The following is a 57,671-nucleotide window of genomic DNA, read 5'->3' on the forward strand; positions in this document are numbered from 1 at the left end:
CGAAGAATAAAAGGTATCCATAAAATATTGTGGCTCCCCTGTATGGGCCGTCAGCGTACTGTACATGGCAAAATCCCAATCGTTTTTGGTCAACGCCTCATCAATATTTTCTACCTTGCGAATCTTGACCTGAATCCCCTCTTTCAGCAATTGGCTCTGGATGACCTCAGCCATTACGGATAGCTCCGGCCGCTGAGGGAAGGTCAGCAGCGTAACCTCGAACAGCTTGCCTTGCTTGGTCCATGTGCCTTGGGCATCCTTTTGCCAGCCATCCTTTATCAGCAGCTGCTCCGGCGTTCCGTCCAGTGCTTTACGCTCAACCTTGCCAAAAGGAAGAATGCTCGGAAACGGGCTGCTGGCCTCCGTACCAAAGCCTCTCATGACCGCACTCACAATGGATGCGCGTGGAATCAGACTGTCCACAACCTTGCGGTTCGCTGCGTCTTTGAACACAGGCGACTCCATGTTGTACACGATCATATGGGTACGCAAGGAAGGAGCCGACAGCACCTGCAGCTTGTCGTTCTTTTTCAACACCTCCGCGTTATCCACCGGAATATCCGTCGCTACGTCCACCTCACCGGATTGCAGCGCCATCAGGCGCGAATTGCCATCCGTAATGAACTTCATCGTCGCTTCAGCCAGATGAGCCTTCTCTCCCCAATATCCGTCATAGCGTTCTACGACCAGTGATTGATCCTTGTTGAACGCTTTGATTTTAAAAGCACCTGTCATCGCAGGATAGCTCTGCTCATCTTTCATAGACGCTACATCCAGCACAATCGTCGACGGATCAGCCAGATTGGACACCAGCGCCGCGTTCGGCTGGTTTGTCGTGATTTTCAACGCCAGCGGACCGCTTACATCAATGGACTTCACATCCAGCAAATCCTTCGCCAGATGGCTTTTTTCAATAGAACGGAGCAGTGAAGCCTTGACGCTGGCTGCATCCATACTTTTTCCATCATGAAAAGTAACCTTATCCTGCAAGCTGAACGTCCAGACGGTAGGACTATCCTGCTTCCACCCTTTCGCCAGCCAAGCTACAGGCTCCAGCTGTTCATTCAAACGGACAAGTGTCTCACCTGCACCGGACCGCATAACATCCCAGCTATTATCTCCGTGCGGGTCAACGCCTGACGGTTTCCAAGTGTATGCCATCACCAGCTTTTTATCCGCTGCGTTCTGCTTAGTGGGTGTGTTTTCACCCTTGCCGGAGCTGTCCACCGTCTTATTGGTTGTGGCACATCCCGAAAGAGCCATAACTACCATTAGCAGCAGCAATCCCGTACATATGAACCATGAACGCCTATTACGATTGCTCATCATTCCATGAATCCCCCTCTATCTTGTAAAATCATATAGCCTAACGCGAAAAAAGCATCCCCGACCGCATGATCAGCAGTCAGAAATGCTTTCATTAAAATGCCAAAGCTCACCCTCTGCACCCTTTAAAAAAGGGGGTAGGTCGGTTTCAGACATTCCGTATGCAGCACGCCTAACCACCTCCCCAGCATCCCGTGGGTCTGACAGTGATGTTAAAACAGGCAGGTCTCCTGACTCCAGGCGTACCTTTCAGGCCTTCCCGGTTCTTCACAGTTCCAGTGGCTGTTCTGAAAGCTCCAGCAGTCCCCTGCTGATGCCTGTATACAGTGGCGGGTCCGTGTCGGAATGTACCGAACTTCCCTTTTAAGCGAACACGAACAGCAATGCAGTAAGGTCTGAATAAAACCCTGTATGTGGAAAGTTCGGCTCGCACCTGTTTTCTTCCTTTATTCCTTTATATTACGATTTAGGACTATCTTATTTTGTTGCTACTGGCTTGTCAACAAATGCTGCGAAATAATTTAAATTTGAACGATATGGTGAGAATCAGGGCTATGGATTCACGTTGCGTGTACTTAATAGACGTGATAAAATTAGGTATATAGATACCCACCGTGTCCATATACTAAAAAAGAGCCTTCGCCGCGCCAACGGCAAAGACTCTTAGGACTTGAAAGGCTGTGGATCACCACGGCGCGCTAAGTACTTAGCTAAACCCACCGTTAGGAGCCTAACCTAATTATGCGGTGGGTTTTCGTTTGTTCCGAAATTTCCGACGCAGCCAGCGATAAAGTTTACGAATACTAAACACCAGGCTTAGTAACGCAACACATCGTAGCACGACACAAGGTTGACCATCGGCTTCACCCCCTTTCGGGAAGCTGCGCCGTGGTCCGAAAACATCCACCACTATTCAAAATCCATAATTTAGATTATACCATGCCTCTTCCTACCACTCTAGCAAATTCTTCTAGTAGATTCTAAATTCCTCAGCTTCATACAAAGCCTATGCCAAAAAGCCGGAAAAAGAGGCTTACGTCCTCTCTCCGGCTTTCATTTAAATCATCCAACCTTCTGCGGAACCTCCGACACATTCACGCCTTTGACTGAATCGCCCTGTTTTCTCGTCAAAACGATGTTCAACACAATCGCGGTAATCGAGCCGGATACGATGCCGTTTTGCAGCAGCATTTTGGCAAAGCTCGGCAGTTGGTCGAACATTTGCGGTAGAACGGCAGAGCCGAGGCCTACGGCAATGCTGCATGCCGCGATCAGCAGATTGTTTTCCTTCCGCAGGTCCACTTCTGACAAAATGGACATGCCAGATGCAGCGACCGAGCCAAACATGACGATCATCGCCCCGCCCAGCACGGCATTCGGAATGACGGTCGTCAAGGCTGCCAGCTTGGGCAACAAACCGAGAACAACCATGATTCCCCCTGCTGCAAAAATAACGTTACGCGATTTGACACGAGTCAGCGAAATCAGTCCGACATTTTGCGAGAAGGCTGTGTAAGGGAACGCATTAAAAATACCACCCAGCATAATCGCAAGTCCTTCGGAACGAAGTCCATTGACGATTTGCTTCTGCTCCACCTTCTGATCAATCGCCTTGCCTACTGCCAGATAAACCCCCGTAGACTCGACCATACTGACAATATTGACGATAATCATCGTACATACCGCCATAATGCTAAACTCCGGCTTGCCAAAATAAAACGGCTGCGCAACACTCACCCATGAGGCGTCCGCCACGGGAGCAAAATGTACCATTCCCATCGCATAAGCGACCACAGTACCTGCAAACAAACCGATAAGCACGGAAATCGAACGTAAAAAGCCCTTGGCTACTCTATTTACTAGCAGAATAACCAGCAGTGTAACCAACGCCAGCAGTAAATTACGCGGCTGTCCAAAATCTGCGCTGCCCTGTCCACCCGCTACATTGTTCATCGCCACCGGAATGAGGGACAGACCGATAATGGTAACGACCGAGCCGGTAACCACCGTCGGGAAAAAGCGCAGCAGCTTGCCATACAGCGGTGCCGCAAGCACCACGAATATACCGGATAAAATAATGGCCCCGTACGCGGTCGCCAGGTTCGAGGTCGAGGCAATCGCAATCAGCGGTCCTACCGCCGTAAACGTACAGCCCAGAATAACCGGCAATCTGCTGCCGAAAAACCTTGTACCCATAATCTGCAGCAACGTGGCAATCCCACAGGTGAACAGATCGGCGGCTACCAGATAGGCCATTTGGGCTGGCGTCAGGTGCAACGCTCCTCCTACAATCAGAGGTACAGCTATCGCTCCGGCGTACATCGCCATGACATGCTGGAAGCCCAGCGCAAATAACTTTTGTTTGCTTAACATCCCACATTCTCCTTAACGGGAGGAATCACCGCATCAGCTTCCTCTATAAAATGAACCTCGCCTGGTGCCATGGAAGCGATACGCGCAAGAGAGCGCACAGCAATGCCTCTTTGCTCCAATAGTCCGCGTCCTTCCTGAAAGCTCTTTTCAATGACGCAGCCAACCCCGGCCAGCCCCGCTCCCGCTTCCTTCACAATATCCGTAAGCCCAACCAAGGCTGCGCCAGTAGCCAGAAAATCATCCACGATCAGCACATGGTCGCTGGCATCCAGATATTTTTGGGAAATGCTCACCTGATAGGTTTCCTGCCGTGTGAACGAATGAACCTCAGCGAAGTATACCTGCTCATTCAGTGTGATTGCCTTCTTTTTCTTTGCATAAATGAACGGGACACCCAGAGCAATGGCTGTAGCCATCGCAAACTGAATACCACTGGCTTCAATTGTAAGCACCTTGGTAATCGGGGCACTGCCGAACAGGCGTGCGAATTCCTTGCCAATTTCCAATGCTAACGCTGTATCCACCTGATGATTCAAAAAAGAATCTACCTTTAACACGGTGTCGGATAAAATCTGTCCTTCTTGACGAATACGTTCCTCCAAAGCTTTCATTACGCCGATATCGCTCCTTTTGTACCTGAAAATAGAATAAAATCTGCCAAAACCAAAAAAGGACCGGCTCCCTTGAGTTGTTTCTCAAGTGAAGCCTGTCCTTGGGGTTATCGTCCCTTGACGGATTGGGGCACAAATAAATGTCCGCATTCATCCGAAGCCGATGCGCTATCACTCATAGTCGGACGATTGCAGTGGTCATCCGGTAGAAACTTTTGGGCCATATCCCCAATATTATACGAGTTATATGAAATTGATATCTTGTATACTACACCCTCTGGCTGGTGGTTTCAAGACTATTTTTCATACAAATAGCGGCACCTGAAGAAGCTTCCACAATTTGAAAATCGGTAAAGCACATCACCTTCTATTTAAGGTACATATATGGTAGAAAACAGAAAGCAAAAAATGAAAACCCACACAAAACAACATTCAATTTTATATATAATTTTAAAAACAAAAATAAAAACAGAAAATATACTTCCGTTTCTGTTGACTACACAGATAAACGGAAGTAGTATGGAGTTAGTTAAGAAACAAAAGGCAGACTATTCAACACTGCCGGTATTTTATCCATGCAAGGAGATTGGATATGAATAATTATCTTGCTGTTGATATTGGAGCTTCAAGCGGAAGACTCGTGAGTGCAACTCTGCAAGGTGGCCAGCTTCACTTGCAAGAGCTTCATCGGTTCAACAACTCCTTTACCGAAAAGGACGGACATGATTACTGGAATATCGACGATCTGTTGGAAGAGATTATTCAGGGCTTGCAAAAAGCTAAACAGAACGGGATTCATTCCTGTACGCTCGGCATTGATACATGGGCTGTAGATTACGTGCTGCTTGATAAGGAAGGCAATCGCATTCATGAGGTATACGCTTACCGTGATGCACGCACCCTTCATGCGCCTGACAGGCTGCACCAGCTCATCAGTCGAGAAGATGTATATGAGAAAACAGGCATTCAGGAACTCAACTTTAATACGTTGTATCAACTGTTCGTCCATGATCGGGAACAGCTTGCCCAGGCGGATAAAATATTGATGGTGCCTGATTATCTGTACTACCGCCTTACAGGCATTATGGTCAATGAAATGACAAATGCATCCACGATGCAGCTTCTCAACGTGAACACCCGGGAGTTTGATGAAGACCTGCTGTCCCTGCTCCAGCTTCGGCGCGATCAATTTTCGGAGCTTGCTGAGCCTGGACGGGTTCTGGGTTCCCTTTTGCCGGAGCTTGTTCAAAAGTACAATCTTCCGGACTGTCAGATCATTCTTGTGCCTACGCACGATACCGCATCAGCTGTTGCAGGAGTTCCATCACAACGTGAGGAATCCTGGGCTTATATTAGCAGCGGAACGTGGTCACTACTGGGAATGGAACAATCCGAAGCCTTAAATACAAAGGCGGCCATGCAGGCGAACTACACCAATGAGTGGGGGGCTTACGGTACGTACCGTTTTCTGAAAAATATTATGGGCTTGTGGATGATTCAGGAGGTGAGAAGAGAGGGTGGTTCCGCACACAGCTTTGCCGAATTGACCCAATTGGCTTCGGCAGAGACACCGTTTGCCAGTCTCGTCCTCTGCAACCAGTCCTCATTCTTGAATCCGGATAGCATGACCCTTGAGATTCAGCGATTCTGCGAAGACACGGGGCAGCCTATCCCCCGGACGCCGGGTGCGCTCGCCCGTTGTATTTTTGACAGTCTGGCCTTAAGCTACCGGGATGCCTTACATGAGCTGCAACGTTTAACGGACGAAACGGTTGCCAAATTGCACATTGTCGGCGGAGGCGCTAACAACGAGCTACTATGCCAGCTAACAGCCGATCTTTTGGAAATTGAGGTTCAGGCAGGTCCTTCTGAATCTACAGCTATCGGTAATATTGTCGTGCAACTAATCAGCTCCGGTGCCCTTGAAGACCTCAAAGCTGCTGGCAGAGTCATTGCCCAATCCTTCTCGACTCGCCTCTATAAGCCACAATTGCTGGAAGGATCGAAAGAGCTGCTGGATCGCTGGGAACACCTTAAGAGACAAACCATGTCCACTACTCAGATATCTTAATAAAGGAGTATAAAGCCATGAACGAAGCCATTGAAGCCAGTTATAACGAAGCGAAAAAGCTGTATGCCCGCCACGGTATTCAGGTGGATGACGTTTTGCGCAAGCTTTCAGAAATCAAAATATCACTCCACTGCTGGCAGGGAGACGATGTGCAGGGATTCCTGTTTAAGGACAAACAGCTGAGCGGGGGGATTGCGGTAACGGGCAGCTACCCGGGCAGAGCAGGAACGCCAGCTGAGCTGCGTCAGGATTTGGAAAAGGCCCTATCGCTCATTCCAGGTCAGCATAAGGTCAATCTGCACGCTATTTATGCGGATACGACAGAGCAGGTGGATTTGGATCAACTGGAGCCACGCCATTTTCAGAACTGGGTGGATTGGGCCAAACAGCAAGGGCTTGGGCTTGATTTTAATCCAACCCTGTTCTCCCATCCCAAAGCGGAGGACGGCTTCACACTGAGCCATAAGGACCCGGAAATTCGTGATTTCTGGATTACGCACTGCAAAAAATCGCGCAGGATTGCCGAGTATTTTGGCAAGGAACTCGGTCAGCCCTGTGTTACAAATCACTGGATGCCGGATGGCTATAAGGATGCCCCGGTTGACCGCCTGGCTCCAAGAGAACGTCTGCGCGATGCGCTGGACGAAATTTTCAGCGAGGAAATCAGCGAAGAATACAACATTGATGCGGTTGAAAGCAAGCTGTTCGGCATCGGCTCGGAAAGCTATGTCGTTGGCTCACATGAATTTTATATGGGCTACGCCCTGACACGCGGCAAATCCATCTGTCTCGATGCCGGCCACTTCCATCCAACGGAGGTCATCTCGAACAAACTGTCGTCCGTGCTCATGTTCACCGATCAATTATTGCTCCACGTCAGCAGACCGGTTCGTTGGGACAGCGACCATGTCGTGACCATGGACGACGAACTGCTCGACATTGCCCGCGAGCTGGTTCGTGGGGATTTGCTTTCCCGAACACATATCGGCCTTGATTTCTTTGATGGCAGCATCAACCATGTGGCTGCATGGGTCATCGGCACACGCAACACCATCAAAGCACTGCTTCGCGCCATGCTGGAACCGATTGAGGAGCTAAAAAAGGCAGAGGAGGAAAGAGACTTCACGACTCGCCTTGCCCTGGTTGAGGAATTTAAATCGTATCCGTTCGGTGCCGTATGGGATTACTATTGTGCTCAAAACGGTGTTCCTGTTCGTGAAGAATGGCTGACCGAAGCGAAAGATTATGAACAACAAGTACTGTTGAAACGATAGCTCTGAAACGGCAACTACTGCATTGATAAGCTTGTATTTTATATTATACAAAGGGAGAGATCATACATGACTACTGTGCTGGAAAATCAAAAAGAACGAAAGTCGGGGCTCGATATTCCATTCGTTCGCGAGATGGCGGAGATTACACAAAACATGTGGAAATTCGGGTGGGATGAACGCAACGGAGGGAATGTAAGCTATATTCTGGATGAAGCCGAAGTTGCAAAATATATGGATATCCATCATGTTATCCGTACGATCAAACCTGCTTTTCCAGTGAATGAGCTAGCTGGCAAATATTTTATCGTCACTGGATCAGGCAAATATTTTAAGAACGTCATTGCCGATCCTGAAGCCAATCTGGGTGTCCTTCGTGTCTCCCAGGATGGAGAACAGTTGGAACTCTTGTGGGGCCTCAAGCATGATGCGGTGCCTACCAGCGAATTGCCTTCGCATTTTATGAGTCACATTGAGCGCTTGAAGGTTGATCCTAACCACCGTGTCGTGATCCATAATCATGCCACCCATGTCATTGCGATGACGTTCATTCATAGCCTGGATGAATACCAGTTCACCAAAACCCTGTGGGAAATGTGCACCGAATGCATCGTCGTCTTTCCGGATGGTATCGGCGTGATCCCTTGGATGGTGCCGGGTTCCAGTGAAATTGGCCGCGAAACGGCAAAGAAAATGAAGAATCATCACGCTGTATTATGGCCTCATCACGGCATTTTCGGAACAGGCAGCTCAATTGATGAAGCGTTTGGCCTGATTGAAACGATTGAAAAAGCAGCGCAAATTTATATGCTCATTGCACACCATGATATTCAGCAACGGATTACGGATCAGGAATTGGCCGATCTAGCCAAAGCCTTTAACGTTACTCCAAGAAAAGGAATTCTAAACGTATAAGCATAATCAAGCTTATCGGTTCAACTAAAAAGGCTCCACGGCTTGTCTCACGCAGGCCATGGGGCCTTTGTCATTCCTATTCCTATCGGACCATCACCTTTTATGCTGATATCGCATAAGGAGCTCTGTTCTATCTTAATAACCCCAAATTCCTATGAATTAACTTGTAATTATTCTTTCCTTTATATACAATAAACTCAAAATCCCCTTATCTCCACCAAAGGAGAGGTGACGTATGATGAAAAAAGTAAAGAATGAAGATCACTTCGACATCGTGGAAGACCATTACTTCACAGCTACCGAACTGGAAAAATCCAGTGCCATATGGCCAGTCCGACTCGGGATGGATATTTCGAAAACCAGCTGTCATGTGGGCCCTAAGGCTGTGCCCTATTTTTATTTCATTTTCGTGCTTGAAGGCCAGGCAGAGTTTATTTACCAGCACAAAAGACAGCGTGTCCAAAGGTCCGATTTATTCTGTTTCTTTCCGCATCACGCACATGAATATTACACGGATCAGGCGAACCCGCTGCAAAAGGTATGGATTGCCTTTGAAGGACCCAAGTCCCTGGCGCTACTGGAACGGATCGGAATCAAGCCTTCTTCACCTTTTATGGCTAACGCAGTGAGCGAGGAAATTCTCGTACTGATCTCCAACCTGTTTTCCATTGTACATGACAGCAACAGACAGGGCAGCGATCTAGCCCGCCTGATTACACTCCATCAGATTTTCGAGGAGCTGTCCCGGAACACGTCTGACGCGCTTCGCAGCTTTGCAGGCTCTGATTATTGGCTCCAGCAGGGGAAGGATTACATTGATATGCATTACTGTGATCGTATTACCATTGAACAAATTGCCGAGCATGTAGGGGTGGACCGTGCGCATTTTTCACGCAAATTTCATTCTACCTTCCTCATCTCTCCCGCCAAGTATTTGCAAAACCTCAAGATTAACGAAGCCAAAAGATTACTGGACCAGACGACTTACAACTTGTCGATTATTGCCCAATCCATCGGTTACACCGATTTATCCACCTTCTCCAAGGCATTCAAGAAAACAGCAGGAATCCCGCCACGTGAGTATCGCTTCCGGCACCAGTCCCGGCAAGAGATCCGTACCGCCAATGCTTAATGACCTGATCCTAATTCGCACTTGGTTCTCAGCCCTTTCAACGCTATAATAGGCATCAAACCAACAGGAAAGGTACGTGAATTTCATGCTGCGATTCAATGCGATACGTACGGGCTATCTGCTGGGCATCTCACTGGTACTGGCCGCGATCATTTATTTCTTTGCCTCTAATTGGGGTGGATTGGATCGGACGGTCAAAATTGTGCTGGCTGCTGCGCTTATTGTTCTGTTCTACGGCTTATCCTTTGTATTTGCACGTATACGCGCCGTTCCCGGTCAACAAGCTTTTCTGTCCAATATATTTCTGGTGGCCGGCTGTATAGCCTTTGGTGTTTCCGTGGCGTTGCTCGGTCAAATTTACAATTCCCATGCGGACAGCTACGGGTTGTTTTTGATTTGGTCCGTTCCGGCTCTGCTGCTTAGCTGGATTACCCGTTATAATCCTTTTTACGTGCTGTCCTATGTACTGATCCATCTCGGCCTATGGCTTTATTTTTATCCGACGATGCAAAGCGCGTCCTATAGCGAGCTGGAATCACTGTCCATAGCCGGGGTATTCGCACTGGTCAATCTGGGGTTGTTTCTATTCACGTTCCTGCGCCGTCTAAGCTCTATACCGCTAAAATATATAAGCTTTATCGTCTTCCATATAGCCTTGCTGACGATGACTAACTCTTTTGCATTGGATGAATACGGTCTTGTCATGAATTTACCGTGCGTCGCTATAATTGCTATTGGATTCTATGTATTCATTAAGATTCGACTGAGCAAAACGCTGCTGACCTTGAATGCATTGGCGGCCTCTGCTTTTGCTGTCTTTAAATTTATCGAACTGGCAGAGGCGTACTCCTCTTCTCTGTTTTTTGTATTTGGTTTGATTTTTGTGGCGCTGCTGCTGACAGGTAATGTATGGTTTTTCCGTTATTTAAACCGCTTGGGCAAATCATCACCGGAGGACGGAGAAATAACCGACGAGCAAAAACGGGACGCTGCGAAGCCTGGTGTAGAGACACCAGACATGAGTACACCGGCGGCTGAAACAGCCGTTCCCGAGGAACTCGGCGGTGAATGGATCAGCAAAGCCGTATCCCGCATGATCAAGGTGGTCGGAGTGCTGATCGGCAGCATATCTCTGATCGGACTGATTACCATTACCGCGAATGTAAATCACACCGAATATGTATTGTTGGGTGTGTCTTTGCTGCTTATGCTTTCGATGATTGTTATTCCAGAATCCAGGCTGGATTCTGTCATACGTTATACCCTGCTGACGATCAGCTATATTACAGGCTTGGCTGCCATTCTATGGTCAGATCAGACGTTGCTTTCGGTGCTGTTTCTGTTCGTTTCTATCGCGGGATGGTTTCGCTCCAGGGGGAAACGGCAGCTCTTTGTTGCCTACGTCTTTGTGAACCTGAATCTGGCGACCATTTTATTTCAGCAGCTTCAGGAGTGGGAACGGTGGAGCTGGACCTATGAGTTTATTATCTTTGCTCTCTTCTTCGTCAATACCGTGTTATATGGGATAAGCTACTTTGTATTCAAAGCAGGTTTACGAGAGCATCTCCGGGATAGCTCATTATTTTTCAGTTTGTTGTTCCTGTTTTGGGCGACGTTTTTCGAGGATGTCTTTCCACACTCTTATATGCTGATTAATGTTTTTTATTTTGTGGTTGTTACAGGCATGGTCTTCGCCTTTATCCGTCTAAAACAAAAATCAGCCGCCATAACGAGCATCGTGTTCTGGTTTATTTTTATCGGCTTCAAATACTATGACTTATTGTGGACGCTATTGTACAAATCGTTTACGCTGGCGCTGCTGGGCGTCCTTGCACTCGGCATTACCTGGTGGCTGGATCGCCGGACGCCTCATAGTGGCAAGGCAGCGTCCGAAGCTGATCATCACAGCTTTAGCTTTATGCGTCTAAGCCCGCTGCTCATCGCCATCGTTATCGTGCTGCAACTGGGCATGATCGGCTATCAAACCGCCAGAAGTGAGACCTTACTCGCCACAGGTGCTTCCGTTAAGCTCAAGCTGGCTCCTGTAGACCCGCGTTCCGTGCTGCAAGGCGATTACGTTGTACTGAACTACGATATTTCTACCCCGCCTCCTTCTTCAATGAACCCTCTTCAGGAGGAAGATTGGAAGCGAGGCAAGGTTAAAGTTGTCCTTACACCTGGTAGCCAAGGCGTGTACGTCGCTAATCGCTTGTACCAGGAGGGTGAAAAGCTTGCCAAGCATGAAATTGTCTTGAACGGACGGTGGGATGGTTCCCGCATTCAGTACGGTATTGAGAATTATTTCATTCCCGAAGGAACCGGACGTACTGTTGAGCAGGACGCTCGTTACGCCTATATTCGGGTCAGCCGCAATGGCGATGCATTGCTGGAGCGTCTGGCAGAAAGCTGACCTAATCGGCAAAAGCAGCGAAGGATGTCGGCCCCAAAAGTACTCATACTATAAAAAAAGCAGGCTGAGCCAAGCTTCTCCATTGCTGGAGGACAACTTGGTACAGCCTGCTTGTTACTTCAGGGGTCATTCGAGGGTGTCTTCCTTAATGGATAGCCTTCCCCCTAAGCTCATCCCCGTCTATACCTCTCTCGACCATGCCACTATTTCTTTAATATCCTGTGGCTGAGTCCGGCAACAGCCGCCAATCAGACGGGCTCCTGCTTCATACCATTGGCGGGCACTCTGCCCAAACGTCTCTGCACAAGTATGGCCGTGCCATGTTTTGGTGACCGGGTCATATTCCTCCCCCAGATTAGGGTACACCACCACAGGCTTATCCGTATGGCTGCGCATTTCCTGAATAAGCGATGGAATGAACTTCGGCAAGGTGCAGTTGAGCCCTACAGCAGCCACCTGCTCATGGTCATTCAGCCATTCAGCGCACGCCGCGGCAGTCTCGCCATTGCTGATGTGCTGCCCGTCCTTTGCACTAAAGCTGATCCAGGCATATGTGCCGGGAAACTCCTTCAGCAATCGGGCAATGGCCTTGGCTTCGACCAGACAGGGTATCGTTTCACAAGCCAAAATATCTGCCCCGGCCTCAATAAGAGCCTTCATTCGCGGTCTGTGAAACTCGACAAGCTGCTCTTCGCTCAGCTCGTAATCACCGCGATATTCGGAGCCATCCGCCAAAAACGCCCCGTAGGGTCCGACAGAAGCCGCGACCAGCGGCTTGGGACGATGCTGCTGATTGGCCGCATTCGCAGCTTCGGCCCAAAATTCATCCCGTGCCTGCACAGCAATCCGCACCGATGACTGAATCAGCTCCAGCGCCTCATTTTCACTCAGGCCCCGTTGAACATAGCCTTCGACGGTGGCCTGATAGCTCGCCGTAATCGCACAGTCTGCGCCAGCTTCAAAATAATCCTTATGTACGCGCTTGATCGCCTCCGGGTGCTCATGAAGTATTTTCGCTGACCATAAGCTATCGTTCAGATCATGCCCTTGACGTTCCAGCTCGGTCGCCATTGCTCCATCCAGCACGATCAGCGGATATTCGTCCAGTATATGTTGTATCGGATTCATGTAGCCCCTCCTGCTCGTCTTGTCTATTTAACCCACTAATTAAGTGGGATTTAATGATTTATATTATAGCATGTATGTTGATGAGTACCACTTATTTGCCCATCTGATGTAACGTATTAATTTTTTAAATTAGTTTCATAAGTTAAATTAATTAGATATTGTTCTTTTTTTCACAAAGTTTTTTTACTATAAAGGTGCAAACCAACAACTTTGGCCAAAAGATCAGGGAATTGCATCGTCACATTTTGCATCGTCATCCATGTGAAAAAAGGTACAAGAGAGGGTTTTAACTATGTCTTTACTAGAAATGATTACAGCGACCTTAACAGATAACAATATTGTCAGTTCTATCGCTTCCACCGTTTTTATTATCCTGCTTGGTTTCTTTTGCCGCAAGAAGGGGATTTTTACCGCAGCCGTAGGAAAGCTGTTATCCAAGGTTGTTCTAACCGTGGCTCTACCAGCACTAGCCTTTAATTCCTTCATGCAGGATATCAATCCTACAATGTTAAAACAAGGCATGAATGTTTTAGTATGGGGAATTCTAATCTATATTATTCTCATCTTTATTTCGAAGCCTTTCTTCCTAAGTTACAACAAGGATAAACAAGATGTTTTGCGGGTGTTGACTATTTTCGGTTCTACTACTTTTTTCGGAATTCCGATTGTCGGGGCCATTTACGGTCCTACCGGAGTTATGTACAGTTCCATTTTTAATATAGGCTACCGTATTTTCTTATACTCCTATGGCTATATCAAAATGAGCGGCTTAAAAATGGAGCTTAAAAACCTCAAAACCATGTTTTTGAATCCGATTGTTATCGCCACTTTTCTAGGCTTGTTTGTTTGGTTGTTTCAGGGTTATTTGCCACAGATGAGCGTAGCTACAGAGGATGGGGCCATTCAGCAGTTCGCTTTTCTAAGAATTGATCAAACCGCTGTCTGGTTGTTCAAACCCATGACCTACCTTGCCGGACTAGCTTCTCCGTTAGCCTGGTTATCGATTGGCTCGACATTGGGGGAGATCAGCTTCAAGTCGGCAGCTACGGACAAGACCTCTTGGTACTACAGCGTCGTTAAGGTTTGGCTTGTACCCATTGTTAACATCGTTTTGCTGGCTTTGCTAACTGTATCTCATATTCTATCGGTTGATACTGTCGCTTTATCTACTATTGTCATTATGATGGCTACTCCTACAGCTACCGTAGCCGCAGCCTATGCGATCAGTTTTGATAAGGAAGCCGTTCTGACTTCCAATGCGTCGCTTCTATCAACTATAACTTCTGTCGTCATGATTCCAGTGTGGATCATTACGCTCAATATCATTGATAAAATTGGCATTTTCTAAATCAGGGGGACAACAACATGTTAAAAATCATTTGCTACGGCGTCCGTTCTTATGAGAAACCATATTTCCATGACCTCAATAAATACAACTTCCAGCTCACGCTGGTAGAAGAGCTGTTAACCTCCAGCAACGCGGAATTGGCACAGCATCACGATGCTGTTTTGTTAAGAGGAAACTGCGCTGCGAATCGAGAGAATCTCACGAAATTCAAGGCATACGGTATTCAATATGTTTTCACCAGAACAGTGGGAATCAACCACATTGATTTGGATGCCTGCAGCGAATTCGGAATGAAGGTCGCACGCGTCCCATCCTACTCTCCGAATGCCATTGCCGAGCTCTCCTTAACTCTGGCTATGATGCTGTTCCGTCACACTGCCTATATGACTACCAAAAGCTCGTTCAAAAATTTCATTGTGGACGAGCATACATTCAGCAAAGAGATCCATAACTGCAAAGTTGGGATTATCGGGGTCGGTCGCATTGGACTGACGGAAGCCAAATTGTTTAAAGGATTAGGAGCTTCTGTTATCGGCTATGATGTGTACCAATCCGACGTGGCCAAGGAAGTCATTCCATTCACAACCTTAGATGAATTACTCGCAGAGAGTGATGTCGTCAGTGTGCATGTTCCTTATCTGCCGGGACAGAACGACAAAATGATTAACACCAGCTTTTTAGAAAAAATGAAAAAGGGATCTATTCTTATCAATACCTCACGTGGAGAATTACAAGATAACCAAGCCATTTTGGACGCTTTGCTGAGCAACCATCTGGAAGGGTTCGCTACGGATGTCTTCCCTAAAGAGGATGAATTATTTTTCAGATCATTTGACCCGTGGCAAATGCTCCCGGATCCAACGATCCAGAAGCTTGTGGAGCTGTATCCAAGGGTTTTGGTAACGCCTCATGCTGGCTCGAATACCGTTACAGCGTTATCCAACATGATTGAAACCAGCTACGACAACTTCCATGATATACTTACAACTCATTTTTCGGACAATCTGGTCCCACTTCCTGTTCTCTCTATGAAATAATTAGAAAGCTCGCATTCTGGCTGGATAAAAAAAGAGCCGTCATTTCCAGATTACAATGGAAATGGCGGTTCTTTTAAATTTGGATTCAACTGATAAAGCATTAGCGGCCTGCCAACCTTGTGGTATTCTATGGATTCAATCAGGAATCCATCATCCACCAGGAACTGAATATATTTTTTCACCGTAATACGGGACAAGTCCACTTCTCTGGCTAAGGTTTCGACGGAAAATGGTCCGTTCAGCTCTTTGATGCTCTTCAGTATCGTGGTCATGGTCAGTTTGGACAAATTTTTGGACAGGTTTTTCGATAGATTTTGGGATGGATGTTCAGGAGGTTCTTTCTTCTCCATACCCGTATGCTCTTCTTTATTAAAATAATGATCAATGACAGCTTGATTAATTCCGTTCCCTTCCTCCATCACCGTGGCCAAACGCTGGATTTTCTCAACAGCCAGCTTAAATCGTTCGAATGTAAAAGGTTTAATTAAATAGTCCGCAACTCCATAAAAAACAGCTTCCTTCACCGTTTGAATATCCTTTGCAGCCGTAATTAAAATAACGGACGCATGATACTGATGCTCCTGCATATGTGATAATAAAGTTAATCCGCTTTTTCCGGGTAAATAAACGTCCAGCAATACCAGATCCGGTGTCCATTTTTGAAGACAATCCTGTGCTTTCTTGACGGTATCTGCCTTGCATACCACATCCAGATTGTCCATGCGCTCAATAAACTGTTGATTGAGCTCAGCCACCATCGGATCATCCTCAACAATCAGAACTTTCATTCATTTGTCACCTCCAATATACAGGGCAACTCTACATATATACTTGTTCCCAGGCCAGGTTGGCTGTCAATCTCAATGATGCCCTGATGCTTGTCCACCATGGTTTTAACCAGATTCAAGCCGTAACCTCTGTCTTCTCCTTTGGTTGAGAAGCCATGCTGGAATATTCTTTTTTGCATCTCAGAATCAATCCCCATACCGTTATCTTTCACTTTCAGAATGAACACATTTCCTTCACACTCGTAGTTCAGTTTCAACTCAATTCTACCGGGCTGATTTTTTTGTAAGATCGAGTCTATGGCGTTGTCCATAAAATTGCCCAGTATGTGGATGACATTATGAACAATGTCCTGCATCTCTACATTAGAGACATCTGAGCTTTCTTCAAGAAGAACCGCAATATTCTGTTCTCGTGCTTCGTTGATCTTACCCATAATAAAACCAGCTAATGCCGGAACTTTAATTCTCTCGGTCAGAAAGCCTACCTCATTTTGATACCGGTGATTTAGCTGCTGAATATACTGACTGACCTCTGCATATTGCCTCATCTCAATCAGTCCGGATATCACATGCATTTTGTTCATAAATTCATGAGTCTGTCCGCGAAGGGAGTTAATATAATATTTGGTACCACTTAACTGGTTGCTAAGATGAATCATCTCGGATTGGTCGCGCAGCGTTGCAACTGCCCCAAAAAACTCATTGTCAACATATATAGGTGTTACTGTCGCAATGACTTCTATACCATTCACATAAAATGAGCGATCCTTGATCTTCTTCTTGTCATCAAACACTCTCTTGAAGAGCACATTATAAAAGTTGGTATCTACCTGCTCGCCAATCGGGGCCTTCATATCCTGGTTTGCCAGTTGATACTTGGCCTGAGCTTCCTTGTTCATGAGCATAATTTTCTTGTCAGCCGAAATGGCTATAATTCCTTCAGCGACCTCATTTTCAATAATTTCTTTTTCGCGTAATTGTGCTGCTATCTCTTGCGGTTCAAGCCCAAATAAAATCGTTTTGATTTTTTGAGCCAAAAAGATCGCGCCCAGAACTCCACTAAAGAGACCCAGCATCAGTCCTCCAAAAATGGTATACTGCGCCTGCATCAAATCATGATTTAGGGTTCTCATGGTCAGTCCTACACATACAATGCCAATGACCTCATTCTGTTTATTAAATATCGGTGCAAAATATCGGTAACCTTTGCCCAAAATACCTATATTCTCAGAAAAGTGCCCCTGGCCGGATAGCGTTCTTCTGGCATCATTCAAATCAGAGAACGGTTTGCCAACCATCGTTTCATTGGGATGGGACAGTCGAATTAAATCGCGGTTCAGAATGACAACAAAATCCACATTCACGTTATTCATTACGCTAAGCGAATAGTCCTGAATCTGCTTCACAGGAACTCCCTGCTCGACATTTCGAATAACATCGCTGTCACTTGCGATCACCTTGGCAATACCCGAAAGTTTTTCCTTCGTATTATCAAAATGCTTGTCAATTACGAAACTACGAATAAGAAGCAAGGATATAATTAAGGAAATAATGATAACTAAAACAACCAAAATAATAATCATGAACTGTAGCGAAACTTTGAACTGTCGTCTCGGTTTCGACTTACCTTTTAACCGCAACCCCATCACCAGCTTCTTTCTCAAGCTCTAAAAAACCTCCAATGACAACAAACGCACCCTTTGTCTGAAATAAAACAATATGCTGAATAAGGAAGAATCAATTCTCCATAATAAGGACGTATACCTAACGAAATGGAGGATATCGGATGATTGACAATCTCGAAAGTAATTACAACTGCGCCAATGCAGGGCAGGATCTTCACCAGCTCAAGCAAGAGCTCGCTGCGCTTCAGGAACAAGGTGGCAACGACCAAGCATCCAAGGAAGCCATCCATCGGCTGGAAAATCAAATTTCATTCATCTTGAACAAGTGCGATATTAACCACTAATTGAGCTTGGCTGTTTCGGTAAAATAAAATACAAAACCGGCTTGCCCAGGGAGACAAGTCGGTTTGTATGCTTGAGTTTATACAAACGGATACGAAATTCACAGGATTCCTCGTATCTCATCCAACGACTGCACCTTTTCCCGCTGCATCCATTGTTCAAGACCATATACAAGCTCAGACCCTGCGTGTAGGTGGACAAAATTATACGTTCCCACCTGGATTGCCGCTGCCCCTGCCATGATGAATTCAATAATGTCCTCCACAGAACTGATGCCGCCCATCCCGATCACCGGAATCGACACCGCCTGCGCCACCTGATGAACCATGCGTAAGGCAATCGGCTTGATAGCCGGGCCGGAAAGACCTGCATACGTGTTGGCAAAGACACTCCGTCGCCGAAGTATATCAATTTTCATCGCAGAAAATGTATTGATCAGCGAAACCCCATCCGCACCTTCTTCCTCGCACATAACCGCCATCTGTGTAATGTTCTCTGCATTGGGAGACAGCTTGACGACCAGTGGAAGCGCCGTAACGTTGCGCACCTGCCGCACGACGTCCCGCGCCACCTCCGTCTGGATGCCGAATTGCATCCCGCCCTGCTTGACGTTGGGACATGAAATATTCAATTCCAGCATATCGACGCCCCTGCGATTCATCGTGCGGCGTTTCTGTGCATTTTCCGTAATCATAGCTGCGGCCTGAACGTATTCCTCCAGATTGGAGCCGCCCACGTTGGCAATAACAGCCGTGTTCCAGCGAGTCATATCATCCAGCTCATCCTTCAAAAAGGCGGCAACCCCCGGATTCTCCAGCCCCACACTATTGAGCATGCCGGATGCTGTCTCATGTATTCGTGATCCCATATTGCCAGCCTTCGGATGAAGGGTCAGTCCCTTGCCGACGATACCGCCCAATAATTCAGGAGAATAGAATTCGGCATATTCACGTCCAAAGCCAAACGTACCGGAAGCCATAATGATCGGGTTCTTGAACGCTACACCCGCAATATTACACGCCATGGAGATCATCAAACTCCACCTCCTCTACCGGGAATACAGGCCCTTCCTTACATACCCTGCGATTGCCTTCACGGGTACGCATTGTACAGCCCAAACATGCGCCAATACCACAGGCCATGTGTCTTTCTGTTGAAATATATAAACGGGACGATTTCCCCTCCGTTTTCAGCGCGAGCGCTTGTAGCATTGGAGTCGGCCCGCAGGAAAACATATTCACATAGCGAGCCGGATCGACCTGTTCAATGATGCTTCCTCCGACCTTGACTTGCACAGATGCCGCCACAGCTTCGAATGCCTCAACCCCGAAAGCTTGCTGTGCAAAACCCAGATAAACGTGCGCATGCGGGTAATGCTTCGCAGCCAGCAGCAATGGAGCCGTCCCCATTCCACCGCCAACTAAAGCCAGGCTTCCCTCCACCTGCGGAAAACCATTGCCGAACGGTCCTTCCAGCTGAATCTCCTGACCCGGCTGTAGCTGGGAAAACAGGCTTGTCCCCTCTCCAACAACCCGGTATAAAAAGGAAATATAACCTTCCCCGATATCATAAATGCTAATAGGTCTGGGTAGCAGTGGATAATTCCTCCCGCTGCGCAGCATGTAGAACTGCCCCATTCTTCCTCTAAAATTGCCCTCAATTTTCATCACATAGATGCCCGGAACAAGCGCCACATTCGAAATTACGTTAGCCATATAACCCCTCCACTAACCACTCACTATAACGTAAAAACAGCAACTGTTACGTGACTATTTTCACATTCCCAGATGATGTTTTGTCCTCAGGTTTGTGGTACAAAAAAGCGTACTCCTGTGAGAGAATACGCTTGTGTATTTAACTAATGGCTTCGCGTTCCGAATTGCGACTGCCTTGGGCATCCTTGCGAATTTGCTTGCTGCGCAGCTGTCCGCAGGCTGCGTCAATGTCGACTCCATGCTCCAGCCGAACACTACAGCTAATGCCCTGCTTTTTCAATACATCATAGAAGCCGGTAATGGATTCCGATTCGCTCCGCTGGTATTGGCTATGCTCATCCACCGGATTGTACGGAATCAGGTTTACATTTGCCAAATTGCGACGGTGGCCTACCAGCTCAGCCAGCTCCAGCGCATGCTCTTTACCATCATTAACATCCTTCAGCAAAATGTATTCCAGCGTGATTCGACGGTTCGTTTTGTCCAGATAATAATCAATCGCTTGCATGAGCTTCTCAATCGGAATCGCCCGGTTGATTTTCATAATACGGGTACGAATCTCGTTATTCGGCGCATGGAGAGAAATCGCCAAATTGACATGCAGATCGGAATCTGCAAATTCAATGATTTTATCGGCAAGTCCACTGGTGGATACGGTAATATGCCGTGGGCCAATCGCCAGCCCTTTATGATCCTTAATGACCCGGATAAAGTCGGACAGGTTCACGAAGTTATCAAACGGCTCACCAATCCCCATCACAACGACGTGGCTGACCCGGTCGCCCGGACGTTCCTTGTCCAGATACAGCTGCACCTTCATGATTTGCTCTACAATTTCACTGCTGGACAGGTCACGGCTCTTCTTCAACAATCCGCTTGCACAGAAGCTGCATCCAATGTTACAGCCCACCTGTGTCGTCACACATACAGACAGTCCAAACTTATGACTCATCAATACAGTCTCTATCAAATTACCATCCTGTAGCCGGAACAAAAACTTGACTGTCCCGTCCGCCGACTGCTGCTTCACATGCTCTTCCAATGTTTCTATGGAAAAATGCTCTTCCAGCAGACGAACGCAGTTCTCATGAACCTCCGTCATCGCTGCAAAATCGGTAATCCGCTTCCGGTACAATGCGTCCCATACCTGCAACGCACGAGATTTCTTATGTCCATGCTCCATGAGCCATGCTGTCAATTGGTCTAGCGTTAATCCATAAATGGATTCCTTTTTCATGTTCGATCCTCTTTTCAAAGCAATAAAATTCGTATTTCTATATATAAGTCCTAGCCATCACGACTCGTCTCAACTATCATTGCATCATAGCATGTTTGAACGCTCTGCGCTATTCAAACGCTTCTTCTATTGTCCCAAATTTTAATTATGAACACAAGGGGGCAGGCTGATGGTATCCTGTTCCACAAAAGCACGCAATGACAGGATTACAGACACTATCAATGATATGATTACGACCAAGGAAGGTGATACGGTTGGAATGGTTGCTTCGGATCAAGAACGCGCTCGATCTGATGGAAGAGAGAATGCAGCAGCCCCTCGATATCGATGAAATTGCAAAGGCGGCCTACTCGTCCCCCTTTCATTTTCAACGAATGTTCTATATGCTGACCGGTGTCACGGTAGCAGAATATATGCGCAAACGTCGATTGACCCTGGCTGCTCAGGAATTGAGTCTTTCTACCACCAAAGTGCTGGATGTTGCGTTCAAATACGGGTATGATTCCCCCGAATCTTTTTCTAAAGCGTTCCGCAAGGTACACGGTATTTCTCCCACTGAGGCCAGAAGTCCAGGGGTTAACCTGAAAGCCTTCCCGCGCATCACCTTCCATCTATCGTTGAAGGGAGATCAGGAAATGGATTACAAAATTGTAGAGAAAGCGGCCTTTACGGTCATTGGCAAGTCCATTCAAGTCACCACTAAAAACGGTGAAAATATGCGAGAAATTCCGAAATTCTGGGACCAGCTTAACGCAGATGGCACATCTGACCGCATTCATGCCCTGGGAACAGGCGACGATATACTCGGGATATGTCTGGACATGAAGCACGGAGAGGAGACGTTTAGCTACCTGATTGCCGCAGAAGGCAGTGAGGACGTAGCAGCCTCTAGCGGACTAGAAGCCAGAACCATTCCGGCTGCAACCTGGGCTGTATTTACCTCTATCGGCCCTATGCCTCACTCGATTCAAAAGGTATGGCAAAGAATTTTCCAGGAATGGTTCCCTGCCAGCAATTATGAGCATTCAGGCGGCCCCGAGCTGGAAGTCTATACCATGGGGAATTCCCGTGCAGAGGATTACCGCTGCGAGGTTTGGATTCCGATTATGAAAAAGTAAACAAACGAACCGACTGCGTATCGTAGTCGGTTCAATCCTTTTTACCCCCTACTCTGGCTTAATGCGCCTCGGATAGCGGCGATAAGGACAGATGGTCGACATAATAAGCAAAGGTTAAAAATCAAATTATGTAGTTTCATCACATTTTGCCAATAGGCCATCATACCCTGATAAAACAGAACCAGCCTAACACTTTATCTGTTTTATCTATGTGCTTCGACTGGTTTTGTATTTATAAGGTTCAAACGCGCTTGAGCAGCTTTATACTAATGCTGAATCCGACGTTTGTTTCTCAAAATATTGCGAATCATCTTATGATTGGGGAGCTGCTTGAACAACTTATGCCCGGGGTGCGGATTAGCCTCGATAATCCAGATTTGACCACTCTTCTCAATAGCAAGATCAATACCCAACTCGCGAAACGGATGATTTTTATCTATCGTGTCGGCAACCATTTTAGAAAGTTCGATAACCTGATCCAGAGTCTCTTTCATTTTCGTTCTGTCATGTTTAAAGACCTTTAAAAGTACCTTGGACAACGGTGCCGCATGTCCTCCTTTGCGGTAATTGGTAACCACTTTTCGGGGTGCGGCAACACGGCCGGTTATTCCTGAAATGACCCATTCTGATTCTGGCTTCTGCATATATACTCTGGCATCAAAAATAGAACCTTGGTATTTCGCCAACCGAAGTCCTTGCTGTACCAAATAACGACGATGAGGCCTCCGGTAGGTTCTGATCGCTCTTCTTACCGCGTGGGATCTGACAATTCTGCGGCTGGAGCCGCAACGAATCTCATACCTCCTTCCCAGCTTTTTGGCCCGTATAACACCAGTCCCTCCGCTTCCATAATTGGGCTTAATGTAAACCGTCCGATATTCATCCAGCATACGCAAAGTTCTTGCATTGCTAATCCATTTGGTCTCCGGTAAATGAGAACTTAAAACGGGATGTTGTCGCATTTCCTTATATTGAATCATCTTTCCAATGGGCACGAGTATCCCTCTATTCTGTAGGGTTTTTGTACGCATTACATGAATATGCATCCATATTCTATCTTGGTAACGGCGAATGCCACAATTTGCTATAAAAGGGGCATATCCCTCTCTATCCTATCTTCTTTTGATTCAAGAGAGAGATGAGCAGTGTGTTCATTACACGACGCAATTATTGCATTTACCTATAAACCCGATTCCATTTATATATTAGACCAATACCAGCTTCGGATATATGATGTATTTAAAATACCGTGAGGAGGAATATTAACATGTCCATTTATGATTTCCAAGCAACCACCATTTACGGGAAACCAGTTGAATTCTCAGAGTATAGGGGAAAGGTTCTCCTCATCGTAAATACAGCCAGCAAATGTAGCTTCTCCAGCCAATTTGCTGATCTGCAAAAGCTCTACGAAAGCCGGAAGGGACAAGGTTTTGAAATTCTCGCGTTTCCATGTAATCAATTCAATGAAAAAGAGCCGGGCAGCCACTCGGAATTGCAGGAAGTCTACCAAAATGAACATGGCGTAACGTTCCCACTATTTGAGAAAACGGACGTCAGAGGTCCTTCTTCCCTCCCGTTATTTCAGTATCTGACGCAGCAGGCAGCCTTTCAAGGCTTCGATCCCCAGACCAAGGAAGGCCGATTCATGGATAGCTTTCTTCGGGATAAGCATCCAGAAATATACGCTGACGACGGGATCAAGTGGAACTTCTCCAAATTTCTGATTGATCGTGATGGTCATGTAAGAGGAAGGTTTGAAGTAACGACAGAGCTCTCTACCATAGAAGCGGTCATCCAATCGCTGATATAACTTCCCGGTTTGCTCCTTTGAATGATTTCAGAAGAGAGTATCAAATGACAAATATTATTTTTTGTCATTTGATACTCTTTGTGTTATCCTGATTGCAAGGAGGTGAATTACACGGCAAACAGGTCGTGGCTTTATGGAAAAAACCTCAGATGTATTGACTAAAAAACAGATTCTTGTCGCGACAGAAGAAACACTCAGGCGGTTTGGTATAGCCAAAACCTCCGTAACTGATGTTGCTAAAGTATTAGGTGTGAGTCATGGCAGCATCTACCGACATTTTAATAGCAAAGCTGAACTTCTCGAAGGTGTGACCGAAAAATGGCTGAATGAAAAGATTATCGCTCCACTATCAAAGGTGTCCCTGGATTCATCTTTAACAGGCGCAGCCCTTTTAAAACGATATATACAAACTTTAGTCGAACTCAAGCATTACTACGCCCGTGATGACGAGGAAATGTTCCAGATGTATACCCGGGTCACCGAGCAAAGGGCTGATTTCATCGAGCAGCATATAGACCATATTGTTAAGCAGCTCGCTGACATCATTACACGGGAAAGCATCACATCGGATCAGCCAGCACAACTGGCTCGTACTCTTTTCCATGCTACAGCACGTTTTCATCACCCTGCTCATGCTTACGAATGGAAGAATCCTAAAATAGATCAGGAGTTTTCGGATGTGTGGGCGCTTTTGGAACATGGAATCTCATAAAAAATAGTTGGAAGGAAGGTTGAACACACATGAAGCATTTGGACGGAAAAACAGCGATTGTCACCGGGTCATCGAGAGGGATTGGACGTGTCATTGCGGAGCAATTGGCGGAACTGGGCGCTCATGTAGTCATTAATTATGCCAGCAGCCCGGATAAAGCCCAACAGGTTGTAGAAGGTATTATTCAAAAAGGCGGCAAAGCTATCGCGATCCACGCCGATCTGGGCAAGATGAGTGATATTGAAGCATTATTTACGAATACCATTGCTGAATTTGGCAGATTAGATATTCTGGTTAACAATGCCGGACTGATGATTACCAAGCCGCTTACTGACGTGACAGAAGCCGATTTTGACAAACAATTTGCACTGAATGTAAAAGGCACCTTCTTTGCTTGCCAGCAGGCCATGAAGCACATGGAGAACTACGGGAGAATCGTGAACCTGTCCACGTCCGTAATTGGACAAATGTTCCCGGCCTATAGCGTATACGCAGGCACCAAAGGCGCCGTTGAACAATTTACCCGCCAGCTTGCCAAGGAGTTCGGAAATAAACATATTACGATTAATGCCGTGGCTCCCGGCCCTGTAAATACCGAACTTTTTCAAGTAGGGAAAACCGAGCAGCAGATCGAAGGTATGAAAAAAATGAATGCATTTGGCCGTCTCGGTGAACCCGAGGATATCGCGGATGTGATTGAGTTCCTGGTCAGCGCCAAATCACAATGGGTTACCGGGCAGACGATCCGCGTCAACGGCGGATTTATCTAAAAAGCTTGATTCGCAGGATGCAAAATGTAGGTATACGGAAAGGAGGCTGCACACGTTCATGATATTACACAAAGGCGAAACCCTATTTCGACAAGGGGAATCTGGCCCTCTGTATCGGCTGCAGAGCGGCTTGTTAAAAATCGTCCGAGTCCACGAGGATGGCTCGCAAATTTTAGTCAACGTTATTGTGCCCGATGAAATCATCCCGCATCACTCCCTAATCAGCCCCAATCCTTATTATGGTACAGCGATGGCGCTGGTGACCAGTGAGATTGAGGTTCTATCACAGAAGGAATGGTATCAGTCGATAGAGCAAGACCCGGCGCAATGCCGGGCTATCGCTTTGCAACTGCAGGATAAGCTGCGCATGATGCAGCAACGAATCGACCAGCTCACCGAAGTTTCACCTGCCGAAAAGCTGCGTAAGCTTCAGCGCTGGTTCCACTCCTATATTGCACCCGCCACGTTAACGGACGTGCTGACACAAGAGGAAATCGGGCAATTCATCGGGCTGCGCCGGGAGACGATTAACCGGCTATTGCGTGCTTCAAACGCTCCTTCTGCAAAAGATGATGCCGATAATGCATTTCGATGAGTATAAACCACTCCCTGGCATTCAACGCACCAAATCTGGGGTGAGAGACGGTATACCCCTCTGAAGATTCGCGGAGGACGGGTTCAACCTCTCTCATTTGGCGCATCACAGCCTGTAATCCCTCCACGATGTCTTCTTTGCTCGACGGTTGCGGAGGAGTGTACTGCGGAGATGGCGGGACCTGGATACGCACGGGCGGAAAGCCTCCCAGATCAAAAATGGCTGTGCCCGCTTCTGTTTTAACCCCTGTTTCCCCGTTTGATTTGAGACAAATCTCAATATTTTTAAGTTGCATATGAAGGGCCGAATTTACCAAGTGAACGTACATTTGCCCAAGTGACCATTCGCCCTCCTGCGGTGTATACTGCAATTGCTCCAGGCTAAAGCTGTCCAATTCAAGGAGATAGTGTTGTACCGTTTCTTCAAAACGCTGTAAAGTTTCAGTTGTATTCATATCCTTAAATACACTCCCTTTTCTTCAAGTAGCTTTACTATACACAAATGCTACTGACAGCATCATGTCAGTAGCATTTCAACATTTTTTCAACTTCTGCACGTACTCGCTTTCGAAGAATCTCAGGCTCCAATACGACCATATCTGCGCCCCATCCAAGTATCCACTGCAGTAATTCTTCCGGCTGCCTTACGCGGAAGAGTACATGCAATCCATCTGCATGCTCCTCCATGGTCTCCATATAAAAATTCTTCGCTTCCTTCACTTTATCTGCGATATGTGGATGGGCTATTATACGAACATATACATGACGGTCATCGATTTGCTTGTAATCCTGCAAATTAAAATCGACAGGGTGCTCAAACCTGTCCTCCAGCACGGTCAGCTCGTCCATACGGGACAAGCGGAAGTGGCGGAGCTGCTGCCGCAGTTCGCATTGCCCAATCAAAACCCAGGAACCATGCATCAGTACAAGACCGTAGGGTGCGACCACACGCACACTTTGACGATTCCCATCGGCCTCTGGCATTCTTTTGGAGTAGCCGAAGCGTACCTTTTGTTTTTCCAATATAGCAAAACGCAGCTTTTCCAAATAGTTTTTTTCTCTATGATCTACTTCTTTCCCCCCTGCAAAGAGCCTGATGGTTGTACGCACCCGCGAAACCTCCCTGCGAATGCTCTCAGGTAAAATAGCTTCTATCTTCCTGCGTGAAGTTTGCGCCTTGCTGCCGTATTCTGTATCAAATTTTTGCTCAACAAAATCTGTTCCTATTAGCAATGCTACGGCCTCTTCCACGTTAAAGCTCACCGGAGGCAAAAAATATCCCTCCATCAGGGAATATCCAACCCCCGGCGCTCCCACAATCGGTACACCCGATTCACTTAGAGCCTGTATATCCCGATAGATGGTTCTTACACTCGTTTCAAATATGGCCGCCAAATCCTCAGCCCGTAAAACATCCTTGCGTTGCAGCTCTAGTACAATCGCTAGCAGACGATCTGTTTTTTTCATACCAGGACACCTCTCTGGAAGATTCAATATGGACTTATGACTAATATAAAAGAGCAATAAGGGCAGTACAACCACTGCAGCTTATTGCTCCGTTCTTTTTGCGTCAACCGTTTTGGTAATCCGTAATGCGGTGATACATCGTTTTATCCTTCAGCTTACGGAAATGGGATCTTGCCGGAAAAAGATTAGCTTCAATAATCCCAATATGTCCTTTCCGGTCTATTCCAATGTCCAGTCCATATATACGGTGCCCCGGGAAAAAAGCGCTTAGTCTCTTTGCGGAACGGATGGAAACACGATCAATATGGGACTCTAATTTACTGGCAGACAGGTGTCGAACGGAAGATTGTCGAATGCCGGATTTAAAATGGAGTAATTTCCCCTTACTCCGTGTATTATTGGAAACAATATAGCCTTTGCCTGCAACTTTGATAACCTTTCCTGTGACTACCCATACAGATGAGTCAGTTCTCCGTTGAATGATGACTCTCATATCAAAAGGACGATTGTTGATGGTCGGACGGGTGATTCTGCGTTGAACCATATAACTGGCGTTCCCGATTTTTCTTCTAATATAACGATACGTATTGGTTCTGCCCCGTACTAAAACCTTTATATTCTCGTAATGTACAATGTACTTATGGTGTCCTAACCATGAGACCTGAAAGATCCCCTGACCACGACTCCCCCACACCGGTTTCACGATCACATGCCCGTACTTGGAGAGCAGTTTCGAAAAATGATGTCTGTCCAGGAGCTTCGTTTCGGGGACGTAAGACCTCAGAGACGCGTGCCTTCTCAATAATAAATACTTGTACCACTTATCTTTTGCTGCTGATGCCATGGGACTCCACCTTTCTCATCTGCATTTTATGCTACTGAGATAGCGTTCAAGCAATTCCAAAAATAACTCCATCTCCTTATACGTGATATCACCTATATTGGCAATCCGGAACGTATTTAGTTTCTCAAGCTTGCCGGGATAAATCATAATGCCTTTACTGTAAAAATAATCATGCATCGATTGAAAATCATAGCCTGCATATTGAGGTTCAAGAATGGAAGTAATGATTTTGGAATGATGCTCTTCGGGAATGATATAGGTTAGACCTAAGCGGGCTAACCCGTTAATTAAAGTTTTCCAGGATGTCGCGTACCTTTCGTACCTTTGATCCACCCCCTCTTGCTTTAATTCCTCAATCGCTTGTTTAAGTGCATATAAGGTTTGGACTGGAGGCGTAAAACGCATCTGCCCATGTTCCACAAAATAATTGTATTGAGCATACAAATTCAAATAATAGCTTCTTGGTTTCTGACCTTTCAAATTCTCCAATTTGCTTTTTTCAGCTATCACAAATGAAACCCCGGCCATTCCCTGTAAGTTTTTGTTGGAGCTTGCCGCCAGGTAGGCAATGTTCATTTCCTTTAATTGAATTGGAATGGCCGCAAATGAGCTCATGGCATCCACGATCATGTCGATTTGATTCCTTTTGCATAGTTCTCCGATATCCTTCACCTTGTTAAGCAGGCCAGTTGTCGTCTCGTGATGTACGACGGCCAGATGGGAGACGGCGCGTTCGGAAGATTGGATATACCTTTCTAATTCAGCCAAATCAATGGCATCGTCGGGAGGACTTTTGAATTCAAAGTACTCCACTCCATAAGCCTTCGCTATCTCGCACATCCGTTTTCCATAGGCTCCATTGCTGACAATGATCACTGCCTCGTGATTCGGGACCGAACTTATGATGGACTCCACAGCTGCCGTACCCGATCCGCCAAACAATACGGTCGCATAATGATCCGGGTCTGCGACCAGCCGGGTAAGCTCTGTAGAAATATACTCCATGATCTGGCCAAACTCGGCTTCGCGAGGACAAATATCTGGAACCACCTGTGACCATTTCACACTTTCTGTCGTCGTTGCCGGACCAGGGGTAAGCAAAATGTTTTTCTTGACGGGGGAACTCATGAATCACCTGCCTCCTTGCCCTTCAAAGAACTGTTATGAATAAAACGCTGCAGACGTTCTTTTACTTCATGAGGCTTCACATGCGGACGAGCAAGCTGATCCTTGGAATACTTGGATATTTTCAGGCACAAAAACGTAAGTTCTCTATTCGCTTTCCATTCCTGTAAAGAGGCTTTCAGTTCCTCAAGACTGTGAATATGAATCGACTTCGTATATCCGCAGGAAGCCGCAATGTCTATAAAATCGACATTATGGGATACCGTGCTTTGCCCGCCTGTTGACTCATGAGCGTTATTATCAAGCAGAATATGAATCATATTGGATGGATGGTAATACCCGTTGGTTGCCAGACTCCCCATACGCATCAACAGAGATCCGTCTCCGTCAATCACGACGATATCCTTGCCTGGTTGGCTCAGAGCCAAACCAAGTCCCAAGGAACCGATACATCCCATCGAGCCCACCATGTACAGGTTGTTAGGTGCATCTTCAATTTCATACAGCTCACGTCCGGTTTTACCAGTTGTTGCGAGCTGTACGGTATGGTCGTCTTTCATGGAGTTAATCGCAGCCAACGCATCATACCGTGTAGGCATTTGATGGTCCGCATGACCATGCTGCCGGATCTGATTTAGATGAATGGAGGTTTGCAGTTTTTTTAATGGCTCTTTGTCAAAAGTCCCTTTCTTAACGACAAAAAAGAACGAGCGACGCCGAGCAATGTGCTCATTAGCCTGGATCAGCTGATTTTGGGCCTCCTCTAAATCCTTGGAGAGATATTGCCATTCCACACCCATCACATCCAGCATTTGCGTTGTGATCCGGCCCATCAGTTCATGCTGAGGTTCGTCAGGTATCCCCGGTTCTCCGCGCAGGCTGACAAATCCAAGCAGCGGAATACGAAATGGGTAGGTAAGAGAGGTCAATGGCGAAATAGCGTTGGTCAGCCCTGAATTTTGCATAAGGACTACCGACTTCTTCCCCCCTATATAAGCTCCGGATGCAATGGCGACCGCATCCCCCTCGTTAGCCGCTGCAACATAATCGCATTCATTTATCGCATAATTGATCAGGCTTTTCAAAAAGGAGCATGGAACACCGCTAAAAAAGGTAAATCCTAATTTTTTCAGCTCTTCTCCTAACAATTTCGTGTCCATTATACATGCTCACCCGAATCCGGCTCTGACGACGGGAGGTATTGCCGTTCCGCAGCCTGCAGCTCCTCGACTCCTTGGAGCCGGAATACTTCTTCCATGGTTGCAACGTCCTTTTCAATATGAACAAGGCTTTCATCCCGATAAATTTGGTCAGATAATTGTTGCATGGCTTGAATGGATGCCCTCAAATTATGATTTGCCCAAATCACAAGGCTAATCCCCAGCTCCTGAAACCTAGCGGTTGGAGTCGTATAGTATTTGGTAGGCACGATCACTACCGGCAATCTTCCGGCCCATTCCTTCATGAACGCTTCAATCTCTGTGGCGTCTGTTCTTTTGCTGTGTATTAATACGGCATCGGCTCCTGCCTTCCGGTACGCCTCCGCCCGCTGCAGTGCCGCTTCAAGCCCTTTCCCGGCAATAAATGCCTCTACTCTGGCCACCACTGTAAAGTCCTCATCGATTTGCGTGTCTTTCATCGCTTTTATTTTCCCGGAAAACTCCTCGATATCAGCCAGAGCCTGCCCTTGACCGTTAATGAACGAATTCATTTTGGGGAACCGCTTATCTTCGATGCATACCCCTGCAATAGAATGCTGCTCCAGTTTCTTCACTAGCCGCCTTGCATTATTGAAATTGCCGTACCCCGTATCTCCATCCAGCAAAATTGGAATGGACGTAGCATCACTCATAAATTCCAATACATCTAAAACCTGCGTCCAGGAGGCCTCATTGCTGTCCCTTACCCCCATCGCTGCAGAGATGGATAACCCGCTGGCCCAAATCCCTTTAAACCCCGCCTCCTCCACAATTTTGGCTGACAGACCATTATGGGCTTCCATAATAAACTCCAGTTTTCGGGAATTAATTAAATCTCTAAGCTGCCTTGTTTTTTTCATTGAAACTTTCTCCTTCTCCCCTAGAAATAACGTACAAGGAATCTACTTCCAAATAAGACTCTTGTTTCTCATGATTGTGTTGATCATAGAAGGATCGGGAAGCTGAGTAAATAGCATGTGTCCGGGATGTGAATTGGCCTCGATAATCCAAATATGGCCTTTTTTATCTATGGCAATATCGACCCCCAATTCACGAACCGGATACCGTTTATTAATCGTTTTGGCAATGATGACGGATAGTTTGGAGATTTTACGAAAATAGGCATCCGCTTTCGCGTGGTTGTGCTTAAAAAGGCTGAAAAGCACTCGGTGCAAAGATGCTGCATGCCCTCCTTTAAGATAATTGGTAACATACTTATGGGGTGCCGCGACACGGGCGGCCGCGCCGGAAATAACCCATTTCCTCCCTGGTTTCTGTAAGTAGATCCTGGTGTCAAAAATCGATCCGTGGTACTTAGCTAACCGTAGCCCCTTCTGTACTAAATACATGTGTCTGGATTTCTGGAATGACTTAATTGCCTTTAAGACATAACGAGATCTTACAATTTTTCGACTCGAGCCCTTGCGAACCTCATATCCTTTCTTCAATCTCTTGACCCGGATAATCCCGCTGCCACCACTCCCGTGATTGGGTTTGATGAAGACCGATGAATAGGTATTCAGCATCCGCGCGGTCCTCGAGTCTGTAAACCAGTGGGTTTCAGGTAAATGCGGACGCAAAACGGGATGTTGCAACATTTCTTTATGCTTTTTCATTTTTCCAATGGGCACTAGTCATCCCTCTTATCTTTTTTGGTTTTTTGCGCATACCGTATGCATATGCACCCAAATCCCCTTCTGCGTGGGCCGCTGCCTCTGGTCCAAAACTAAGATTTATGTGACAAACAAGCACGTACTACCTGTTATAAATACGAAAAATCGAAGGAAACAGCTTTTCGAACAGGCTCGGGGTCCGGGCTACAGAAGATAGGCTGTCACCAAATAACAAAAGATCCACTACCAAAAAGGTAGCGGATCTTTTGTTTCCAACAATCGCTGGTGACACAGTCTGTGCTCGTGCCAGGTGATATATGGCTCATGGCCGAATAGCTGCTTGTCTAATTATCGGTCTCCCGGGACAGGTTTTGGCGTTTTCCCCGCCATTTTCTCCAGCATCCAGACAAGAACCCCCACTGCAATGCTGGCGATGACCGCCATAATCACGGAGCTGCCAGCATGCAGCAGCAGCACAGGAACCCACAGCAGTCCGAGCGAACGATGCACAGTCCGCATCCACTTGTTGCGAACCTTGTTAATAAAGAAGCCATACCCGGCGATCGCCAGCAAAATAGCAAAGCATGCAAGCCCTGTGTAGGTTTTGCTATCTTGAAGTTTGGTCACCAAAAAATAGACACCGTGAACGGCAACAAGAATCAAGGTCGCCCAGCCCAGCAGTTTATGCATGGCGTGTAACAGCTTCCCGGCCTTTCTAACCAGCATCGATGGCGATCTCAACTTCTTCTTAAACCAGAACCAAGAGAAAGCAGCCGCTCCAACGAACACGGAGATCGTACCTAAGGTCTTGAATATTTCCCCGTTGCCCCCATGCCGCCCCCCTCCGGGAGGACGACCCATTTGCCCTGCAGGCACGTTGCCTACGCCGCCTTCTGGCGGTCGAGGTCCAGGTCCGCCACCGGAAACCGAAGACATGTAGTAATAGTAGAGGACGAGCAAAGCTGCTACCGCAACTGCGATCATGGCCGGAATCCAAACGGTCTTTTTCGTTTTCATTAGTTATACATCCTCCCCAGGAAAATTGCCTTGATTGTACCCGGTCAAGCTGAAAAGAAAATTAAAGCCAGCTGAAAGTATAACTTTTTCGCAAGTACACTTCGTTGCCAAAAAGATTCGACGAAAATACTTGAAATAAAACCCATTTTGTCCGAAAATATATAAAGGGTAATTATGTAATTACTTCAACTATTTTGTTAGGAGGTAGATGTAGTATGTCAGGTATATTTCATCGGAAAATCAGGCTCTGCTTGCTGCTCGCAGCCATCATTACATTCGTTATCCAAAGTCCTACCGGTGATATTCGTGTGGCCCAAGCGGCTGAAAATGTCATTAATGCTACGGATTTTGGAGTTAAAGCCAACTCGAACTCCTCACAGTCCAGGGAAATTCAGAATGCGTTGAAGTATTTTTATGACCGGGGAATGAAGGGGACGGTTTATTTCCCCAAAGGCACGTATATGGTTGACGAGTCTATTCGTTTATATGCCGGGGTTAGTCTGAATGGTGACGGAATAGGCAAAACCATTTTCAAAAAGACAGGCTCTAAAAGCCAATATGTCATTGGGAATCCAATTTTACGAAACAATTCTCAACGACTAGACGTGAAGCTATCCAATCTCACCATCGACGCAGACCGTACGAACCGTGAAGCCCGTGGCGAAAGTCAGGTAGGCGGTATTCTGATAGATGTGGCTGTCTCCCACCTTACGCTGGATCGCGTGGAGGTTCGCGACACCACCATCGGCGTGTTGCTTCGCAGAACGAGAGATTCCGAGATTACGAACAGCCGCTTTGACCGCAATAACGGACATGCCATTGCCACCGGACACGAGAGCTTTCCGGCAGGCGAGTTCCGAAACGTCAAAATTACGAATAACCAGATTACCAATTCCGGTGGCGGTAGTGGAATCAATCTGTCACGCGCGACCTATACTACGGTCACCGGAAACCAAATTATCAACAAGACCCACCAATCTGACGGTTATGCAGGCATTCGTATCCCTAACAATGGAGCCCATAATACCGTAAACAATAATGTAATTGAAAATTATCCGCGGGGAATCTTTGTACTAACTGGCGCAACAGACAATAATATATACAAAAACACAGTAAAGAATGCATCCCTGCAAGGTTTACTGGTCGAATCGGACGGCAATACCTTCACAGACAATGAGTTTTTCCAAACCAATTCTTCGCTTAAGCCTGATGCGGTCATCCGCCTTTCTAATGCAAACAACAATAAAATCATTAGCAACGAGATGACCACGCACTCCAAATTCTCCAGTATAGGAATACGTGTGACCAATTCCAACTCCAATGAAATTAGGGATAACATCACAGATACTTCGGGTAAACCGATCAGCATCGAGGGTGGACGCAACAACGTCAATACAGGTAACCGCAATCGATAAGAGAATTATGTACTATGCGAGTACGTCCATTTCCGTTACAATATGTCAGTGTGATTCTGGCATCGGCAGATTGACGCGTATTTGAACATTATTGGAGGCTTGTATTTTTTTATGCAAAACGAATCTCATTCTAACGTAAAAATCATAACGGCCGATCCGAGTGCGATCGGTCTGTTTGGCTTGGCTATTGTCACGCTTGTGGCTTCGTCCCAAAAGCTCGGCCTCACTGAGGGCTTGAGCTTTATCATCCCCTGGGCTATTTTCCTCGGTGCCTTCGCACAGCTGTTTGCCTGCATTCAGGATGCAAAGCATAACAACACCTTTGGAATGACGGCGTTTGGTGCTTATGCCTTCTTCTGGTTCGCCGTAGCAGGCAGCTGGATGATTAAAATGGGCGTATTCGGTCCAGAGCTGGCGTCCGCTGTAGATGGCAAGCAGCTCGGTTTTGCCTTTGCGGGCTACCTTATCTTTACGCTGTTCATGACCATTGGAGCGATGGAGACGCATAAGGTCCTGTTCTTTATCTTTGTCCTGATTGATTTCTTGTTCCTGGGTCTTAGCTTCGATGCATTTGGCGTTGCTCCAGAGGTGTTTCATACCCTTGCAGCTTATGCAGAAATGGGCATTGCTTTGCTCTCACTGTATGGTACAGGAGCCGCAGTTCTGAATGCGCATTTTGGCCGTACGTTCCTGCCTGTAGGGCGTCCCTTCGGTATTTTCAAGCCACGCCCTTAGCTGTATATGTAAGCCCCGCAAAGCCGCCCTTTCGCGCCGATCCGCGTTAAGGACGGCTTTTTGGGTTATAATGCTGGAATTATTCGGCTTGCCAATTCGGCATGCGCTCTGCCGCATAACGGAGCCCGGCCGCCATTCCTTTGGGAATGATCGCATTAATTTTTTCCATTTCCTCCGTAGATAAAGCGATATCGACTGCCCCTGCGTTTTCTTCCAGATAAGCCACCCGCTTGGTGCCTGGAATCGGTACAATTCCCTCTTGGGCAAGCAGCCATGCCAAGGCCAGTTGAGAAGGCTTGACCCCTTTTTGAGCAGCGAGGTCCTTAATATGCTGCACGAGATCGAGATTCTTCTGGAAATTCTCAGGCTGAAAGCGTGGCACGGTGCGACGGAAATCATCTTCTGCAAAATCTTCAAACCTCTGAATTTGCCCGCTCAAAAAGCCACGTCCCAGCGGACTGTACGCCACAAATTCAATTCCCAGCTCCTTGCAAGCGGGTATAACCTCATCTTCCGCTTCCCGGCTCCATAAGGAGTATTCCGTTTGCAGGGCCGTGATCGGGTGAACCTTGTGAGCACGCCGAATGAGTGCAGGAGAAGCCTCGGACAGCCCCAAATAGCGGACCTTTCCTGCCTGAACCAAATCACTCATCGCGCCAACCGTTTCCTCGATAGGTACGTTCGGATCGACACGGTGCTGGTAGTACAAATCAATGACATCTACTCCCAGTCTTTGCAGGCTGCGGTCACATGCCTGTTTTACATATTCAGGACGACCGCTGACACCGAGAAATGCCCCATCCTCTCCGCGCATAATGGAGAATTTGGTAGCCAATACCACCTCATCCCGGTGGCTCTGCAGGACTTGACTGATCAGTTTTTCATTTTTCCCCACACCGTAGATATCCGCTGTATCCCAGAAGTTGATCCCCAGCTCCAGCGCACGATGCAGCGTTCTGATCGACTCCTGATCATTCAGCTCACCGTAATATTCGGACATTCCCATACAGCCCAGACCCAGCGCAGATACTTGAAGGTCACTTCTACCCAGTTGTTTCTTTTTCAACTTCCATCACTCCTATATTGAAAGAATAGTCATCGGCCTTTCTAATCACCATCACGTTACATCCAATATGTTACTACTTAAAGTTAACTTGAAGTCAAGTTGCCTCGTTGCACGCTCTATATCAAATTATTCAGGCCAATTTATCATAAAAGAGAGTTGTTTAGCGAATATAAAATCCTGAAATGGCAACAATATACATAAAGTGTAATCAAAGGGGTCGGTTGTAAAAATGATGCATAATGAATCTCATACAAAATTTCCGCAATTTCCGGAATCATATTGGTTAGCTTCAACTGACATCCCCAGTTTTCCCAAGCTTAGTGGGGATATTCAGGTGGATGTTGCCATTGTAGGTGCGGGGATTACCGGTATTACCACTGCTTATTTACTATCTAAAAAAGGACTAAACGTCGCAGTCATCGATGCAGGGCGGATGCTTCATGGAACAACGGGCCATACTACCGCCAAAATAACCGCGCAGCATGACTTGATCTACGGCGAGTTTCTTTCACATTTTGGCAAGGAGAAAACCCGGCTCTATTACGAAGCTAACCGTGACGCTCTTCAATTCATTAAACAAACGGTAGAGGAATACAATATCGATTGTCAATTTACAGAAGAAGATGCCTACGTTTATACAATTACAGATACGTATGTGGAGAAAATCGCCGCCGAATATAAAGCCTACGAAGAATTGGGCATCCCGGGAAGTTATGTCGAGCAAACGCCTCTGCCGTTTTCAACTAAAGCAGCTATTATGATGAAAAACCAGGCCCAGTTTAATCCGGTTCCTTTCTTAAGGTATTTGGCAAATCAAGTCATCCGTCAGGGCGGGAAAATTTATGAGCAAACCACCGTTACAGGTGTGGAAAAAGGAAACCCTGCCGTCATTACAACAAACGACGGAAATAAAATTACCTGCAACCATGTCGTGTCCTCCTCGCATTTTCCATTCAATGATCCAAACAGTCTTTATTTTGCGCGATTGCATGCCGAGCGTTCTTATGTACTAGCCGTCAAGACCGACAGAATCTATCCGGGTGGTATGTACCTAAGTGCGGAAACCCCAAAACGTTCGCTTCGCTCGGTACTAATAAACGGAGAACCGATGGTCCTTGTCGGTGGAGAAGGCCACAAAACGGGCCAGGGAATCTGCACCTTCCAGTACTATGAAGCCTTAGAAAAGTTCGCAGAGCAAACATTTGGATTAAAGGAAATCATGTATCGCTGGTCAGCCCAAGACTTGTATACACTAGACAAGCTCCCCTATATCGGGCAGGAGCTATCCAACATTCCTAACATCCTTGTTGCTACGGGTTATAGAAAATGGGGGATGACCACAAGTGTCGCGGCAGCTCTATTAAATACGGATCTGATTACCAGAAAGGAAAGCCCGTATCAGGATCTTTTCTCCCCCTCAAGGTTTCATGTGGACCCCGACATTAAAACATTCGTGACCCAAAATGCGAATGTGGCTAAACACTTGATTGCTGGGAAATTGGAAATGATCCACAAAAAAGCCGAAGAACTACAGCACGACGAAGGAGCGGTCGTCCAGGTAAATGGTAAAAGGGCAGGCGCTTACCGAGACCAGCAAGGAGCATTGCACCTAGTGGACACAACTTGCACCCATATGGGCTGCGAAGTCGAGTGGAACGAGGCGGAAAGAACATGGGATTGCCCGTGCCATGGCTCCCGCTTTTCCTATCAAGGCGAAGTAATTGAAGGACCGGCCAAAAAATCGCTTGGCAAGGTTGAATTCGAATAGCACCATCAACCCAAGAGAGCAATAAGAACAGTTCAATCACTGTCCCTTATTGCTCTTTTTTCGTAACTGCATTTCAAGCAGAAATGAACATCATTATGTATGAACAGAAGCACTGCCAGGGGCTTCTGAGTAGAGAGAGTCTATTAAAGAGCTAGCGCTTCTTCCGTAATCTTTTTAATATCAATGGATGAAGGTGTTTCTTCCTTTACCATATCCGGCAGGATATTTTCCAAAAAATAATCAACGCATTTTAATTGAATATTTTTGATTTTTACAAGCGCATTGCGATACATCACTATAAATTCTTTTTCGGTATTTCCCCGCTGAAGTTCAGCAAACGCTTCGTACACCTGATCCATCTTATCCGCAACTTCAAGGATTAAACCTTCTACAGAATCATCTTTACCTTCACGTAACTGTTTACGGAAAATGGCTTTAAAATCCTCCGGAATGTTCTCTTCAATAAAATACTCGATCATACCTTCTTCGACCTGCTGGATTAATAACCGAAGTTCCTTGGAGGAGTGCTTAACAGGCGTTTTAATGTCTCCAATAAAAATCTCCCCATAATCGTGACTACTTGTGATCTCGTAAAGCTTTTTCCAGTCAATGCTTACACCGTTTCTCTCTTCAATATCAGCCAACGTTTTGGCATACTGCACCACTTTCCATGAATGAGCAGATACGCTGTGTTCTTCAAATTTAAACTTGCCTGGACAACGAATAATTCTTTCCAGCTCGTTAAGCGATCGAAAATACGTGTGAATTCCCATCAATGCATCCATCCTTTAAAATGTATGAGATAGTGGATATAAACCAACTATAAACCTCAACTATTAAGAGCAGATTATCGCAATATCAAGTTAAGTCACACATAGGATCATCCTTTTTCCAAATATTTGAGCATTTTCGTTGCTGCATGTACAATAAAATAACTTAGCCTCGGGGATTTACGCTATGCTTGAAGCAAGTTAAAAAACCTCGCCCTTCTCTGTCACAGACAGGAAAAGCGGGGTTTTGGGTTGACACACTTAACGCAAAGGCTCAAATCCCTCTACTTGCTTCAGAATCCGTTCGATTTCATCACAAATCTCCGGCTGCAGCGTCACCTCAACTGCTTTCACATTTTCTTCGATTTGTGCTGGTTTGGTGGCACCGATCAGGGCTGCGCTAATCCCCGGTTCTCTCAGAATCCAGGCAAGCGCAAGCTGTGACAGGTTGATACCCTGATCCTTCGCCAGCTTATCCAGCTCCTGGACACAATTCAGAACAGCATCGTTCATGTAGCTGCTGATGACATGGTTGACGGAGGCATCAGCCCCGCGGCTGCCTGTCGGTACAGGCTGTCCCGGTTTATATTTGCCCGTGAGAATACCTTGGGCCAAGGGTGAAAATACAATTTGCCCGATCCCCATCTGGCTGGATACGGGGAGCACCTCATGCTCGATATAACGCTCGAACATGTTATAGATCGGCTGATTGGCAATCAGCGGGCGCAGATTCAGTCTTTTTCCAATGCCATAGGCATCTGTGAGCTGGGCGGCACTCCATTCACTGACCGCAGCGTACAGGATCTTGCCTTGGGCCTGAAGGTCATCAAGCGCCCGCAGCGTCTCTTCCAAAGGAGTGTTATGATCATACCGATGACAGAAGTAAATGTCGATATAATCCGTGCCAAGGCGCTTCAGACTCGCCCCACATTGCTCCATAATGTGCTTGCGTGACAGTCCCCTGTCATTAGGGCCGGAATCCATCGGGAAGTACACCTTGGTAGAAAGCACAAAGCTCTCTCTTCGATAAGGCTTCAAGGCGGCTCCCATAGCCTTTTCACCTTCTCCCCGATTATACGCATTCGCGGTATCAAAGAAATTGATTCCAAGCTCAACGGCTTTGGCAATACAGGCATGAGCTGCTTCCTGCTCCGCGGCTGTACCGTACGTTAACCAACTCCCCAGACCGATTTCACTAATCTTAAGACCACTGTTGCCGACATTTCTATATTTCATATCTACTCCTTCTTTCGTAAGAGGATAACATGTATATATTCACGACTTGTAAGCCCTTTCATTAAACCATATTATAATAGATTTATGGAGTTATATGAAGAGGAAGAACTGACTTCGTTGGGCTGGTTGACCTCGAATCTATAATTAAGATGGTTGCCTCATTTCACTTTTCCGCATTGTAAATGCTGATAAAGCTGTGATAAAATATAGCCAAGAAGTATATAATAAAAAAGAGCAAGGATGCGCTAACATCCCTACTCTTTGGCAACAGCCGCTTTTAAGGGCGGTCGGCTGTGGTTTAGATCGGGAAATAGATCTCACCTTTGGACGGGGCGATCTATTTCTTTTTGTTTTGGCTCAATGCAACGACAATCGTGACAACTAATCCGATTAACGTCACTAGGAACGTACCGAACATCATCATTAATGTCAGAGCATCTTTAACCTCCACAGGCATCACCTCCTTTGCAGGAGACTAGCCGACCGCCCATCTAAGCCATTCTGTTGTTAAGGAATATTATAACATATAGACTTGATGACTTACATCTTTCCTTTCTCAGATCCCTTTCGGGAAAAGCGCATCATATGCAGGACAAGGCAGTTTGTTGAGAAACTCCTGAAGCGGCTTCGGCTTATGCTTGTAAATATCCTTTAAGGATGTTCCGTTGTAAATATTGCCGATAACCACAGGATGGCATAGCTCACAGATCAGGATATCACCGTTCCCGTGAAGATGAAGCTGCTTTTTACCATCAACACAGTTGGAAAAATAAACGCCCGGCTGCTCCTTGAAGCCCAGTGCTTCTGCAAAACGGTCCATGCAGGTGAAATACAGCACGGTATCGTCCTTTTTATGGGCAATCAGATCATGAACGGAACGGACAAGTGCCTCCTTGGTGGAAATGGCGTTCCAGTTGGTATGATCCATCACGATGCTGTTTTGGATTTCATGGATGCGTACACCGAGTTCATATACCATTTCACTAATGGCTTGCATGTTGTTCTGTGTTTCCTCAAACAGCAAAGTCTCCAGTACTGTTTCCAGCTTGGCTTCGGTACACAACCGGATATTTTGAACGATTGTCTCATACATGCGAGGATGAACATGATAATAGGCTGAATATTTTTCGGCGTCCGTGAAGTTGAAGGAAATATGAATGTTGGAAAGCCCTGCATCACGCAGTCTCTCAATTCGTTCAGGGCTGAGCAAGCTGGCATTGGTATTGAGCTGGGTAGCGATTCCCTTGCTCGAACAGTGAGCCACAATGTCCAGACAGTCCTGATACTTCAAGGTCACTTCACCCCCGGACAGTCGCACACGTTTTAACGTTGGAATGTCATCAATAATACCAATGACCTCCTTGCTGCTGATGCATTGCCCGTCGTTTCGCTGATATGCGCAGCAATAATCACACTTGAAGTTGCAATTGGAGGTGACCCCGACTTCCAGTCCCTCCAGCTCGTAGACGCCCGGCTTTTCCAGTTCAAGTGCTTTATATTTGTTCTCTATACTCACTTTCTTATGATCCTCCCGATCTCAGGCTTGTGTCTTGAATACCCTTGAGATTATACAGAATGAGAGCAGCTCAGAGATATGACATTGCTAACGGTAAGGAGTAAGAGAGTTCAATCTTTAAAAAGTCATAGTTACACTTGCTTAGCTACATCACTTTTTCCACACATCATTCAATTGTATAAAGGAGGACTTTCAAAAATACACACTCCACAAATGTGAACGATATGTGAACTGGGCATAGTTCTCATTTCTAAATCCATACTGAATGTATCCAGGAGTAAATGGAGGCGGATAATGTGGACAAAAGGATGAATCTGCTCATGTTCAGCGGCGATTATGATAAAGCGATGGCTGGACTGATTTTGGCCAATACAGCTCGGGAGCTAGATGTAGAGGTTACCATGTTTTTTGCGTTCTGGGGGTTATTTCTGGTTCGTGATCCCGAGAAGATGACGCTTGAGGACAAGACGATATACGAGAAAATCATGGGCTGGATGACTCCGAAGGGACCTGAGGCCCTGCCGCTGTCCAAGATGAATTTTAGCGGTCTGGGCAAGCTGATGCTGACGGAAATGATCGAAGATAACGAAGCCCCGAAGCTCATTCATTTCTTGAAGGGAGCGCGGAAGAAAAACGTCAAATTTTATGCCTGCAAGCTATCGGTGGAAATTATGGGGTTTAAACCGGAGGAGTTCATCCCTGAGCTGGAAATTATCGAGGCCAAAACCTATCTAAAAGATGCTCTCGAATCCGATATGCAGCTGTTTATATAAGATACACACACGCCTTGCCCAATTTTTGGACGAGGCTTTTATTTTGTCTAAATGATGACATCCGCCTATTTTTTTTAACCTATTCAGGCCTACCTACGTACCCTAAGAAGACAGAACGACTTAGGAGGCGCCGTATGCTCATGGCTCGAATTGGAAGCAGTAGTTGTAGGTATCAGCCTTCTAACGAGGCTTATTTCCAGAGGTATCGCGACAATACGATCGGATATCACCAGACCTTTGAATCTCCATATGGACAAAAAAAGCTGATTTATGCGGATTGGACAGCCAGCGGCCGTCTGTATGGGCCCATCGAGTCGAAAATAGCTAATGATTTGGGCCCTTTTGTGGCGAACACTCATACGGAGTCTAATTTGACAGGCACCCTGATGACCCAAGCCTATGAAGAGGCAAAACGAATCATTAAGAACCACGTTCATGCCGACGAACACGATATCATTATGTTTGCCGGGTCCGGTATGACCGGTGCGGTGAATAAACTTCAACGGTTGTTAGGATTGAAAATACATGAGAAATTAAAGCACCTCTATCCAATCGCTGAAAAAGAACGTCCCATTATTTTTGTTACGCATATGGAGCATCACTCCAATCATATCTCCTGGGCGGAAACCATCGGGGACGTCGTGTGTGTCCCTCCGGGTCCCGGCGGTATCGTCGATCCGGTTCAGCTCGAACGGCTGCTGCATCAATTCCGGCATCGGCCTATGAAGATTGGCGCTTTTACGGCCTGCTCTAATGTTACAGGTTTTGAAGCACCCATGTACCAGCTATCACGCAAAATGCATGAACATGGCGGCGTCTGTTTTATTGATTTTTCTGCAAGCGCTCCTTACACCGAGATCAACATGCATCCCCCTAAACCCCTTGAAAAATTGGACGGAATTGTATTTTCACCACACAAATTCCTCGGTGGTCCCGGTACAAGCGGCGTTTTAATTATGGATTCGAGACTCTGCTTTAATAATGCTCCAGATCAGCCCGGAGGCGGCACAGTAAGCTGGACCAACCCTTGGGGTGGGTACGAGTATAAACATAATATCGAAGCACGCGAGGATGGAGGGACACCTCCTTTTCTCCAGGCCGTTCGAACGGCGCTCTGCATTCAGCTGAAGGAACAAATGGGACACACCCGCATGTTGGAGCGTAAAAAGGAGCTAACCTCATTATTGTTAAAAGGCTTGAGCACTATACCAGACCTGCACATTTTGGGTGGAAGCAGCCAAGATCGGCTGGGAATCGTTTCTTTCGTTGTCGACCATATTCACTATAACCTGATTGTAAAATTACTGAATGATCGGTTTGGAATTCAGGTCCGGGGCGGCTGCTCTTGTGCAGGAACCTACGGACACTATTTGCTGGGCATCGATCAACAAACCTCTACTCAAATGACAAGCCTAATCCATGCAGGAGATTTATCGCAAAAACCAGGCTGGGTGCGCCTGTCCCTCCATCCTATGATGACGAATCAGGAAGTCTCCTATCTCATATCTTCCATACGAGAAATTGTAGAAAACATCATGACCTGGCAAAAAGATTATATCTATCAACCAAACACGAACGAATGGCGATCTATGAAACAATCTAAAAAAATAGACATCCACAAATGGTTCAATTTTTAGCGGGGTTCATACTTCACCCAAGTTCCTGAGACGGCCTTCAATTGGGCTGGGATAATCGAATACCTCGGAAAACGGGCTATATGATTTTTGAATAAAAAGAAAGGAGCGACCTAATCACCAAGGTCTGCTCCTTCGTTCTTATCAATATAGCGTAAAATCGCTTATTCATTCTCGGATTCCCACTTGGATATCTCTTCGCGCACCCGTGGAGCTACCTCTGTTCCCAGCAGCTCAATAGCTCTCATGACATCTTCATGCGGCATTGTGCCGACGGGTACGTGCAGCATAAAGCGTGTAATGCCTACCTGTTTACGCAGGTGAATGATTTTCTTGGCAACTGTATCGGAATCGCCTACATACAGCGCGCCCTCAAAGCTACGTGCGGCATCGAAGCTGGAACGGGTGTAAGGACCCCAACCACGCTCACGCCCAAGCACGTTCATGACTTGCTGGGTAGAAGGGAAAAACTTGTCTGCTGCAAGCTCGGTGCTTTCCGCAATAAAACCATGCGAGTGGGATGCAACTGGAAGCAGCGATGCGTCATGGCCTGCGTGCTTAGCCGCTTTTTTATACAACTCGACCAATGGTGCAAAATGCATAGGGCTGCCTCCAATAATGGCAAGCACCAACGGCAATCCGAGCAAGCCGGCACGGACTACAGATTCCTGATTGCCCCCGCTGCCAATCCATACGGGCAACGGATTTTGAACCGGACGCGGGTACACACCCAAATTGTTGATTGCGGGCCGATGTCCGCCTTTCCAGGTGACTTTTTCGGATTCACGTATTTTCAATAACAGCTCCAGGCTTTCATCGAACAACTCATCGTAGTTGTCCAAATCATATCCAAACAACGGGAACGATTCGATAAAAGAACCCCGTCCTGCCATAATTTCAGCCCGTCCATTCGAGATGCCATCCAGTGTAGCGAAATCCTGAAACACCCGCACCGGATCATCCGATGACAGCACCGTGACTGCACTGGTTAGTCGAATCCGCTCGGTCTGTGCTGCCGCCGCAGCCAGTATAACAGCCGGCGCAGAGGCAGCATAATCTTTACGATGATGCTCCCCAACGCCGTACACATCCAGCCCTACCTGATCTGCAAGCACAATCTCCTCGACAACTTCTCGTATTCGTTGTGCGTGACTGATGACCTCACCCGTTTGGGGATCCGGTGTTGTTTCCACAAACGTGCTTATACCTATCTCCACTGGTCCTACCTCCTCATGTCTCGTTCTCATTCGGCTGCTTACACAGCAAACCATTTTAAAAACCGATATCTTTATATTGAACTATTTCTGTTTATTTTTCAAGCTTTCCTTTTCTGGGTCTGGATTCAGTGAACAGGAACGTCAACAGGAGCTCATGCCAATGTGTATATTGGTATTGACATTGAGACGAGAAGTAACTAATATGGTTACAACGGTGGTGAACAGTTATGAAACAAATCAGTAGTCGCTTCTCCATAGCAGTCCATATCCTTACGTTGATTGCTATTATGCCGGGAGAATGTACAGGAGACTTCATTGCAGACAGCGTAAATACAAATCCCGTCGTGATCCGAAGAATTATGGGCATGCTGAAGAAAGCCGATCTGATTGACATCCGATCTGGTATAGGTGGTGCTTCTCTTTTGAAGGAGCCAGAATCCATTACTTTACTGGATGTATATCATGCGGTTGAGGTTATTGATAAGGGACATTTATTTAATTTTCATAAGGACCCGAGTCCACTCTGTCCTGTAGGCAAAACCATCGAAGCCTCCCTCTCGGGAGAATTGGCTGAAGCCCAGGCGGCTATGGAACAGCGATTGAAACGCGTCACGATTCAAAAGATGCTAAATCAAGCTCATGTTGAAGCTCATGTTAATTAAAGCTCAGATAGAGCTTTTTTTAAAAACCTCGTTGTAACCACTTGTGTTATAACTAATTCAGTTTTAATACTTGTGAAAATTCGATATAAACTGAATGGAGTTCTGCCATTCATTTTTATATACATATTCAATTGGAGGAATGGAAAAATGAAAATATTGGTAACTGGCGCAACTGGACAATTTGGATCTATAGTCGTGGATACACTGTTAAAAACAGTACCTGCTGCAAGCCTTGCAGTAAGTGTACGCAATCCTGAGAAAGCTGAACACCTTCGCACACAAGGCGTTGACGTACGTCACGGTGACTTCGACAAACCTGAGACTTTGGATCAGGCATTCGCTGGTGTGGATCGTTTGCTGATCGTCTCCGCGGACGGGGATAACGCGACACGGATTCGTCAGCACCAAAATGCTGTCGATGCAGCCAAAAAAGCCGGGGTAAGCTTCATTGGTTACACAAGTGTTGCTAAGGCAGACCGTAATGCCCTCTCCCTTGCCGAGGTTCATCGTGCGGCGGAAAAAGCTATTCGCGAGACTGGCATTCCGTATTCCTTCCTTCGCAACAACTGGTATGTTGAAAACGAAGCAGGCAGCATACAAGGCGTATTGCATGGTGCACCTTGGCTTAATGCTGCAGGCAGCGCTCGGATAAGCTGGGCTTCACGCAGTGATTATGCCCAAGCTGCTGCTGCTGTTCTCGCTGGAGAAGGACATGAAAACACGGTCTACGAACTCTCTGGTAAACCTCGCACACAAGCCGAGCTTGCAGCCATCACGGCCGAAGTAATAGGCAAAGAAGTGAAGGTCGTCGATGTGAACGACGCTTCATTAGGCGAGGCTTTGCGTGCTGCCGGATTGCCTGATTTTGTGGTCACCATGCTTGTTGATTTGCAAGGGCCGATCCGCGAAGGCTCCCTTGATGTGGAAAGCGATGATCTGGAAAAATTGCTAGGGCGCCCAGCTCAGCCTTTAAGTGATTCTGTCAAAGCTATTATTGGCCAATAATTAACGAATAACGACGAGGATTTCAAACAGATATGAAAAAACCACCGGATAGCGAGGCTCTCAAGCCTATTCCCGGTGGTTTTTCCTGTCTCATGTTTACTTGAGACGTTGATTGTTTAGTTCTTTTTTACAAATTCGGATTTTAATTTCATCGCTCCGAAACCGTCAATTTTGCAATCAATATCATGATCGCCTTCCACCAGACGGATATTCTTCACTTTGGTGCCGATTTTCAAAACAGATGAGCTTCCTTTAACCTTAAGATCCTTAATAACGGTTACAGAATCACCATCCTGCAGAACGTTGCCATTCGCATCTTTCACGACCTTTACATCTTCATTGCTTACGGTTTCTGACTCGGATGACCATTCATGAGCGCATTCCGGGCAGATGAAAAGACTACGATCCTCGTAAGTGTATTCTGAATTACATTCAGGGCAATTTGGCAAATTAGACATGGTATTATGTACTCCATTCATTTTTATTCTATACAAGTATATTGGATAATCAACAATGAATCCACTCATGGATGAAATTAGGCTGGCGTAAGTAGACGTCTCAGAATCGCTGATCAGACTTGAGGCTCATACTCGCTCAATTTCCCTTCGTAGATCAAATGGAATCGGTCACTTTGCCGAAAATCGTCTGGCGTAATAAGGGCGGGCAACTTGTTCCATATTTTTATGCCGGATCGCTGTAAAATTTCCGCGACGAATTGCGAACAAAAATAAGAATTGCTGAACTCGACTGGTTCTTTGAGTGCAACACCAATCAGCCCCAGTAAGTTATACATATATTTTTGGCGACTTCGGATAAAGACGTGTAAGACCCGCTTCATTTTTTCGACTTCACGATCGGTTACCTGAAGCTCGTAGATGACACATGTTGTATTCGGAAATCTGCTGTATGTACCTGTCTTAATATCCTCTTTTACGAAACCGCCATCCAGAGGGTTATTGGGAGTCTTTCTCCCGAAGCTGTATAACTCCGAAAGTTCACGGTCGAAGGAAATGGAGGCGTGATTGTATGGCGCTCTTGTATAGCTTTTAATGACTCTCGTAAGAAACGTTCCCGTATTGGTAAGCAAGATAAAGACGGATTGATCAGCTACCATTTACTAAATTTCCCCTTATCAAGTTTGAATTATTCCTTCATAATAACATAGGAATCCTTTAATGGAATCCTATTTCGCGATAAGTTGGTGAAGGCATGGACAGTTCGCTATTAACGTTAATCCTCATTTTTACAGCCTTATTGGTCATCCATCTGATTTATATAGTGGTAGTCAAAACACAGCCCGACAAAGACTATGCAGCTATTGGACTTCGCATCAAGACCTGGTGGGGCATGTTCTTTATCTTTTGCTCGGCAACTCTTTTCAATCCGATTGTTTCACTGCTTTCCTTGATGGCACTCACTTTTTTTGCGCTTAAAGAATACTTTTCCATGATCAGATCCAGAAAAGCCGATCGCAGATTGTTTCTATGGGCGTACTTGGCTATTCCTGTACAGTTTTATTGGATTTATATCGGGTGGTACGGGATGTTTATTGTCTTTATACCCATCTATGTGTTCTTGCTGCTGCCGCTCCCGCGATTGATCAATAAAGGAACGGTTGGTTTCCTACGCAGTGTCAGCTCGACCCAATGGGGACTCATGCTGATGGTTTTCGGGCTGAGTCATCTGGCCTATTTTCAGTTTGCTACGCCGCAATACGGAGCGAAACTTGTTCTTTTTCTAGTGGTTCTGACGCAGCTCAATGATGTCGCACACTATCTGGCATCGCTCTATTTCGGGAAGCGGAAAATTGTCCCAACATCCAACCCCAATTTAACTTGGGAAGGCTTTGCATTCGCTTTTCCCGTAACCATAGCGGCTTCCTATCTAATCTATCCCTACCTGACGCCGTTTGACCTGAAATTTGGAATTATTTTCGGCATGCTGATCAGCTTGAGCGGTTTCTTCGGCAGCTTAACGGTCTCCGTGCTGAAGCGAGATTTATTAATCGGCGATGATGACAAGTTCGATGCTCTGAAAAAAAGCTACTTAAGCCGGGTGGATAGCTTGACCTACACCTCGCCTGTCTTTTTTCATGTGCTTCGTTATTTTTTTGACTTTATGTAGCAATATCTTACTATGAAAAGGGCAGTCTAGCCTCACCTGAGGATAGACTGCTATCAGGTTCTTAATGCACCTGATCCAGCAATTGATATGCTTCTTCCTTCGTTGTGACGGCCAGAAGTGCTTCTCTAAAATGATCATCCATCAGCTTGCGGGACAGCATTTGCAGTACTTTCAGGTGCGTATTGTCCTTGCTATTGCGCGGTACAGCAATCATGAAGATCAATTTCGTCTCACTACCGTCGAGACTTTCCCAGTCAACGCCACTCCGCTTGATGCCAAAAACCACGCTTGGCTTTAAGACAGCTTCCGATTTGCCATGTGGGATGGCAATATTCATTCCGATACCTGTGGAGCTTTCTTGCTCTCGGGCCGATATGACCTGTTTAAAATCACTGGCAGAGCTTACGGTTCCCGTTCCCACAAGTACTCCGATCATTTCATCAATGACAGCATCCTTTGTCGTTCCTTCCAGATCGAGATTAATCAGATCCATCGTTACAATATCCGTCAGCTTCTTAATGTGGACAGCTTGTGAAGGTACTGCTGACCCATGATTTATAGCGGCTGTTGAAGCCGATAACTCCGCAGCAGTTATAGTAGTTGCAGATGGTTTGGCTACTGCCGCGGAATTTCCAGATATCACTTCTCCAGCAACGGCCGTATCTACAGTCGCAATATCTTTTTTCAGCAGGCTCACCATGACAACCGTCACGGCTACGCCGATAATAACGGCGATAAAGAACATAAACACATGATCGACTGCACCAAGCACGGCTACAATCGGTCCACCGTGAGCTACCCTATCGCCTACATTCCCCAGCATGGCGATGACTGAACCGACCATGGATCCTACCATGATACTGGGAATAACACGGAGTGGATCTTGCGCAGCGAATGGAATGGCACCTTCGGTAATGCCGAACAGACCCATCGTAAATGTTGCTTTCCCGGCCTCGCGTTCCGACGGTGCAAATTTACGTTTGTTGATCATCGCTGCAAGTCCCATCGCAATCGGTGGAATACAAATCGCAACGGCGATTGGACCCATAATTTCATAATTGCCTTCGCCAATCATGGCCGAGCCAAATAAGAAGGCCACTTTATTCACCGGACCGCCCATATCAAAGGAGATCATCGCCCCCAAGATCAGCGCCAGCAGAATCGAGCTTGTGCCTTGCATACCCGCCAGCCAACCTGTTAAAGCTTCAAACAATTGCGCAATTGGAGCACCGATCACAAACACAAAGATTAATCCCACAATCAAGGATGACAATACGGGAATAATAATAATAGGCATGATCGGCTGTAACGCCCGGCCAACCTTCATTTTCCGAATCCCCAGTGCAACATAACCCGCAAGGAAACCGGCAATAATTCCACCGATAAATCCGGCCCCCGCCTCACTTCCATAAAAACTGCCGTTTGCAGCAATAAATCCGCCAATCATACCCGGTGCAAGCCCCGGTCTATCGGCAATGCTCATCGCGATAAATCCAGCGAGGATCGGTACCATAAAGGTAAACGAAGCCGAGCCGATATCCTGAATCGTCTTCCAAAACGAACCGTCCGGTATAACCAGACCGCCAGGTGTCTTCTCACCGCCAATCGTCAGTGCAATGGCAATGAGCAAGCCTCCGATGACGATGAAGGGCACCATATAGGACACACCATTCATCAAGTGGCGGTAGATTGGGTTTTGCTTCGGTTTTTTCTCCTCTGTACTACCTTCGGCAGAACGTGACTGTGCCTCGTACACAGGCACATCGCCTTTCATCACCCGCTGGATCAACTCTTCCGGACGACGGATACCATCCTGTACACCAACGACCAGCAGTTTCTTGCCAACGAACCGGTCTTTTACCACCGTCTTATCTGCTGCAATAATAATGCCATCCGCTTCACGGATCTCCTGCTCCGTTAATTGATTTTCGATTCCAATGGAGCCTTGTGTCTCGACCTTCATCTCAATGCCCAGTTTCGCTGCTGCCTTTTGCAGATTCTCAGCTGCCATATACGTATGTGCAATTCCGTTAGGACATGAGGTAATCGCCAATATTTTCATAGTCATTCCCCTTCTCTTTGATGTTTCCGCTTACATTGATAGTATAAACGTCTATTTGGCTGTTATTGATCGAACTTTTTACCGGAACTTTCGGAAAAACGGATTTATAAGGACAAAAAGCAGGACTTATATAAGTCCTGCTCCAGAGTACAGCTTTTGGTATTCACTTATCCTTTTAGCTTCCCTAATAATCTCATCGCATCAGTCTCCTTGGACAAGGCATGCACCATAGCCGGCTGCTCACTGATCAGGGATAATTCCTTAAACAACTGTCGCATCTCTTCGCGTCTATCCTGTTTAACCGCAAGCAGGAACACAAGCTCTACTTTCTCGGTTCCCCAGGTGAGCGGCTGCTTCAAGGTAGCGACTACAATAGCTGACTGTCTGATCCACTCCGAGCCGCCATGCGGGATGGCAACACCCCCACCAATCGTGGTAGCGGACATTTTTTCTCGCGCCAGCACACTTTCCACATAACCTTCCTCGACATATCCCTTGTTCTCCAGTATTCGCGCCAGCTTGGAGATAATTTGTTCGGGGCGTTGCACTTCCTGCTGGGGAAAGACCAGAAAAGGCGTCGTATACCTGAAAAATACAGATTCATCTGCCACCCTGTGTTCCGGCTCATCCAATCGTCTGATCACCTGCTCCAGCTGACGCTCGTCCTTGGCGTCCAGCAATGGAGAGACGAGAATGTGGGGAACTTTTATGTCCGGAAGAGCTACGGTTGTAATGACAAGCTCCACCTCATGGGCTGCCAGATAGTCTTGAACTTCCGCTTTCGATATCGTGGTTTCCACATGCACAGACGGAAATTTACGTTCCACCTTTGTACGCAGCAGCTGGGACATGCCAATGCCCATGTGACATACGATGACTGCTCTTTGAGGATGACTGTCCCTCTGATGAAGCCGCTCCACTGAGGCTTGGAAATGCAGGGTTAAATACGCTGCTTCCTCTTCGGGAAATGACAGTCGGATCATTCTCCCTACCTCTTCCAGTGCAATAATGACCCGATCGAACATGTAAGGGTACATCTTCTTGATCTCGGCCAGCATGGGATTGGACACGGTCAGACCATATTGAAGACGGTTCAGGGTCGTATATAAATGAATCTTCAACCCGTTTAGCAGCATCTTGTCCTTGTCAAAGGCAATCATATTCAGCTCTGACATCCGCCGGATCAGCTGCTCAACTAATTCAGGCAAAAGCGGATGGCTGTCTGCCAGATCGCTCTGCTTTCCCTTCCTTTTTTCCTGCTGGTAACGGAACTTCCCGCTAAGCAGATGCAGGGTTAAATAAGCCGTCTCTTCCCGGGAAAAAGGCACGGCAAACAGCTTTTGCAGCTGCTGTAAAAAAGACGTAGCCCATGTAAATTCAGCTTTTTCCTGTAAAAAGGCAATGTCCTGCCCGGAGAGCGAGATGGGCTGTCCGAGCTTGGTTCGTTTGACCATTAACAGGATATGCAGCATTAGACCTTCGAAAGCTTCATCAGTGAAGCTGAGCTCATGACGTTTTTGAAATGTTTTTAGTTCATGATGTATGGTTGCAATCTCGTGCGGTTCAAACTGCTTGCGCATCATCTGTCCTGTTAGCTCAGGACTATCTATCAGTTGGTTCAGCCGTGCCAAAGCTATCCGCTTGTTTTTCTCGGAGCCTTGAATCGTCAATCCTACGCGCTGCTTGGTAATCAAGGCAAGATCAAGGCTGTGCAGCCAGCCTTCGATCTTCTCCATATCTCTACGGATCACCGTTTTATTCACATAATACTGGGAGGCCAGATCCTGTATGGTTACAGGCTTGGCAGCCATCAAGAGATGATAGGCGAGATGCAGCACCCTTTCCTCATCCGACTCATGTTGGACTCTACTCTCGTCCGCATACAGTCGATGGAACAAATCTATCCGCTCCAATTCATCCATCTCCAGATAAATGCCGCGTCCCGGCCTTCTCACCAGATTGGCGCTGGAATGCTTGACTATATATTCTTCAATTACCTTCAGATCGTTGCGGATCGTCTTTTCAGAGCACTCAGTCTGATCCGCCAAATCCTGCACTAACCATAACCGCCCCGGTTCAGTTAACAACCTGCGAAAAATTTCTGTTTGCCTTTTGTTCATTCCAATCTCCCATCTTCCAAAATAAAGAATGTCTAGGGCATTTCGGGCTATATCTATCTTAGGCTTTCTGTCGACATTTAAGTATACTCCAAGTAGTACATTTTAAGCATCGTAGTCGCCATGTTTATTCTTTAATTTCATTCACAAGGGATATTTATATTATTTTAATGGTTTATAGGATGTTTTCCTAAACATGGAATGGGAATTAACCGTTAATATAAGAGGCATGTTTTAAATGATTGAATATTAAAAAGAGGTGTATTTTTTGGAGAACCAGCACATGTCACAGAATCCGCAGGAAACATCAAGACAGATGTACATTCGCCATGGCCAAAACGATGGGGAAACAAACAGGATGGCAGAGATATCAAAATCCTATGGTTCGTCTATTTTGTTTAGACGTTGGGGAGCAACGGTATTTGATTTCATATTCTTTGTGATCGGTTATATTGGCTTGTTTATCTCTGTCATTCAAATAACGGATAAATGGTTTTTGCCTTTGGCGATTGCAACCCGTTGTATCCTGCTTATAGCTTTTTTCTGCTATTATTTGCTTTTGGAAGGTTATACAGGCTATACGCTGGGTAAGTTCGTTTTTCGTATTAAGGTGGTTAACGGGGAAGAAAGGCCTCCTGGTTTTCATAAATCGCTAATTCGCACTTTGCTTAGATTGATTGAAACCAACCCTGTTCTAATGGGTTCGCTACCTGCTGTTATCAGCGTGTTAGTAACTGCAACAGGACAACGAATTGGTGATTTAGCCGCAGGTACATATGTTGTAAAGGTACGGGATTTAGAGCCGATTAGCAAAAAGACAATGAAATGTTCGCTGTTGATATTTTTTATCGCAATGGTGATCTTGGGAGGCTCGTTTGTTAATGCTATTTATATATGGCTGCATAATTATCAACCTCCTGAAGCTCCAGTGAGCAGGGCAGAGCAGAGCTTTATAAGTAAAGATGGTCGGTTTCAAATCTCAGCCCCGCTGGACTGGTCAACAGACCCGGATCGTGAAAAAATAACTGATATTGCGATATTTAATCCGTACATTCAAAAGTCCGTTGCAGTAGTGTCCAATTCGAAAAAGGAACTGGGCAATGTAACTCTCCAGCACTACGCAGAGAAAATTCAATACAACATGACCAAAGAGTTTAACCTTTCTACTATAGGACCTTCCTCTAACACAACGATTCATGGATATCCTGCCATTGAGTTTACGATTAAAGGACAGAAAGATGTGAACCATTATGTCACCCATGTAGCGATTATTGAGACCGAAAATGATTATTATCAGGTACTCGGATATACGCCCGCATCTAAATATAGTCGTTTTAAGAAAGAGCTGCATGATATTATCTACAGCTTCAGCGAGGTCCACCATTAGACTGCGCAGCTGGTGAAAGATAGGAACGACTCGAAAAACAGGGACTCTTGGGAGTAGCCTGCTTTTTGGGTATAATTCTATAATTCCCTCTCTGTATACGTAAACGGTTGCATTTCTGTGATAAAATAGGCTGACATGTACGGCAAAACGCTTTATTATGTTGTTCAGATGCACAATCAAATGAAAACTATTTCACAAGTGCAATCCGTCACATCACTATGTGTAAGGAGGAACCGCGAACTGTTCCAGATCTCCGAAAAACAAGCCCAAGACATCGTAGATAAAATGATGAAGGATATTCCATACAATATCAATATTATGAACGAACGAGGCATCATCATTGGCAGCGGAGAGAGTGAACGAGTCGGGACTGTTCATCAAGGAGCCGTTCAGGCGCTCGAAACCGGAAAAATGATTGAAGTATGGCAGGATGGTCACTACGAGAAGCAAGGGACTAATGAGCCGATTGTCATTCATCATGAGCGGGTCGGCGTCATTGGCATCACGGGAAACCCCGATGAAGTGCGCCCTTTTTGCAACATCGTCAAAACTACGGTATCCCTCCTGATCGAACAAAGGATCTCCCTGGAGCATCTGGCTCACGAAGCCAACCGCAAAAAATCCATGCTGGAAATGCTGTTGCATCATCAGGGGGCCTACACTCAAAAAATAAAAAAAGAAGCGGCTCAATATCACATTGATCTGCTTCTAAAAACTTCGGCGGTATATGTAAAGTACTTCCCTGCTGACCCGGCTCATGTAGCCGAGCTGTCCAAAATATTCATGCAGCATCCATCCTTTCATATGGAAGAAGACAGCTATCTCATCCTGATCCAGAATCAGGATTCAATAGACAAACTGCTGGAGCCGCTTGTACGCAGCTATCCTGATGTGCTGATTGCCATCAGCAGACAAGAGCATAACATTGCAGAATGTTATTTACAGGCCAAGTCAACCATGAATGTTTTGCTGGCTCTGCGACCGCCTGTACGGATGATTTCCTTTGCAGAAGTCGAATTTCTGGTCAAGCTGAGCCAATCCAGCCTGACGAACACGATTCATATGGTCAGCAAGCTGGAAGATACCGTGGATTTGCTGGATACGCTGCGCAGCTTTATTAACCATAACGGCAGTGTCTCCTTTACTGCAGACGAATTAAATATCCATCGCAACACCCTGCAATACCGCCTGAAGCGGATTCATACCTTAACGGGTAAAGATCCCCGGAATCTTCTTCAGCTTTTTGAGCTTACACACGGCTTGTTGGCACTCTACCAATGAACGGCTGTATTATGCCAGATCATTCTGCGGTAAACGTCTATTTCCCTCGCCGCCACTCCCGGATTTTATTCAATCTGTCTCAGTATTAAGGGGAAAAATCCGGGAACGCGGACGAGCGCTCCATTTCTAACGCATTCGTGCTATAATCCGCCTTCTAATCATTGGCTACTCGCTGAATTGAAGCACCCTTGCAATATTCTCGCATGTGCGCTCTATATTTTGCGGCCCTTCGACCAGCAGCTTACCCAGCTCCGAGGCTCCCGGCACGATGCCAAACACCGCATCTATTCCTTCCTGGTATAGCGTATCGATCCCTTCCCCGACATAGCCAGCGACCGCAATGACCTTTTTGCCGGATTGCTTGGCCACCTGAGCCACCCCATATGGAGTTTTTCCGAATTTGGTCTGAAAATCAATGCCACCTTCCCCCGTAAAAACGATGTCCGCATTCGCCAGCTTCTGCTTTAATCCGGTGTATTCGATCACAATCTCAATGCCTTTTTGCAGCGACGCCTGAGTAAAAATCAGCAGACCCGCACCCAATCCGCCAGCTGCGCCTGCGCCTGGAAGATCGCGCACATCCTTGCCCAGCTGTCGCTTCACTACATCTGCATAGTGGGCGAGATTGGCATCCAATTGTTGCACCATTTCCGGGGTTGCCCCTTTTTGCGGACCGAATACATGAGATGCCCCATGCTCTCCGCACAGCGGATTCGTCACATCACAGGCTACAATCAATTGCACCTGCTGCAAGCGAGCATCCAGTGATGAAATATCAATACTGGCCAGTTCTCCCAGACTGCCGCCTCCGCGAGGGAGAGTGTTTCCTTTGGCATCTAGAAATCTGGCACCAAGTGCTTCGGCCATGCCTGTCCCGCCGTCATTCGTCGCGCTTCCACCAATGCCGATAATGATCTTTCGAATCCCCTGATTCAGACACTCACGGATTAACTCACCCGTACCGTAAGTTGTTGTCTTTAGCGGGTTTTTGTTATCCTTATTAACCAGATGGATTCCGCTGGCGGATGCCATCTCGATTGCCGCAGTGGTGCCGTCTCCCAGCAAGCCGTATGCAGCAGTTACAGGTTCTCCAAGCGGCCCAGTCACCTCGAGATAACGAAGCTGCCCACCTGTTGCATCCACCAGTGACTGCACCGTTCCTTCACCACCGTCCGCCATTGGAATGTGAACATAATTCGCGGCCGGATAGACCTTGCGCAGTCCTTTCTCCATTGCGATACACACTTCTTTAGCTGTCATGCTTTCTTTAAAGGAATCCGGTGCCAGCACAAATGTCTTCTC

Annotated in this window: 52 protein-coding genes and 2 riboswitches (1 of these 54 running past the window's edge); of the genes, 23 read left to right on the plus strand and 29 right to left on the minus strand. The window is 46.5% G+C overall.

The genetic code is table 11. The annotated features are described in order from the left end of the window. The 3 genes from WG8_RS24970 to WG8_RS24980 form a co-directional block, all read right to left on the minus strand. On the minus strand, nt 1-1,329 hold a 1,329-nt coding region (locus WG8_RS24970), incomplete at its 3' end, for an ABC transporter substrate-binding protein (protein ID WP_007433082.1). 200 nt (nt 1,330-1,529) lie between these two features. Continuing rightward, a riboswitch (cobalamin riboswitch) is annotated at nt 1,530-1,714 on the minus strand. Nucleotides 1,715-2,388: 674 nt separating this feature from the next. Then, nucleotides 2,389-3,699 (minus strand): nucleobase:cation symporter-2 family protein, encoded by a 1,311-nt coding sequence (locus WG8_RS24975; protein WP_007433084.1) that lies wholly within the window; start codon nt 3,697-3,699, stop codon nt 2,389-2,391. After that, nucleotides 3,693-4,310, minus strand: coding sequence for a xanthine phosphoribosyltransferase (locus tag WG8_RS24980; protein ID WP_007433085.1), 618 nt, complete (start codon nt 4,308-4,310; stop codon nt 3,693-3,695). Before WG8_RS24980 ends, WG8_RS24975 begins: the two co-directional genes overlap by 7 nt. Before the next feature lie 158 nt (nt 4,311-4,468). Beyond that, nucleotides 4,469-4,572: riboswitch (purine riboswitch) on the minus strand. Between the two features lie 330 nt (nt 4,573-4,902). Here WG8_RS24980 and rhaB point away from each other — a divergent pair. From rhaB to WG8_RS25010, 5 genes are all read left to right on the plus strand, one after another. Next, entirely contained in the window at nt 4,903-6,381 is a 1,479-nt protein-coding gene (rhaB, locus tag WG8_RS24990; protein WP_007433086.1) for a rhamnulokinase, read from the plus strand. Between the two features lie 17 nt (nt 6,382-6,398). Then, entirely contained in the window at nt 6,399-7,655 is a 1,257-nt protein-coding gene (gene rhaA, locus WG8_RS24995; RefSeq protein WP_007433087.1) for an L-rhamnose isomerase, read from the plus strand. 66 nt (nt 7,656-7,721) lie between these two features. Continuing rightward, on the plus strand, nt 7,722-8,567 hold the full coding sequence (rhaD, locus tag WG8_RS25000; protein WP_007433088.1) for a rhamnulose-1-phosphate aldolase: 846 nt from the start codon (nt 7,722-7,724) through the stop codon (nt 8,565-8,567). A gap of 235 nt (nt 8,568-8,802) precedes the next feature. Then, nucleotides 8,803-9,699, plus strand: coding sequence for a helix-turn-helix domain-containing protein (locus tag WG8_RS25005; protein WP_007433089.1), 897 nt, complete (start codon nt 8,803-8,805; stop codon nt 9,697-9,699). Nucleotides 9,700-9,784: 85 nt separating this feature from the next. Further along, nucleotides 9,785-12,109, plus strand: coding sequence for a GDYXXLXY domain-containing protein (locus WG8_RS25010; RefSeq protein WP_007433090.1), 2,325 nt, complete (start codon nt 9,785-9,787; stop codon nt 12,107-12,109). Between the two features lie 180 nt (nt 12,110-12,289). Here the strand turns inward: WG8_RS25010 and mmuM are convergent, their stop codons facing one another. Continuing rightward, nucleotides 12,290-13,237 (minus strand): homocysteine S-methyltransferase, encoded by a 948-nt coding sequence (mmuM, locus tag WG8_RS25015; RefSeq protein WP_007433091.1) that lies wholly within the window; start codon nt 13,235-13,237, stop codon nt 12,290-12,292. Nucleotides 13,238-13,529: 292 nt separating this feature from the next. On the opposite strand from mmuM, the gene WG8_RS25020 reads away from it, so the two are divergent. Together WG8_RS25020 and WG8_RS25025 are read left to right on the plus strand one after the other, a co-directional pair. Next, on the plus strand, nt 13,530-14,585 hold the full coding sequence (locus WG8_RS25020; RefSeq protein WP_007433092.1) for an AEC family transporter: 1,056 nt from the start codon (nt 13,530-13,532) through the stop codon (nt 14,583-14,585). Between the two features lie 17 nt (nt 14,586-14,602). After that, complete coding sequence (locus WG8_RS25025) at nt 14,603-15,622, plus strand: 2-hydroxyacid dehydrogenase (protein WP_007433093.1); 1,020 nt, start codon at nt 14,603-14,605, stop codon at nt 15,620-15,622. A gap of 50 nt (nt 15,623-15,672) precedes the next feature. Here the strand turns inward: WG8_RS25025 and WG8_RS25030 are convergent, their stop codons facing one another. Both WG8_RS25030 and WG8_RS25035 read right to left on the minus strand, forming a co-directional pair. Beyond that, nucleotides 15,673-16,410, minus strand: a complete 738-nt coding sequence (locus WG8_RS25030) for a response regulator (protein WP_007433094.1) — start codon at nt 16,408-16,410, stop codon at nt 15,673-15,675. Next, nucleotides 16,407-18,074 (minus strand): ATP-binding protein, encoded by a 1,668-nt coding sequence (locus WG8_RS25035; RefSeq protein ID WP_007433095.1) that lies wholly within the window; start codon nt 18,072-18,074, stop codon nt 16,407-16,409. The genes WG8_RS25030 and WG8_RS25035 overlap by 4 nt, the downstream gene beginning before the upstream one ends. Before the next feature lie 122 nt (nt 18,075-18,196). Between WG8_RS25035 and WG8_RS25040 the strand changes: the two genes are divergently transcribed. After that, nucleotides 18,197-18,379 (plus strand): hypothetical protein, encoded by a 183-nt coding sequence (locus tag WG8_RS25040; RefSeq protein WP_007433096.1) that lies wholly within the window; start codon nt 18,197-18,199, stop codon nt 18,377-18,379. A 98-nt stretch (nt 18,380-18,477) separates the two neighbouring features. Here WG8_RS25040 and WG8_RS25045 read toward each other — a convergent pair whose 3' ends face one another. From WG8_RS25045 to rlmN, 3 genes are all read right to left on the minus strand, one after another. Beyond that, complete coding sequence (locus tag WG8_RS25045) at nt 18,478-19,410, minus strand: dihydroorotate dehydrogenase (protein ID WP_007433097.1); 933 nt, start codon at nt 19,408-19,410, stop codon at nt 18,478-18,480. Next, nucleotides 19,391-20,092, minus strand: coding sequence for a dihydroorotate dehydrogenase electron transfer subunit (locus tag WG8_RS25050; RefSeq protein ID WP_007433098.1), 702 nt, complete (start codon nt 20,090-20,092; stop codon nt 19,391-19,393). The genes WG8_RS25045 and WG8_RS25050 overlap by 20 nt, the downstream gene beginning before the upstream one ends. A gap of 139 nt (nt 20,093-20,231) precedes the next feature. Beyond that, entirely contained in the window at nt 20,232-21,329 is a 1,098-nt protein-coding gene (gene rlmN, locus WG8_RS25055; RefSeq protein WP_007433099.1) for a 23S rRNA (adenine(2503)-C(2))-methyltransferase RlmN, read from the minus strand. Between the two features lie 248 nt (nt 21,330-21,577). On the opposite strand from rlmN, the gene WG8_RS25060 reads away from it, so the two are divergent. Then, on the plus strand, nt 21,578-22,447 hold the full coding sequence (locus WG8_RS25060) for an AraC family transcriptional regulator (RefSeq protein ID WP_043891431.1): 870 nt from the start codon (nt 21,578-21,580) through the stop codon (nt 22,445-22,447). Between the two features lie 266 nt (nt 22,448-22,713). On the opposite strand, the gene WG8_RS25065 is transcribed toward WG8_RS25060, so the two are convergent. Then, entirely contained in the window at nt 22,714-23,442 is a 729-nt protein-coding gene (locus WG8_RS25065) for a YheC/YheD family protein (RefSeq protein ID WP_007433101.1), read from the minus strand. Between the two features lie 272 nt (nt 23,443-23,714). Between WG8_RS25065 and WG8_RS25070 the strand changes: the two genes are divergently transcribed. The 4 genes from WG8_RS25070 to WG8_RS25085 all read left to right on the plus strand — a co-directional run bounded on the left by WG8_RS25070 (nt 23,715) and on the right by WG8_RS25085 (nt 26,337). Next, nucleotides 23,715-24,260 (plus strand): glutathione peroxidase, encoded by a 546-nt coding sequence (locus WG8_RS25070; protein ID WP_007433102.1) that lies wholly within the window; start codon nt 23,715-23,717, stop codon nt 24,258-24,260. A 133-nt stretch (nt 24,261-24,393) separates the two neighbouring features. After that, nucleotides 24,394-24,972: a TetR/AcrR family transcriptional regulator gene (locus WG8_RS25075; RefSeq protein ID WP_007433103.1), complete on the plus strand. Its 579-nt coding sequence runs from the start codon at nt 24,394-24,396 to the stop codon at nt 24,970-24,972. A gap of 29 nt (nt 24,973-25,001) precedes the next feature. Continuing rightward, nucleotides 25,002-25,742, plus strand: coding sequence for an SDR family oxidoreductase (locus tag WG8_RS25080; RefSeq protein ID WP_007433104.1), 741 nt, complete (start codon nt 25,002-25,004; stop codon nt 25,740-25,742). Between the two features lie 58 nt (nt 25,743-25,800). Then, entirely contained in the window at nt 25,801-26,337 is a 537-nt protein-coding gene (locus WG8_RS25085; protein WP_007433105.1) for a Crp/Fnr family transcriptional regulator, read from the plus strand. On the opposite strand, the gene WG8_RS26900 is transcribed toward WG8_RS25085, so the two are convergent. The 8 genes from WG8_RS26900 to WG8_RS25120 all read right to left on the minus strand — a co-directional run bounded on the left by WG8_RS26900 (nt 26,270) and on the right by WG8_RS25120 (nt 33,601). Beyond that, on the minus strand, nt 26,270-26,791 hold the full coding sequence (locus WG8_RS26900; protein WP_083837621.1) for a DinB family protein: 522 nt from the start codon (nt 26,789-26,791) through the stop codon (nt 26,270-26,272). The two genes, WG8_RS25085 and WG8_RS26900, sit on opposite strands and share 68 nt — an antisense overlap. 67 nt (nt 26,792-26,858) lie before the next feature. Continuing rightward, the gene (locus tag WG8_RS25090) at nt 26,859-27,803 is read right to left on the minus strand and encodes a helix-turn-helix transcriptional regulator (RefSeq protein ID WP_007433106.1); all 945 of its coding nucleotides are present in this window, start codon (nt 27,801-27,803) and stop codon (nt 26,859-26,861) included. A 103-nt stretch (nt 27,804-27,906) separates the two neighbouring features. After that, on the minus strand, nt 27,907-28,647 hold the full coding sequence (locus WG8_RS25095) for a YheC/YheD family protein (protein ID WP_007433107.1): 741 nt from the start codon (nt 28,645-28,647) through the stop codon (nt 27,907-27,909). 15 nt (nt 28,648-28,662) lie between these two features. After that, on the minus strand, nt 28,663-29,775 hold the full coding sequence (locus WG8_RS25100; RefSeq protein ID WP_007433108.1) for a 2-aminoethylphosphonate aminotransferase: 1,113 nt from the start codon (nt 29,773-29,775) through the stop codon (nt 28,663-28,665). Beyond that, nucleotides 29,772-30,932 carry a phosphonopyruvate decarboxylase gene (aepY, locus tag WG8_RS25105; protein WP_007433109.1) on the minus strand — a complete coding sequence of 387 codons (1,161 nt, stop codon included), beginning with the start codon at nt 30,930-30,932 and terminating at the stop codon, nt 29,772-29,774. The genes WG8_RS25100 and aepY overlap by 4 nt, the downstream gene beginning before the upstream one ends. Beyond that, nucleotides 30,932-31,831, minus strand: coding sequence for a phosphoenolpyruvate mutase (gene aepX / locus WG8_RS25110; RefSeq protein ID WP_007433110.1), 900 nt, complete (start codon nt 31,829-31,831; stop codon nt 30,932-30,934). Before aepX ends, aepY begins: the two co-directional genes overlap by 1 nt. 42 nt (nt 31,832-31,873) lie before the next feature. Continuing rightward, nucleotides 31,874-32,602 (minus strand): YheC/YheD family protein, encoded by a 729-nt coding sequence (locus WG8_RS25115; protein WP_007433111.1) that lies wholly within the window; start codon nt 32,600-32,602, stop codon nt 31,874-31,876. 330 nt (nt 32,603-32,932) lie between these two features. Continuing rightward, nucleotides 32,933-33,601 carry a hypothetical protein gene (locus tag WG8_RS25120; RefSeq protein ID WP_007433112.1) on the minus strand — a complete coding sequence of 223 codons (669 nt, stop codon included), beginning with the start codon at nt 33,599-33,601 and terminating at the stop codon, nt 32,933-32,935. 215 nt (nt 33,602-33,816) lie between these two features. Here WG8_RS25120 and WG8_RS25125 point away from each other — a divergent pair, with 215 nt between their 5' ends. Both WG8_RS25125 and WG8_RS25130 read left to right on the plus strand, forming a co-directional pair. Beyond that, nucleotides 33,817-35,016 (plus strand): glycosyl hydrolase family 28-related protein, encoded by a 1,200-nt coding sequence (locus tag WG8_RS25125; protein WP_007433113.1) that lies wholly within the window; start codon nt 33,817-33,819, stop codon nt 35,014-35,016. Between the two features lie 111 nt (nt 35,017-35,127). Further along, entirely contained in the window at nt 35,128-35,751 is a 624-nt protein-coding gene (locus WG8_RS25130; RefSeq protein ID WP_007433114.1) for an acetate uptake transporter, read from the plus strand. Between the two features lie 79 nt (nt 35,752-35,830). Here the strand turns inward: WG8_RS25130 and WG8_RS25135 are convergent, their stop codons facing one another. After that, nucleotides 35,831-36,817, minus strand: a complete 987-nt coding sequence (locus WG8_RS25135) for an aldo/keto reductase (protein WP_007433115.1) — start codon at nt 36,815-36,817, stop codon at nt 35,831-35,833. Between the two features lie 229 nt (nt 36,818-37,046). Here WG8_RS25135 and WG8_RS25140 point away from each other — a divergent pair, with 229 nt between their 5' ends. Beyond that, nucleotides 37,047-38,585: an FAD-dependent oxidoreductase gene (locus WG8_RS25140; RefSeq protein WP_007433116.1), complete on the plus strand. Its 1,539-nt coding sequence runs from the start codon at nt 37,047-37,049 to the stop codon at nt 38,583-38,585. A gap of 143 nt (nt 38,586-38,728) precedes the next feature. Here the strand turns inward: WG8_RS25140 and WG8_RS25145 are convergent, their stop codons facing one another. The 4 genes from WG8_RS25145 to WG8_RS25155 form a co-directional block, all read right to left on the minus strand. Then, nucleotides 38,729-39,358, minus strand: a complete 630-nt coding sequence (locus tag WG8_RS25145) for a YfbR-like 5'-deoxynucleotidase (RefSeq protein ID WP_007433117.1) — start codon at nt 39,356-39,358, stop codon at nt 38,729-38,731. Between the two features lie 258 nt (nt 39,359-39,616). Next, nucleotides 39,617-40,591 carry an aldo/keto reductase family protein gene (locus tag WG8_RS25150; RefSeq protein ID WP_007433118.1) on the minus strand — a complete coding sequence of 325 codons (975 nt, stop codon included), beginning with the start codon at nt 40,589-40,591 and terminating at the stop codon, nt 39,617-39,619. 337 nt (nt 40,592-40,928) lie between these two features. Then, entirely contained in the window at nt 40,929-41,042 is a 114-nt protein-coding gene (locus WG8_RS29240; RefSeq protein WP_232289175.1) for a putative holin-like toxin, read from the minus strand. Between the two features lie 105 nt (nt 41,043-41,147). Then, complete coding sequence (locus tag WG8_RS25155) at nt 41,148-42,107, minus strand: radical SAM protein (RefSeq protein ID WP_007433120.1); 960 nt, start codon at nt 42,105-42,107, stop codon at nt 41,148-41,150. A gap of 296 nt (nt 42,108-42,403) precedes the next feature. On the opposite strand from WG8_RS25155, the gene WG8_RS25160 reads away from it, so the two are divergent. Then, a complete protein-coding gene (locus tag WG8_RS25160) occupies nt 42,404-42,880 on the plus strand; it encodes a DsrE/DsrF/DrsH-like family protein (RefSeq protein ID WP_043891432.1) in 477 nt (158 codons plus the stop codon). Between the two features lie 134 nt (nt 42,881-43,014). Next, nucleotides 43,015-44,517, plus strand: coding sequence for an aminotransferase class V-fold PLP-dependent enzyme (locus WG8_RS25165; RefSeq protein ID WP_043891415.1), 1,503 nt, complete (start codon nt 43,015-43,017; stop codon nt 44,515-44,517). Between the two features lie 161 nt (nt 44,518-44,678). Here WG8_RS25165 and WG8_RS25170 read toward each other — a convergent pair whose 3' ends face one another. Continuing rightward, nucleotides 44,679-45,731 (minus strand): LLM class flavin-dependent oxidoreductase, encoded by a 1,053-nt coding sequence (locus WG8_RS25170; RefSeq protein ID WP_007433123.1) that lies wholly within the window; start codon nt 45,729-45,731, stop codon nt 44,679-44,681. Between the two features lie 227 nt (nt 45,732-45,958). On the opposite strand from WG8_RS25170, the gene WG8_RS25175 reads away from it, so the two are divergent. Both WG8_RS25175 and WG8_RS25180 read left to right on the plus strand, forming a co-directional pair. Further along, a complete protein-coding gene (locus WG8_RS25175) occupies nt 45,959-46,393 on the plus strand; it encodes an Rrf2 family transcriptional regulator (protein ID WP_007433124.1) in 435 nt (144 codons plus the stop codon). Between the two features lie 147 nt (nt 46,394-46,540). Further along, nucleotides 46,541-47,398: an SDR family oxidoreductase gene (locus WG8_RS25180; RefSeq protein ID WP_007433125.1), complete on the plus strand. Its 858-nt coding sequence runs from the start codon at nt 46,541-46,543 to the stop codon at nt 47,396-47,398. 116 nt (nt 47,399-47,514) lie between these two features. Here WG8_RS25180 and WG8_RS25185 read toward each other — a convergent pair whose 3' ends face one another. Both WG8_RS25185 and WG8_RS25190 read right to left on the minus strand, forming a co-directional pair. Next, nucleotides 47,515-47,856, minus strand: coding sequence for a zinc ribbon domain-containing protein YjdM (locus tag WG8_RS25185; RefSeq protein ID WP_007433126.1), 342 nt, complete (start codon nt 47,854-47,856; stop codon nt 47,515-47,517). A gap of 113 nt (nt 47,857-47,969) precedes the next feature. Further along, the gene (locus WG8_RS25190) at nt 47,970-48,512 is read right to left on the minus strand and encodes a hypothetical protein (protein ID WP_007433127.1); all 543 of its coding nucleotides are present in this window, start codon (nt 48,510-48,512) and stop codon (nt 47,970-47,972) included. Nucleotides 48,513-48,607: 95 nt separating this feature from the next. Between WG8_RS25190 and WG8_RS25195 the strand changes: the two genes are divergently transcribed. Next, a complete protein-coding gene (locus tag WG8_RS25195) occupies nt 48,608-49,522 on the plus strand; it encodes a phosphatidate cytidylyltransferase (RefSeq protein WP_007433128.1) in 915 nt (304 codons plus the stop codon). 61 nt (nt 49,523-49,583) lie between these two features. Here the strand turns inward: WG8_RS25195 and WG8_RS25200 are convergent, their stop codons facing one another. Both WG8_RS25200 and WG8_RS25205 read right to left on the minus strand, forming a co-directional pair. Further along, the gene (locus WG8_RS25200; protein WP_007433129.1) at nt 49,584-51,584 is read right to left on the minus strand and encodes a PTS fructose transporter subunit IIABC; all 2,001 of its coding nucleotides are present in this window, start codon (nt 51,582-51,584) and stop codon (nt 49,584-49,586) included. A gap of 167 nt (nt 51,585-51,751) precedes the next feature. Beyond that, nucleotides 51,752-53,704 (minus strand): BglG family transcription antiterminator, encoded by a 1,953-nt coding sequence (locus WG8_RS25205; protein ID WP_043891416.1) that lies wholly within the window; start codon nt 53,702-53,704, stop codon nt 51,752-51,754. A gap of 355 nt (nt 53,705-54,059) precedes the next feature. Here WG8_RS25205 and WG8_RS25210 point away from each other — a divergent pair, with 355 nt between their 5' ends. After that, nucleotides 54,060-55,088, plus strand: coding sequence for an RDD family protein (locus WG8_RS25210; protein WP_232289171.1), 1,029 nt, complete (start codon nt 54,060-54,062; stop codon nt 55,086-55,088). A gap of 180 nt (nt 55,089-55,268) precedes the next feature. Beyond that, a complete protein-coding gene (locus WG8_RS25215) occupies nt 55,269-56,369 on the plus strand; it encodes a CdaR family transcriptional regulator (protein WP_442950087.1) in 1,101 nt (366 codons plus the stop codon). A gap of 165 nt (nt 56,370-56,534) precedes the next feature. Here the strand turns inward: WG8_RS25215 and WG8_RS25220 are convergent, their stop codons facing one another. After that, a protein-coding gene (locus WG8_RS25220; protein WP_007433133.1) for a glycerate kinase family protein crosses the window boundary here: on the minus strand, nt 56,535-57,671 show its 3' portion. It continues 6 nt past the right edge of the window; only the last 1,137 of its 1,143 coding nucleotides appear in the window; the start codon falls outside the window, past its right edge; its stop codon occupies nt 56,535-56,537.

Origin of the sequence: Paenibacillus sp. Aloe-11, assembly GCF_000245715.1 — a bacterium.
GTDB classification, from domain to species: Bacteria; Bacillota; Bacilli; order Paenibacillales; family Paenibacillaceae; genus Paenibacillus; species Paenibacillus kribbensis.

Excerpts from the sequence above, each read along its gene's own strand:
- WG8_RS24975 (WP_007433084.1), bottom strand. The coding sequence starts at position 3,699 with ATGTTAAGCAAACAAAAGTTATTTGCGCTGGGCTTCCAGCATGTCATG.
- WG8_RS24980 (WP_007433085.1), bottom strand. The coding sequence starts at position 4,310 with ATGAAAGCTTTGGAGGAACGTATTCGTCAAGAAGGACAGATTTTATCC.
- rhaB (WP_007433086.1), top strand. The coding sequence starts at position 4,903 with ATGAATAATTATCTTGCTGTTGATATTGGAGCTTCAAGCGGAAGACTC.
- rhaA (WP_007433087.1), top strand. The coding sequence starts at position 6,399 with ATGAACGAAGCCATTGAAGCCAGTTATAACGAAGCGAAAAAGCTGTAT.
- rhaD (WP_007433088.1), top strand. The coding sequence starts at position 7,722 with ATGACTACTGTGCTGGAAAATCAAAAAGAACGAAAGTCGGGGCTCGAT.
- WG8_RS25005 (WP_007433089.1), top strand. The coding sequence starts at position 8,803 with ATGATGAAAAAAGTAAAGAATGAAGATCACTTCGACATCGTGGAAGAC.
- WG8_RS25010 (WP_007433090.1), top strand. The coding sequence starts at position 9,785 with ATGCTGCGATTCAATGCGATACGTACGGGCTATCTGCTGGGCATCTCA.
- mmuM (WP_007433091.1), bottom strand. The coding sequence starts at position 13,237 with ATGAATCCGATACAACATATACTGGACGAATATCCGCTGATCGTGCTG.
- WG8_RS25020 (WP_007433092.1), top strand. The coding sequence starts at position 13,530 with ATGTCTTTACTAGAAATGATTACAGCGACCTTAACAGATAACAATATT.
- WG8_RS25025 (WP_007433093.1), top strand. The coding sequence starts at position 14,603 with ATGTTAAAAATCATTTGCTACGGCGTCCGTTCTTATGAGAAACCATAT.
- WG8_RS25030 (WP_007433094.1), bottom strand. The coding sequence starts at position 16,410 with ATGAAAGTTCTGATTGTTGAGGATGATCCGATGGTGGCTGAGCTCAAT.
- WG8_RS25040 (WP_007433096.1), top strand. The coding sequence starts at position 18,197 with ATGATTGACAATCTCGAAAGTAATTACAACTGCGCCAATGCAGGGCAG.
- WG8_RS25045 (WP_007433097.1), bottom strand. The coding sequence starts at position 19,410 with ATGATCTCCATGGCGTGTAATATTGCGGGTGTAGCGTTCAAGAACCCG.
- WG8_RS25050 (WP_007433098.1), bottom strand. The coding sequence starts at position 20,092 with ATGGCTAACGTAATTTCGAATGTGGCGCTTGTTCCGGGCATCTATGTG.
- rlmN (WP_007433099.1), bottom strand. The coding sequence starts at position 21,329 with ATGAAAAAGGAATCCATTTATGGATTAACGCTAGACCAATTGACAGCA.
- WG8_RS25070 (WP_007433102.1), top strand. The coding sequence starts at position 23,715 with ATGTCCATTTATGATTTCCAAGCAACCACCATTTACGGGAAACCAGTT.
- WG8_RS25075 (WP_007433103.1), top strand. The coding sequence starts at position 24,394 with ATGGAAAAAACCTCAGATGTATTGACTAAAAAACAGATTCTTGTCGCG.
- WG8_RS25080 (WP_007433104.1), top strand. The coding sequence starts at position 25,002 with ATGAAGCATTTGGACGGAAAAACAGCGATTGTCACCGGGTCATCGAGA.
- WG8_RS25085 (WP_007433105.1), top strand. The coding sequence starts at position 25,801 with ATGATATTACACAAAGGCGAAACCCTATTTCGACAAGGGGAATCTGGC.
- WG8_RS26900 (WP_083837621.1), bottom strand. The coding sequence starts at position 26,791 with ATGAATACAACTGAAACTTTACAGCGTTTTGAAGAAACGGTACAACAC.
- WG8_RS25090 (WP_007433106.1), bottom strand. The coding sequence starts at position 27,803 with ATGAAAAAAACAGATCGTCTGCTAGCGATTGTACTAGAGCTGCAACGC.
- WG8_RS25095 (WP_007433107.1), bottom strand. The coding sequence starts at position 28,647 with ATGGCATCAGCAGCAAAAGATAAGTGGTACAAGTATTTATTATTGAGA.
- WG8_RS25100 (WP_007433108.1), bottom strand. The coding sequence starts at position 29,775 with ATGAGTTCCCCCGTCAAGAAAAACATTTTGCTTACCCCTGGTCCGGCA.
- aepY (WP_007433109.1), bottom strand. The coding sequence starts at position 30,932 with ATGGACACGAAATTGTTAGGAGAAGAGCTGAAAAAATTAGGATTTACC.
- aepX (WP_007433110.1), bottom strand. The coding sequence starts at position 31,831 with ATGAAAAAAACAAGGCAGCTTAGAGATTTAATTAATTCCCGAAAACTG.
- WG8_RS25120 (WP_007433112.1), bottom strand. The coding sequence starts at position 33,601 with ATGAAAACGAAAAAGACCGTTTGGATTCCGGCCATGATCGCAGTTGCG.
- WG8_RS25125 (WP_007433113.1), top strand. The coding sequence starts at position 33,817 with ATGTCAGGTATATTTCATCGGAAAATCAGGCTCTGCTTGCTGCTCGCA.
- WG8_RS25130 (WP_007433114.1), top strand. The coding sequence starts at position 35,128 with ATGCAAAACGAATCTCATTCTAACGTAAAAATCATAACGGCCGATCCG.
- WG8_RS25140 (WP_007433116.1), top strand. The coding sequence starts at position 37,047 with ATGATGCATAATGAATCTCATACAAAATTTCCGCAATTTCCGGAATCA.
- WG8_RS25145 (WP_007433117.1), bottom strand. The coding sequence starts at position 39,358 with ATGGGAATTCACACGTATTTTCGATCGCTTAACGAGCTGGAAAGAATT.
- WG8_RS25150 (WP_007433118.1), bottom strand. The coding sequence starts at position 40,591 with ATGAAATATAGAAATGTCGGCAACAGTGGTCTTAAGATTAGTGAAATC.
- WG8_RS25165 (WP_043891415.1), top strand. The coding sequence starts at position 43,015 with ATGCTCATGGCTCGAATTGGAAGCAGTAGTTGTAGGTATCAGCCTTCT.
- WG8_RS25175 (WP_007433124.1), top strand. The coding sequence starts at position 45,959 with ATGAAACAAATCAGTAGTCGCTTCTCCATAGCAGTCCATATCCTTACG.
- WG8_RS25180 (WP_007433125.1), top strand. The coding sequence starts at position 46,541 with ATGAAAATATTGGTAACTGGCGCAACTGGACAATTTGGATCTATAGTC.
- WG8_RS25185 (WP_007433126.1), bottom strand. The coding sequence starts at position 47,856 with ATGTCTAATTTGCCAAATTGCCCTGAATGTAATTCAGAATACACTTAC.
- WG8_RS25190 (WP_007433127.1), bottom strand. The coding sequence starts at position 48,512 with ATGGTAGCTGATCAATCCGTCTTTATCTTGCTTACCAATACGGGAACG.
- WG8_RS25195 (WP_007433128.1), top strand. The coding sequence starts at position 48,608 with ATGGACAGTTCGCTATTAACGTTAATCCTCATTTTTACAGCCTTATTG.
- WG8_RS25200 (WP_007433129.1), bottom strand. The coding sequence starts at position 51,584 with ATGAAAATATTGGCGATTACCTCATGTCCTAACGGAATTGCACATACG.
- WG8_RS25205 (WP_043891416.1), bottom strand. The coding sequence starts at position 53,704 with ATGAACAAAAGGCAAACAGAAATTTTTCGCAGGTTGTTAACTGAACCG.
- WG8_RS25210 (WP_232289171.1), top strand. The coding sequence starts at position 54,060 with ATGGCAGAGATATCAAAATCCTATGGTTCGTCTATTTTGTTTAGACGT.
- WG8_RS25215 (WP_442950087.1), top strand. The coding sequence starts at position 55,269 with ATGAAAACTATTTCACAAGTGCAATCCGTCACATCACTATGTGTAAGG.